Origin of the sequence: Dyella sp. AD56 (assembly GCF_002878475.1) — a bacterium.
Lineage (GTDB): Bacteria > Pseudomonadota > Gammaproteobacteria > Xanthomonadales > Rhodanobacteraceae > Dyella.
Genome location: NZ_NRDP01000020.1, coordinates 1 through 57671 on the forward strand (window position 1 = coordinate 1; position 57671 = coordinate 57671).

Sequence of the window (57671 nt, forward strand, 5' to 3'; positions counted from 1 at the left end):
CTCCAGATCCTTGATGCGTTGCGTCTCGCTGCTGGTCACGCCAGGACGTACGCCGGTATCGACCTCTTCACGCTTGATCCATTCCAGCAACGTCTGCGGCACGCAGCCAATCTTCGGGGCAATCGATTCGACCGCCGCCCACAGCGACGGATACTCTCCGCGATGCTCTTGCACCATGCGCACAGCGCGCTCACGGATCTCAGGTGAGAACTTGTTTGACTTCTTCATGGCTCCATCTTCTCAAGAGTTGGAGCCTCCACCAATCCCGGGGCGATTCAGTGGGTGGTGCCGGGAGCTATCGAAGGAATTCGGGCGGGCTCAGTTCCAAACGGAACAGCGTCGGGGTTTGTTGACCTAAGCAAAGTTGGCGAACTGAGCCCTGGGACCTACAGGGGGAATCCTCAGTACGTTAGATTTGGACAGCACGTTGCCAGTCCGAATTTCAGCACCGGAGGAACGATTAGTGACACGGTCTCGGAGCTGCTGGCAGGAAAGTCGCCGGATCTGATTGGTGATAGCCCAATTCGGGTCATCTATAGAGACGGTACCCCCTTCACTTTGGACAACCGGAGATTGATCGCCTTCAACGCAGCCGGAGTCGATAACATTCCCTTCCAGGTGGTGAACGCAAGCGATCCGGAGATTGCAACTTTGCTACGAAATCCATCCCGTCTGAATCCAATAGCCGGAGAGGGGCGATACATTGTGGTTGCCCCTAAAGCAGGGCAGGTGGCTGCGCGTCAACTGTTGTTGGAAAATGGCTTGATAAAGTGAGATTCGCATGAGTAACTCCAAAGCCGAACTTGTCATAAGTGACTTCTTGATATCCCCGGTCTGGCGTTATGACCCAGACAAGGAAATCTTTGAGCCCTTAGTCGATATTGATGCCCCGATTGGCTCGATCGATGAGCTGCACTTTTATGCTCGATTTACCACGCGGCTCGGCCAGAATTTTCAAGGATCAGTGACGGGCAAGGGGGATATTGCGATTGGCATTTTTTTGAATGATCGCTGGTACTCCTTGAACAAGGATTGGAAGCAAGCATCTCTGGAGCAGCTTGGCGCCATGATTCGCGACTCCAATATGCAGGCGGTGAGCTCACCAACAGAACTGCTTCCTTTAAGGTTCGAGACAATCATCAACAAGAAGCCGTTTGTTGATTGGAGCGGCGAGTTTGATTTCCAGCAGTAATATCCATCAGAACGCCCGCGATAAGCGGGCGTTTTGTTGTTCCAAGCAGTGCACCGAGCTATCCCGATGGCCTGGCATATCGGTTGGACTTGCCTGACCACCTTGCTGGTCCTGATGGATTCAAAACAGGGGTCAGAGTGCACTTTTTGATGCATGAGCCCCTTTGCGGGGCCGGCCAATTTTCGCCGGTCCCGCACGTGGGTTGAGCTGGGCCTCGATCGCTGCGCGAAACCGCTCGGAACCCAAGGCATGCTGGCGTTGAAGATGGAGCCGAATGCTATCGAGGTCATCAGGAGATAGCACTTCGTCCAGCAGGACGCGGTAAGCCGCACAGCGTTCGGTTTGCGTGTTGCCGAGTGCGAGATAGCTGGCGTGCGGGTGGATGAGCTTGTTGTCTTGTCCCGTGGCGTGGGCGGCATAGCTTGACCAGTGCCAGCCCGCAAGATGCGCCGCCATGCGCGGCTGTAGACGCCGGCACTACCCGCCAAAGCCCATCACTTCTTCAAGCTGCGAATCATCTCGACAAACTGCGCGTGGAATCGCTCATCGATATCCATCGCCTGATTGATCCGCTCGATCATCGGCTGAAACTGCGTGTTCTGTCTGAAGTCGCCACCGAACTCCCACAGGATGATTTCGCGTAGCGTCGTCTCCCGCACGCGGCCGGTGGAGTCGCTGTCATCCGGATCTACGTTGGCCAACAGGGTCCGCAGGCGCTGGCGAAGCTGTTCGATGGAGTGCGCTTGCGTTGTTGCGGCCTGGTCTTTGCCGGTGAGCATCGTTGGCGATGCCGTGGCGGAGGAACCCGTCGACTTGGCCTTGCCCTGGGCCAGAGCACGCATCGTTTCCAGTAACGAAGAGCCTGGGGTGATGCGGTCGGTCGGCATGCTGTGGTTCCTTGGTGCGATCAACGCAGTGAGTTTAACGGTGAAGGTGCGGGCGAGCGGGTCATCGGTCCACCGCGCCGGGTGTTTGTCGGACGTGTTAGGGGCCTTGGAGCCGAAGCAACAGGCGTCTGGCCGCCTCGACTGCCGCCAGAACTTGCGAACGGCAAATTCATGTAAGTGATTTTACGGCGTTTAATGACGCAATATATTGCGATCCATTTGGCTTATTGACAGCTTCTTGACAGCGCACCTAGTCTCGCCGCGTCGCAGCCCAGATCAACATCACGGATCTGCTGGACAGCGCGGGGGCGCTGTTTTGAGGGGCTGGAATGCTAGGGGGCGTACGGTTTTTCGCCGTGCGTAAATGGATTTACGTGTACGAAATCATTCCGGACGCCGGGCGGCATTTCGCCCAGTTCTTCGTATCTATCCGCGGGCAGCATCGAAAGTTTAGGGTCGTCGCATGAGTCGCGTCGCATCCCTGGAAGCTTTTGCGGACCGCGACCCAACCAATCCCGATCTTCTTTGCGATCTGCTCGACAGCCTGGTGCTGGAGGGGCTGGTTCAGCGCGCTCGCGAGCGGCTGGAGCGGGCTCCGCAGGCGCTGCGTGCCATGCCGGGCGTGGTGTTTCGCGATGCACGGTTGGCGCTGGTCGAGGGTGATCTGCCCAAAGTCATTGCGCTGCTGAACCCGCTGGTTTCAGCGCTGCAGCCGGCACCGGCCGGGTTGTGCCATGACCTGGCCTATGCGCAGTTCACGCTGGGAGAGCCCGATGAGGCGCTGCGCACGCTGAGCAAGGCATCGGCCGTCGAAGGTGATGACGTCATTTCCATTGCACTGTTGACCGCGCGCATCTGGCATCGCCAGCAGCGCATTCGCGAGGCGCTTGCCTTGTTGGATGGTTTGCATGACCCGTCGCGACAGGCCGAGATCGACGGTTTGCGTGCACTGTTGCTGCTGGACCATGGCCAGGTATCCGATGCAGCGCATGAGGCATTTCGCGCGTTGTCGCTGGATCCAGCGCAGTTCGAAGCCGGACTGGTGAGCGGTTCGTTGGCATTGTCGGCGCGGCGCGAAGACGCGATTCCGACTTTCCAGCGACTGGTCGCCATGCGTCCGAATGCGGGCCGTGCCTATCTTGGCCTGGGCGAAGGGCTGATGATGTCCGGCGATATCGTGGCGGCCACGGCCGTGCTCGATCGCGCTGTGACGTACATGCCCGATCACATCGGTACGTGGCATGCGCTGGCGTGGTGCCAATTGCTGCAGGGCAAGCTGGACGATGCGCAGCGGAGCTTTGATCAGGCGTTTGCGCTGGATCGCACGTTTGGCGAAACACACGGTGGTCGCGCACTGATCCACGCGCTTCGCGGTGAGCGCGAAGCGGCCAGTGAATCGATCAAGCGTGCGCTACGGCTCGATCCGCAGGGGCGCAATGCGCGTTACGCGCAGAGCGTGCTTCTGCTGGATGAGGGCCGGGAGGCGGAGGCGCAGTCGATCATTCAGGATCTGGTGGCATCGCCCCAGGCGGGGCGTCCGCTGGTTTCGCCGGATTTCGTCAATACGCTGCGCGACCTGCTGCGTCCGAAGCAGGGCGGCAGCCGTGGACACTGATGTCGCCATGCATTTGCTCGCACAAACGCTGTTGACGGCGGCGAAGGTGAGTGCGCCCATTCTTGTCGCCACGTTGCTGGTGGGCGTCGTCATCTCCATCGTGCAGGTGGTGACGCAGATTCAGGAAATGACGCTGACCTTCATCCCGAAACTCGTGGTGGTGGTGGTGATGTTCGTGATCACGGGCGCTTGGATGATGGCGGTGGTGGTGGAGTTCACGCGGCATTTGTTTGGCCTGGTCGCGGGAATGTAAGCGCAGTGAAGATGGATACGGATCTTGTTGTTTTTCTGCTGGCTATGGCGCGCTTTTCGCCCTTGCTGATGGTGCCCGCGCTGGGCCCGCTGGCCTGGGTGCCGGGGTATGTGCGCGTGATCATGCTGACGGCATTGAGCGTGATTGCGCTCGGCTCGGCGGACATGCATGCCATCCAGGCGCATGTCACGGAGTCGCCCTGGCTGTTCGGGCTCGCCATGGCGGGCGAAAGCCTGGTCGGGCTTACATTTGCGCTGGCGACGGTGCTGCCCATGGCTGCGTTGGGCTTTGCGGCGCGCATGGTGGACATGCAGTCGGGCGTGGCGGCTGCCAGCGTGCTGAACCCCTCCACCCGCACAACGGAATCACTGTTTGGCACGGTGATTCAGTGGAGCGGCATGGTGGTGTTCTTTGCGCTCGGCCTGCACGTGGTGCTGTTGCGCGGGCTGGTGTCGTCGATGCAGCTGGTGCCCATTGGCAGCGGCAGCGTGGTGGTTTCTCCGGGAACGTTCCTCGGCCTGCTGTCGACGCAGTTCCTGCTCGGCCTGATGGTGGTGCTGCCGGTGATCCTGGGCCTGTTTGCCATCGATCTGGGCACGGCGTACGCAAGTCGCTCCATGCCGCAGGCCAACATCTATTTCGTGGCGCTTCCGTTGAAGCTGCTGGCCGGCTTTACGCTGCTGGCCGCAACGTTGAGTTTTGCGCCGCCGCTGATCGAACGACTGTTCCGCAACGCCTTTGCTGCGTTGCCGATGATGGGAGGCCACTGAGGTGGCCGAGAACGATCAGAACAAAACCGAACAACCGACGCCGTTCCGTCTTGAGGAAGCGCGGAAGAAAGGGCAGGTACCACGCAGCCCGGAGATGACTGGCCTGGTGGTGACCTTGGTGTTCAGCGTAACGCTGTGCATCACCGCCTACACCTTGGCGCATGCCTGGGGTCGCTCGTTCGAGCGCATGATGTTGATGGCCGGCAATGCACCGGCGCCTTCAGTCGGCCTTATGCGCTGGATTGGCGCCACGTTTCACCCGGTATGGCAGGCGATGGTGCCGCTGGTGATCGCATTGGTGATCGCGGCCGTGGTGGCCAACCTCGTGCAGACCGGGCCGGTGTTCAGCACCGAGCCGCTCAAGCCTGACTTCTCCCGCCTGAATCCGGCGCAGGGCTTCAAGCGGATCTTCTCGATGCGTCTGCTGTGGGATCTTTTCAAGCTGACCTTCAAGGTTTCCTTGCTCGGCGGCCTGGCCTGGCTGTTGGCCGGCAAGCTGCAGCATCAGGTGTTGGCGACCGCCAATGCGTCGCCCAAGGCGGCGGGCGTGCTGCTGCAATCGGTGTATGTGCGGGTCACGGTCTGGACGTTGGCCGCGCTGGCGTTTGTGGCGTTGTTGGATCTGTTGTTCTCGCGCCGCGAGTACCTGCGCAAGCTGCGCATGAGCCACAACGACATCAAGGACGAAGTAAAACGGCGCGAAGGCGACCCGGACGTCCGCCAGAAGCGCAAGCGCTTGATGGTGGAGCTGCTCAAGCAGTCGCGATCCATTCGCCGTGTGCCGGAGGCGGACGTGGTGCTTACCAACCCCACGCATCTTGCGGTGGCGTTGCGTTATCGGCCGCGCACCATGCGTTCGCCGGTGGTGCTCGCCAAAGGCACTGATGCCGTGGCTGCCGCCATGCGCAGCAAGGCCGCCGTGTCGGGCGTGCCTTGCCTGCGCTCGCCGGCACTGGCCCGCGCGCTGTTCCGCGAATGTGGCGTGGATCGAACGGTTCCCGATCATCTCTATAGCCAGCTTGCCCCGGTGTACCGCTGGCTCATGCGTCGGCCCGGCAACAGGATTTTCTCGTGAACACGCTCTTTGGTCAGATCTGGAGCGGCAAGCGCGACATGGCGCTGGTGCTGGGCATGATCGGCATCCTGATCATCCTGTTCACGCCCATTCCGCCGGGGTTGCTCGACTTTCTGCTGGTGCTCAACTTTACGACGGCACTGTTGGTGCTGCTCATTACGTTCTTCACCGAAACGCCGCTGAGCTTCTCCACGTTTCCGTCACTGCTGCTGATCACCACGCTGTTCCGCCTTGCGCTGAACATTTCGGCGACGCGCCTGATTCTGGACAAGGGCAATGCGGGGCGGGTGATCAACGCGATTGGCTCGTACGTGGTGGGCGGCAACTACGTGATTGGCCTGGTGGTGTTCCTGATTCTGGTGGTAGTGCAGTACGTGGTGGTCACCAGTGGCGCGCAGCGTGTAGCGGAAGTGGCGGCGCGCTTCACCCTGGACAGCATGCCCGGCAAGCAGATGAGCATCGACGCCGACATGAACATGGGGCTGATCGATCAGCATGAGGCCAAGCGTCGCCGTGCCCTGGTTGAGCGCGAGGCTAGCTTTTACGGCGCAATGGACGGCGCGACCAAGTTCGTGAAGGGCGATGCCATCGCCGGCATCATGATCATCCTGATCGACATCATCGGTGGGCTTGCCGTGGGTATGGCCCAGCGCGGCTTGCCTTGGTCGGATGCAGCTCACCAATACACCTTGCTCACGGTTGGCGACGGCATCGTGACGCAGATTCCCTCGCTGGTGATTGCGGTGGCGACGGGCATCATCATCACGCGTGCGGCCTCGGACGCGCAGCTGGGTACCGAGGTGACGCGGCAGGTGCTGTCCAACTCGCGCACGCTGCTGATCGTGGCATTGGCGTTGCTGGGCGTGCTGATGCTGCCCGGTCTGCCGGCATGGCCGGTGTTGGTGGTGTTGGCAGGTGTTTGCGCGTTGATTTTCTTCTCCGTGCGCAGCAAGCAGTCGAAGGGACAAGATGAGCAAGAGCAGGCTATGCCCGAAACACCGGCTGCTCGCTCCGAGGAAGACATTTACAAGTTGATGGCGGTCGAGCCGATCGAGATCCATCTCGGTACGGCGATCGTGGCCACGTACAAGGCCAAGAATCTGGATCTGGGCGAACGCATCGCCACGTATCGCAAGCAGTACGCGCTGGAGGCAGGTTTCATCCTGCCGAAGGTGAAGTTGATCCAAGAGGCGCCGCTGCCCGAACGGGGCTACGAGCTGCATGTGCAAGGCTCACGGGCGGGGAAGGGCGAATTGCATTTCGATGCGTTACTAGCCATTGATCCGGGTGGCAAGCGTCCGCGCCTGGAAGGCAAGGAAACCAAAGACCCTGCCTATGGCCTGCCTGCGCTATGGATCTCCCCGGACCAGCGGCAGTTCGCTCGCGGCGCGGGTTACACCTTGGTCGATCCGGAAACGGTATTGATCACCCATCTGGGCGAAGTAGTGAAGCGGTATGCGCCCGAGCTGCTGACCCGCGCGGAAACCGAGCGGCTGGTCACGCGTGTGCGTGAGCAGCAGGCATCGCTGGTGGATGAACTGATTCCCGGTGTCATGTCTTACACGGACGTCCAAAAGGTGCTCCAACAGTTGCTGCGAGAGCAGGTCAGCATCCGCAATATCGAGGCCATCCTCGAAGTGCTGGTCGACGCGGGCAAGACGCTCAAGCAGACCGACGAGCTGGTAGAGCGCGTGCGCGAGCGGCTTGGGCCGGTGATCTGCCAGCGCGTAAGCAATGCGCAGGGCGAATTGCACGTACTGACGCTGGCGACAGAGCTGGAGCGCAATATCGTTACGGCGCTGCGCCAACGCGAGGGCGCTGGCCTGTTGCTCAGCGATCCTGGGCAGTTGGAGGCGCTGCTCGGCGGCCTGGCCAAGCAGTCCGAGGCGATGATGGTGCGCAGCCATCTGCCTGTGCTGCTTTGCCCCAGCGCGCTGCGCAGGCATCTTCGCGCGCTCGTCCAGCGCAGCCTTCCCCATATCACCGTGCTCGGCATCAACGAGGTGCCGGCCTCCCTGGCAGTGAAGTCATTTGGCGTCGTCACGGCGACGCAGTGAGGAGTTCATGAGTAACGTTATTTCCAGTATTGCCAGTTACCTCAGCCGGGACGTCGAGTCGCTTGATGTCATCAGCCAGAACGTCGCGAATATGCGGACGGCCGGCTATCGCACCGAGCGTCTCAAGGGTGACTTCCGTACTGCGACCGGCGCCGATGACCGCGCCCTCAGCTTGCTGGATGGCAACCTCGACAAGACCGGCGCGCCGCTGGATCTCGCCATTCAGGGTGCGGGCTTCTTCGTGGTGGACCAGAACGGCCAGGAGCGCCTGACGCGCAACGGGCAGTTTCATATCGACGCCGATCACCAGCTGGTGGATGCCATGGGCCGCCCCGTGTTGGGCGAAGCCGGGCCGATCACGCTCGACAGTGCCTCCGTACACATTGGTGTCGATGGCGCCATCAAGGATGGCGACAAGGAGATCGACACGCTGAGGATCGTCGGCATCGCCAACGCCGATGGCTTGCGCGAGATCGGCGATGGCCTCTATGCGTACGACGGTGCGACCGGCGACTGGAACGGCACCTTGCACCAGGGTGCACTGGAGCGATCCAACGTCGACCCCGGCACCGAAATGGTGCGCCTGATGGAAGTGACCCGGCACGCGCAATCCGTGCAACGCGCCATTCAGGCCTATGACGCCGCCATGCAGAGCGGTATTTCCCACCTTGGCGACAACGCCTGAGGAGCACGAGATGATCGACGCGCTTTATATCGCCACCTCCGGCCTGAAAAGCCAGCAGAGCCAGATCGATACGCTCTCCAACAATATTTCCAACATGCAGACGCCGGGCTTCAAGGCCAAGCGCGTTGCGTTCGGCGACATCGCGACCATGTCGCCTGCCCAGGTGGCCGCAGGGCTTTCGCCGGAGAGCGAAGGCGCCGGTTCGGAAATTATTGCCACGACAGCGCTGTTCTCGCAGGGTCAGGTGATGCAGACCAACAACACCTGGGATCTCGCCATCCAGGGCAGCGGCTTCTTCGAAGTAGTGGACGGCAACGGCAACCATCTGTACACCCGCGCCGGCCAGCTTCACGTGGATAGCGAGGGCTACCTCTCTACGGTCGATGGCAATCGATTGGCGCAGGAAATCCAGATTCCGCCGGACGCCGCGCAAATTCAGATCAACCAGAGTGGGCAGATCTACGCGAACGTCGGCGGCAGTGCCACGCAGACATTGTTGGGCACGATCGAGCTGAGCGTGTTCCCTTCTGCGGACGGGCTGCAATCGGTGGGTGGCAACAATTTTTCAGCCACGCAGGCCTCGGGTGACCCCAGCGTGGAGAAGGCGAACGAGAACGGCACTGGCAGCATTCTGCAGGGCTCACTGGAGAGCTCGAATGTGGACATGGTGTCGGAGATGTCTTCGCTGGTGATCGCGCAACGGGCCTATCAGCTCAATGCACGCGTGCTGCAGGCATCTGACCAGATTCTCGACACCATCAATAATCTCCGGCAGTAAGCATGCGCCTGCTTCTTTTCGCTCTCGCCATCTTGCTGTTGCCCCTGCGCCTTATGGCCGGGGATGCGCAGCAGACAGTGGTCGCGTCCCGACTGGTCGATGCGGCCCAGATCGTGCTGCGCGAGCGCCTGCCGGGCAACGGCGATGCGACGCTGTCCACCATGGGGGCACCCGAGGACGTTCGTGTGCCCACCGGTGTGGTGAGCATCAAAGCCCGCGACGTCAGCGGGCGCTGGCCGCGTTCGCGCGTTGGCGTGCCGGTGGATGTGTTGGTCGATGGCAGGGTTGTTCGGTCTGCCACCGTATGGTTTGCCGTGAGCGTGCGCGGCAAAGCGCTCACTTACAGCGAGGACGCCGCCATGGGTGCGTCGGCGCAGTCCCTGCGTACGCAGGCCACCGACATTGACATGGCGTCGCTCCAGGAAACGCCAGTCGAAAGCCCCGAGGCACTGGATGGCCTGCGTTTGCGCAGGCCGGTGCAGGCGGGTGCGCCCGTTCTGTCGAGCGATTTTGAAAAGATTCCAGACGTCGATCGACGCGAGAAAGTGCGTGTGCTCGCGAGCTACGGCGCCATTCATCTGACGACGCACGGCGTCGCCAATAGCACGGGGAATGCGGGGGACGTGGTTCCCGTGCTGGTCGATGGTGCCGATGTGCCGGTGCGTGCCCGGGTTACCGATAAGGGAGTGGTCGAAGTTGTCCAGTAAACACGTCATAGCTCTCATTCTGGCCTGCGTGCTGATGGCGCCGCGCTTGCATGCTCAGCATGCCGACGGCTCAATGATCGAGCCAGATACTTATCGGGGCCTGGCTGCCGACCGGCGTGCCCATCAGGTGGGGGACACCCTCACCGTGGTGGTCACCGAGACGGCGCAGGCATCCGCCAGCGCCAATACCGATGCGGATAGCGGCGTACAGCTTGCTGCCAACGTGCAGAGCAAGCGTTCGCAACATAACTACGGCGTCGGTTTGTCAGGTTCGGATGCGGGTGAAGGCAAGACGACCCGCGCCGGCATGCTGCAGGCGCAGCTGACGGTGCGTGTCATGGCCGTGGAAGGCGACGAGATGCTACGCATTCGCGGTGAGCAGACCGTGGTTGTAAACGGCGAGAAGCAGCACTTTGCGCTGACGGGGCTAGTGCGGCCGGAGGACATCTCGTCCACAAACGTGATCCTTTCCAACCGGATCAGCGAGGCGAACATCGAGTTCACCGGCCAAGGCGACGTATCCGAAGCCCAGCGCCGCAGCATCCTTTATCGCATTACGCGCTGGTTGCACCTCATATGAAATATCTTGGCTTTGTCATTGCGTTGCTGGGCATAACCGCATTTCCCGTGCACGCGGATGCTGTCAGCGTCCGCCTGAAGGAAATCGCCCGCATCGAGGGTGTACGCGACAACCCGTTGACGGGATACGGCCTGGTGATCGGCCTGGCAGGTACGGGCGATACGAGCAAGAACCACCTCACGGTGCAGTCGGTGGCCAGTACGCTGAGCCACTTTGGCGTGAACATCAGCCCCGATGATCTCAATAGTCGCAACGTGGCGGCTGTGCTCGTGACGTCGACATTGCCGGCGTTTGCCGAATCAGGGCAGAAGCTGGATGTGTCGGTGTCCTCGCTGGGTGATGCGCGCAGCCTGTCGGGCGGCGTATTGCTGCTGACGCCACTCAACGGCCCGGATGGAAAGCTTTATGCCCTCGCGCAAGGTGCGCTTTCCGTCGGCGGTTACGACGTGCGCTCGTTCGGCAGCGTGGAGCAGAAGAACCACCCCACGGTGGGTCGCGTGCCAGATGGTGCGTCGGTCGAAAGGGAGGCGCCACTGGGGCTTAATACGGACAGCCGCACGCTGGACGTCGTGCTTTACCAGCCGGATTTCACCACGGCCGAGCGAGTGGCTGAATCCTTGCGTCGCAACGCAGGCGTCAACGCCGTGGCGGAACACGCCGGCAAGGTAAAGGTGGTGTTTCCCTCGCCGCAGACCGACATGGTGCGGGCCATTTCAATGATCGAGAACGTGCAGGTGGTGCCCGATGCCATTGCTCGCGTGGTGGTCAACGAGCGCACCGGAACCGTGGTGTCGGGCGGTGACGTGCGACTTGGCAGCGTGACCATCTCGCAAGGCGATCTGCGCGTTTCGGTGCAGACCGACTATCTCGTGTCGCAGCCCGAGGGGCTTATCAACCCCTCTCGCAATATCGGCACGGCAGTCGTGCCGCAGTCGACCATCCACGTACAGGACCCGGAGGCCCGCATGGTCAACATGCCCAACGGCGCCACCGTGGCCGATCTGGTCGGGGCACTGCGTGCCATCCACCTGTCGACGCGGGACGTGATCACCATTCTTCAATCCATCAAGGCCGCCGGCGCATTGCACGGCGACCTGGTTATTCAGTGAGGCATGCCATGGATCTGACTACTGAGGCTTTGCGCCTGAGCATGGGGCTGGCGCGAACACGCGCGGAAGTGGCGAGCGCCAATATCGCCAATGTCGACACCCCGGGGTACCGCGCGCAGCGCGCGGATTTCGGGCAGGCCGTGGGACTTCTGCAGCAGGCCGCCTCCCATGCCGAGATGAGTGGCGAGACGCTACGTGTGGAAGGCGAGCGGGACATTGCTTCGAAAGTCACGAGATCGGACGCAGATGATGCGGGCGTGCAGCTTGATGGCGAGGTTGCCGATCTCGAGGCCGCTAGCACGGACTATCAGTCGATGACGGCTGTGCTTTCCCGTCGTTTCTCACTCATGCAGCTTGCGCTGGCAGGCAGGAACTAATCATGGTGGATCAGATTTTTGCGGCGACACGCTACGGCCTTGAGTACGAGCGTCTGAGGCTGGAGGCGGCGAGCCACAACATTGCTGTCGCCAATACGCCCAGCGACAGCTCGCGGTCTTCGCAGTTGATGCGCGTATCCACCACGTTTCTTCCGCATGTGGGCGTGCAGGGCGCGGATGCCGGGCATTGGCCGCGCGCCATGCTGGTTGGCACGCAAGCTGCCGAGCGCAAGGTGCACGATCCGTCGGATCCGGCCGCGGACAAGGACGGCATGGTGAGCTACCCGAAAGTGGATATGGTCCAGGAAATGAGCGAACTGATGGACGCCAGCCGAGCCTATGAGGCAAACGTCAGGGCGTTCAATACGCTGCGTGGCATGGCGCTGCATGCGCTGGATCTGGGCGGTGGCGCATGAGCATCGCGGCCATTGACCCCATTGCGATCGGAAAGATCGACGCGGCGCACGAGGCGACACCGGTCAGTCTTGCTCAAGGCGAAAAGTTCATCGACGCCCTGGGTGACGGACTCAACAGCATCAATGCGGATCTTTCCCAGGCCGACTCGCTGGCACGGCAGATGGCTGCGGGAGACAAGGTGCCCGTGCACGACGTGATGATCGCCTTTGAGCAGGCGCACCTGAAGTTGCAGATGGCAGTGGAGGTGCGCAACCGAGTGGTGGATGCGTACCAGAACCTGACCAACATGCAGTTGTAATCGTACGTCGTGGACGGCAGTTCTATGCCCGGAGCAGGTATGCAGCAGTTTTTTTCTAATCTATCCCGACGTTCTCGCGTCGCCTTCGCATTGGGGGCGCTCGCTATTGTGGGGATCACCGGCGGTGCCGCGTGGTGGCTGGGCCACCCTGATTACGGCGTGCTATTTCGCGACCTGAAGGATGCGGACGCCGCCGAAATCACCACGGCGCTGGGCCAGATGCAGGTTCCTTATCGCATTACGGATGGCGGGCATTCGATCCTGGTGCCCGGCGATGCTGTGTACGACACGCGCATGAAGCTCGTGTCTCAGGGCGTTCCCAAAGGTGGGAGCGTGGGGTTCGAGTTGTTCAAGGATTCGGACTATGGCGTGACGGAATTCGCCCAGCGCGTGAATTTCCAGCGCGCGTTGCAGGGGGAGCTGGAACGCACTATTGATGCGATGGACGAGGTGTCGTCGTCTCGCGTGCATCTGACCATTCGGCGGGACGACCTGTTCGCGCACGACGGTGATGCCTCCAAAGCCTCCGTGAGCATTGCCATCAAGCCGGGCAAGCACGTGGATGCCCGCCAGGTGGTGGGTGTGCAGCGCCTTGTCGCATCCGCGGTCGAAGGATTGACATCGGACGCGGTGGTGGTGCTCGACGGCAACGGCACGGTGCTGTCCGCGCACGCTGTGGATGGCTCCGGCTTTGCCGCAGACGACCGCATGGACGAGCAGTCGCATCTCGAGTTGCAGTTGCGCCAGAAGGTGTCGACATTGCTGCACCGTGCACTGGCCAACGACGATTTCACCGTGTCGGTGGATGTTCGCCTCAACTACGACCACGTGAAGCAAGTGCGCGAGCGCCTTATTGCACAGGGTAAGGACGGTAACGGGCTGTTGGTCAGGGAAAAAACCGGATCCAGCGGTAAGTCCGCCGACGACTCCGATCCCGATCGCCTGAAGCCCGGCTCGTCGAGCACTGACCGCGAAGTGGAGTATGCGCACGGACGCGAGCAAGAAGAGATCGTGCAGGCGCCGGGGCGTATTGAGCGAATTTCCGTGGGCATCGTGGTGCCAGACGCTATGCCTTCGGGCGAGCTGTCCAAACTCTCGGATGTGGTCTCCGCGGGGCTGGGCTTGGATCCGAATCGGGGCGACAAGGTGGATATCGCATCCATCGCGCCGCCGGTGACCCTGGCGAACGACAAGCCTCATGTGGCGAGCGCGAACGGATCCTCGGCCGAGACCTCGTCGGTGGACGATACCGATGGTGCGCAGCAAGCCCGGGGTGACGCCATGCGCGTGAGTCGCATGCCTACCTGGGCCTATCTCGCCCTTGGCGCGGGAGCGTTCCTGCTGGTCGCGCTGTGGATGGCCTTTAGCACGCGTCCGCGCCCCCGCCGACTTACCGCGCCGGAACGCGAAGAGGCGCTCCAGCGACTCCGTCAATGGATTTCCACGGCTGAGGTGAAGTCGTGAATGCAGCGGGCATGCGGAAGGCGGCGGTTTATCTGGCGTCGCTGCATCCAACGGATCGACGCTGGTTGTTGGCGCAGTTGCCCGTGGCGTCGGCGCAACAGTTGAGGGCGCTTGCCGAAGAAGCAGAGCCTCTGGTTCGCGCGATGCCCGAATCGCTGCACACGCTGTTGGCGGAGCAGGATCAGCACGATGCTATTGAAGTGCCCACGCCAGACCTTTTGATCGGAGCAATCAATACGCTCGATGAACCATGGGCGGCACGGATGATCGCCGGTGCTGCGCGGGATCACGCGGAAATCTATCTCGCCGCCTGTTTCCGGCAGCGCGCCATCGGCATACGCAGCGAACTGATGACGTTGCCGCAGAAGTTTCCCGCGGCACTGGCGCAGTGCCTTGCTGAGGAGCTGTCCTTGATGGCCAATCAGGCTGAGGCGGCATCCGCATGATCCGCCGTTTGCCCGATGCCATGGGGGCAGATAGCGCCATGCCCTATCTGCCCACGCAGGTTGCGTCTTCCGCAATGCCGGAAGTGGCGCCCGCAGACACCAAGGCTTATAGCGACGGCTACCGCGAGGGATTCGAGGCCGGCGATGAAGATGGTCGGCGCGAAGCCGAAGCAAGATTGGCTGCGATCGAGAATGAGCTGCGCGGTCGATTCGAAACGGCTGAGTCATTGCTACATGCAGAGCGCGAGCGCCTGTCCGTCCTTCTGGAGCGGCTGGCAGAGTCCGAAGCCCAGCGTGTGATGGCGATGGAGGCCGCAGCCTTCGAGATCGCCTTGCTTTGTATTTCAAAAGCGTTTGGCGAGCGTGATGGCGATCAGGCGCTTATCGGCCGCCTGGTCTCCGGAATGGTGCAGGAATTTCGTTCGGACGCTGTGCGTCTGCAGGTGGCAGATAGCGACAGACAGCTGTTGCCCGAGCAAATCGACGGCATGGCTATCGAGTCAGATCCCGCAATGTCGCCAGGCTCCTGTGCGCTGGTCACTCAGCGCGGGCGCATTGAGACGTCCATCGCCGAGCGCCTGACGACCATTCATCAGGCCATGGTCGACGCGCTCCAAGGGGCAGGGCCCTGATGGGTGCCGCGGTGGCGAAACTCGAACGTATCCTTGCCAGTGCTACCTGGGTGCGTCGCGTTGGACGCTTGGTGGCGTTCAATGGCCTGGTGATCGAAGCCGAGGGTCCGGATGCGGTGATCGGCGAGTTGTGCCATGTCTTCGGCGATGCCAATGAAGCGCCGGTGCTTGCCGAAGTGGTGGGCTTTCGCGAAGGCCGCGTACTGTTAATGCCGTTCGGTCACCTTCGTGGCAAGCCGGTGGGAGCTGTCGTGGAGGCGCTCGGTCGTCGACTGCGTGTCCCTGTGGGGCGCGACATGATCGGCAGAGTGTTGGACGCCTTCGGCAATCCGCTCGATGATAAGCCACCGTTCCGCGCCGAGACGGACCGGGACCTGTATGGAAGTGCCATCAATCCCTTGGCGCGTGCGCCACTGAGCGAGGGCCTCGAAACTGGCGTTCGTGCCATCGACACCTTGGTGCCCTTGGCCAAGGGGCAGCGCGTTGGCATCTTCGCGGGCAGTGGCGTGGGAAAGAGCACCTTGCTTGGCATGCTCGCCGGTCATGTCCGTGCAGACGTCATCGTTGTTGGGTTGATCGGGGAGCGTGGTCGCGAAGTCGCGGACTTTCTCCACGATGCGTTGAGCAAGGAGGGGCGGGCACGCTCCGTATTGATCGTGGCGACCGCTGACCAGCCAGCGCTGCAGCGTACTCATGCCGTCCATGCTGCCCATGCCGTGGCCGAGTATTTCCGGGATCTCGGCAAGGACGTCCTGCTGGTGATCGATTCCATCACGCGATTCGCCATGGCTCAGCGCGAAGTGGGGCTGGCCACGGGCGAGCCGCCGACATCTCGCGGCTACCCGCCGTCGGTGTTCAATCTGTTGCCACAGATCCTGGAGCGTGGAGGGAGCCTGAAGGGCTCCGGGACGATCACCGCCATCTACAGTGTGCTGGTGGAAGGCGACGACATGAACGAGCCCGTCGCTGATCACATGCGCGCGATTCTCGATGGCCATATCGCGCTCTCGCGTGATCTGGCATCGCGTGGGCAGCTTCCAGCGATCGATCTTCTCTCCAGCATCAGCCGCCTGCAGTCCAAGGTATGTCAGGCCGATGAGCTTGAGTTGATGCAACGCGTTCGTTCCATGATCGCGGTTCATGAAGCCTCGCGTGACCTGGTGGACATGGGGGCATATCAAGCGGGCGCGAACCCGTCGCTGGACGAGGCCCTGCGCCGCCATCCGGATATGGTCGAGTTCATTCGCCAGATGCCCGGTGAACGGACCACGAAGGAGCGCAGCATGCATATGCTTCGCGAGCTGATGACAAAGGGCGCGGAATGAACGCACGTAAGGTTCGTTCCTACGAGGTCATGCGTCGCCTGGCTCACGTGCGCGAATCACAGGCATCGCTTGAACTGGCGGCGGCTATACGCGTCGAGGATGCGGCGGCAAAGGATGCAGCCGAAGCCGAGGCGCTTCGTGTTGCCGCAGCGGATGCGCGCTATCGCTGCCTTCATGTGCCCGGTGGCATGCCTATGGGCGAATACGCTTTGCTGACGACCCTGTGTGATTCGCTGCATGAGCGCGAAGCTGCAGCCAATGGCGCGTTGCAGGAGGCGGCGGAGCGCCGTCTGGCGAAAGCCGAGCACGCTGCGATGGCGGGTCGGTTCGTCGATCGCGTTGAGGATGAGTTGACCGTAAGCCGGCAGGCCTTCGCGTCGGTGCGTGAGGGGCGGTCGCTCGCGGATTCGCTCGACCTTTGGGTCAACGCCAGGGAGGGCGACTGATGGATCTTCTGCCGGTGCTCGGTGCCGCGGGTAGTTCGAACTTCAATAGCGCGCAGGGATCGTCTGCGGATTTCGCCGATGTGTTGAAGAAAGAGCCTGAACAAAAGCCGTCATCCAGAACACAGGATGAGTCGGCGGTGGCCATCGCGCGGCGTGAAGAGGCAGAGGGCGAGGCTTCGCGGCAAGGTCTGGCATCGCCAGACGAATCGAGCGAGGTACGCGCGGCGCTCGCTGTTTCATCCAGTGTGTTGTCGGCATCGGATATCGCGACGGTGGAGCAGGTGTTGTCAATGCGGGTGTTTGGGTTGCACTTGACGGCATCGGGTTATCTGTCTGAGTACGCCTTGTCGACATCGCAAACCACGCCATCGGATGAGCGCGAAACGGTCGTCAATGACGCGGCGACGAGCCAGGCCGAAATTGCAATAAACGACCCCGAGGAAATGGCGGGACGCCCGCTTGCATCGGTATCCGATGTCGATGAGCGCGGCCTTTTTGTCGGCCTCGAATCACCCGTGGAGTCATTGCTTGGCACGCCAGACGATGACGCGATGGCCATGCAAGCCATGATGGGCGCAGCAGCATGGACCGAAACCCGCTGGCAGGAGCGCTCTGTTCGCCTGTTCCAAAGGGCGGGCGGGAAGCACGTGGCGTGGTTGCGCGATTACACGCTTTCAGAAGACGAAGCCCGGTACTTGTCCGTTGAGCTCGTTCGGCATTGGCTCAGCCAGGGTATTTCCCTGCAAAGCATCGTTTGGAACGGCCGAGAACTCTGGTCATCCAACAACCTCAATCAAGGAGAGTGACATGTCCGTCGAAGCCATCGGCAGTTCGTTGAGTACGGCCGATCCGTCCGCTTTGTCGAGCTCAGGCATCAACGAGCAGGATTTCATCAAGCTGTTCGTCAGCGAGCTGCAGTTCCAGGATCCCATGCAGCCGCTGGACAACAGCCAGTTCCTCACGCAGCTCGCCCAGTTCGTGAGCATCGAACAGCAGAGCGAGGAGGTCAGCGGTATCAACAACCTTCTGACGCTGGACTCATCCGACCAGTCATTAGGCTTGCTGTCGCATACCGTGCAGGTGGCGAATGCCGATGGCTCGACCACTACGGGCAAGGTGACTGGCATTCAATACACCAGCAATGGCGTGCAGATGACTATCTCCACAGGCACGAGCAACGTGGTGACCAATGTCGGCCTGTCCCAGATTCAGCTCGTCACTCCCTGAGGACTGACCCATGCCAAGCATCATGCAGGCTCTGTACAACAGTGTTTCCGGGCTTTTCAGCTTCTCCCAAACGCTGAATACGATCAGTAATAACGTGAGCAATATGAATACGCCCGGCTTTCGCGGGAGTGATTCGTTTCTGGAGAACGTGCTGGACGACGATGGCTCCAAGGTGGCGGGCTCCGGCCTGAATCTGAGCGAAGGTCAGATCGAGCAGACCAGCACAGCCACCGATGTCGCCATTGATGGCAAGGGCTTCTTCATTCTGCAAGACCCACAGGGCGTCACCTATTACACGCGCTCTGGCCAATTCCAGTTCAATGACAAGGGTCAGTTGGTTGATTCGGTCAATCAGTACGTGGTTCAGGGCTACGCTACGAACGGCAGCTATGGCCCCATCGATATCTCTTCATTGCAGAAGCTCCCGGCACAGGCGACAACCTCGATATCCATGGCGGGAAATATCGTGCCGAGCACCCCGGATACCGTGAACAACGTGACCGTTTACGACGCGCAGGGCAATTCGCATGTGCTCAGCGTCAGCCTAACCAACAGTACAACGACGACAGGCAGCTGGGCCGTCAATATCACCGACAGTAGCGGCAAGTCGTTAGGCAGTGGGGAAATCCGCTTCAGTACGGATGGAACACTGCAGGCCGGTTACACCACGGTAACCGCCACCGGCAACTGGGGGCCCAATCCTCAGGCACTGACTTTCAACTTCGGCACGGCAGGAGGCCTGTCAGGTACTACGACCTTCTCTGGTGGAACAGCAACGCTGGCTGCGCAGGTGAAGGACGGCCATGGCGTGGTGGGTCTTAGTTCCGAGAGTTTTGACTCCACCGGGACGTTGCAGCTCAGTTATGCGGATGGCGAAACCAAGCAAGGCCCGCAGCTCGCGCTAGCGACATTCCAGGACGAATCGAGCCTGACGATGATTCAGGGCAATTTGTACCTGCAGCCACAGACGCAGACGGCTCAGATTGGCAAGCCGAGCTCCACTGTTTTCGGAAAGATCGATGGCAGCAGCCTGGAGATGTCGAATGTGGACCTTACCCAGGAGCTGGCTGACATGATCGTCATTCAGCGCGGTTATCAGGCGAGCTCCCGTGTCATGACCGTGTCCAGCGACATGCTCCAGCAGCTCTACGATTCCACGCGAGGTGGATGATGACCGATGCCTTGCGTTTTGGTTGGCTGGGCGAATCGCGGCGCATACCACTGCACGCACTGCTGGCTCGGGAAGTCTCCGAATGGTCCAGGGACTGGTGGCTGGAGCATTCCTCCGCCGCGATCGATGTGTACCCGCTCGATGAATGGCTGCCTGTCGATAGCGTGGTTTCCACTTGGCGGATGGGCGAGGGCTGGTTCAAGCTTCACGCGCATCAAGGTGAGGCCGCATTGGGGGCCTATCTTGCGGCCACCGGCAGCACCGATGCCTCCGCTCTCGCTGAGCGAATAGGCGCGCGCGCATTGGCTGACCTGATCGCAAGGGTGGCTAAGCGTGCGACTGTGCGCGCCCATGCAGCCGCGGCGAATGCCGCTCCGGCAGCGGCCTGTCATCGACCGGAACTCGGAGCCTACATGGCCACACTTTCGCTGGGCAGTCACACTCTTGCCATGGCCATGGACCGCACGGTGGTGGACCTGCTGGTTCCTCCTAAAAAGCACGAGAAGACGACGCTTGTTGGGCGTGCGCAGGCGGTTGGCGGAGCGAGCGTTGCTTTGGAGGTTTGCATCGCGCTCGGCACCTCTTCGCTCTCGCAACTGGACAACCTGCAGGTCGGTGAGGTGCTTGTCGGAGATGCCCTGTTGACTGCGCCTGTTGAGCTGCGCGCGGCTGGATCAGGTGCGGTGGCTCTCGCAAAACTCGGTGTCGGTCAGTCGTCCCGCATTGTCACGCTTACTCATTCCATCTGAACTCGGAACACCCCTATGAACGAAGATACTGTTGCCGCCGAGGCCATCGCCACGAAAACTCAGGCGCCCGAAGTTCATCCGCTTATCAAGCGCAATCTCTCGCTGCTTGGCCACGTTAATGTCGCGCTGGATGTGGTGGTCGGGCAGGCGAACGTCTCGGTGGACCGACTGTTCTCCCTGACGAAGGGCGATGTGGTAACGCTCGATGCGGACATGGATGCGCCGGTTGCGATTCGCCTGGATGGAAAAATTGTCGCGATGGGCTACCTGGTTGCCGTGGGCGACCAGTTTGGCGTCAAGATCTCGGAGATCCTCTGACATGCTCGGATGCGGAAGCATCGCGCTGGCGATCTTCCAGGCGGCGCCAGCATCAGGCGGAATTCCGTTTCGCACGGAATCCGCCGTTTCGATGGATCGTCTGGTGCTCGCCATGGTGGTGCTTGTGCTGGTCTTGGTCTGTCTGGTGGCCGCACTTTACCTTGCTCGCAAGAAGGGCTGGTTGAACCGCATAGCGCCGCATGCCACAACGGGGCAAGGGCAGGGTGGTCGGCCGGAGTTGTCTCTGCGGACATCCCGGCGCATCTCGGCCTTTACATCCGTTCACGTGCTTGCACACGGTGATCGCGAATTCGTGGTCGTGGAGTCGGTTCGCGGTGCCACGGCGCAGCTTCATATGTTGCCGGTGTCATCCGCCGGCGAAGCGCAGGAGCGTTCGCCGTGAAGAGTCGCGCCTGGGCTCTATTGATTTGTGGCTTCGCTTGCCTGTTCGCCACCGGCATGCTTCACAGCGAGCCGCTGCCGGGATTCTTCAGTCGCCTGGCCAGCGATGACTACTCGCCCGTACTTCGCTCTTTCATCATGCTGTCGGCGCTGGCGTTTCTCCCGCTGATGGTCATTGCGCTGACAAGCTTTACGCGAATCATCGTGGTGCTGTCCCTGCTCAGAAACGCGCTTGGACTGCAGCAGACGCCACCCAATAGCGTGCTGCTCACGCTGGCGATCTTCCTGACGTTGTTCTCGATGAATCCCGTCTTCGAGGCGGTCAGGCAATCCGCGGTTGAGCCTTACAGCAGACACGAAATTTCCGCTGACGTGGCTATCGCCAAAGGGTTCGAGCCGTTCAAGCATTTCATGGTGCGTCAGACCCGCGAGGAGGATCTGCGTGCCGTGGTGCAGATGGCCAAAGTGCCGATGCCCAAGTCAATCGACGAGGTTGGGGCCCTCCAGCTTATTCCCGCTTTCATGCTGAGCGAATTGCGTACGGCCTTTCAGATCGGCTTCGTCATCTTCCTCCCGTTCTTGTTGATCGATCTGGTCGTTGCGGCGATCTTGATGGCGCTTGGCATGATCATGCTTCCACCCACCACGATAAGCCTGCCTCTTAAGATCCTGCTTTTCCTTCTGGTCAATGGCTGGGCACTTCTTGCCCAGGCGCTGCTTAGTAGCTACCACTGACCGGCATCGGGCATTGGACGCACACGAGCACCAGCTTTGGGAGCGCTGGAGGGGTGGCCAGGACCACATGGCCAGAAGCGAGCTGGTGGCCAGACACTCGGACTGGGCGCGCCAGATCGCCCGGTCCATCTATCGTCGCGTTTACGGTCTCTCCGGCATGTGGGAGGACTGCGCGCAGAACGCACTGGTGGGCTTGCTGGAGTCCATCGACCGGTTCGACCCCGCGCGGGGCATCGATTTCGAGCTCTACGCGCGTTATCGCGTGCGCGGTTGTGTTTTCAACGGGTTGAGGCTGTTGCGGCAAGGCCCGGAACGAATTGTCGGAAGAGAGGCGCGGAACGAGGTCGTCCGGGAGCGGGTGGAGTCGATTCAGGACGATGTGCCGGTTGACCCTCTGGAGGCTTTCGTTGCGACGGCTGTCGGGCTTGGATTGGGCGTTTTACTTGAAGCCCAGTCGCTACCCTTGGCATCCCTTCAACCGGATGCCTATGCGGTGACTGAGGAGCGGCAGCGAGACGCGTTGCTGGCTGATTGCGTTGCTGCGCTTCCAGAACGAGAGCGCCTGATACTCGTTTTGCACTACTACCATCACCTGCCATTTATCCAACTGGCTGAGCGCATGGAGGTCACCAAAGGCCGTGTGTCCCAGTTGCACAAACAGGCGATTGGGCGGCTAAGGCGCATGTTGCAAGACCACTGGACGGAATCAGTCTGATTTGCGACAGCTGAGCGGCTGGCGGAGTCCGGAACGGTGGTTGCCGACGAAGTTGATCAATCGAACCCACGGGTCGTGATCAGCGTGCCAGGGTTTTGATCAGCGTTGGCCCATATGCCGGAATCGGCCAGGGGCGGTCATATGTTTGTGCTGGAAGCACGCCCATGCCTCGAAGCACCGCAATTCGCCGCTTCCGCGTTGGGGTTTGGGCTCTGCTCGCCGCCATGGCGATCATCGCCGCACTTTGGTTGTTGGCGCCAATGGTTTGGGCGGCTGCCATGGCTGAACGTCATCGGGCGATATGTCCGTACTATGGACTCCCCTTGCAAGGCCCCCGTGCTCTAGCGCCCGTGTGCATTCGACATGGACGCTAGAGCTAAGCGATGCTTGGCGAAGGGGTGGAGTCCATATACGGATCCAGCTAGGGAGACATCTCCTGGGGCGAGCAGGTTTTTAACTACTGTGAATCTCGGGGCATTCAAGGCGGAGCCTGTCGGCAGGAATGTGCAGCGTTGTCACGAATAGATCTGAACGACAGTTCGTCAGGCACCTCCGGCCTGGGCGAGGGCGAAGCTTCGCGCTGTTGTTCTTCCTGGCGTGGAGCTTACTAAGCGCGCACGCGACCCTTGCCGTGCAATTGCCTGTTGCCATGCTAGGTCGGGACGTCGGCCTGGATAAGCAGGAAGTACGAACCCTCTATCAGGATCATGCCGGATTCGTTTGGGTTGGCACGAGCACGGGCCTGTATGTGTTCGATGGCTCAAGCTTTCTGCAAATGGGGAATGCACAGGGATTTCAGTCCGCCGAGGTCATCGGCATGGCTGAAGACAGCTCTGGCGATTTCTGGGTCGCGACGCTTGCGGGTATGCAGGTGCGCCAGCAGGGGCGGTTCACCGCATTCAATCCTGGGGGCATGCCCTTAGTGGCCGATCGCGGTCAGACGTTTGTCGTGCAGTCCGACGACAGGCTGTTGGTGGTCAGTGAGCACCAGTTGCTGGTTGTGACTCGGGAGAGCCGCGAAGGCTGGCGGGTGCGGCCCATGTTTTCTCGAAAGCAGCGCCAGGAAGATCCGACGCTGAATCGCGTTAGCACGGTAACGGTGCAGGGAGATGCCATCTGGTTTGGCTGTGGCGACGGATTGTGTCGCCTTAACCAGGGGTTGGTAAGCCATTTTGGAGCTGGCGAGGGTGTGCGCCCGAGTCATTGGCAGGGCCTCTTATCGGCACGTGATGGCAGTTTGTGGGCGCTAGGTCAGACCACGGTGCTTCGCCGGGCATCGGGGGCGAATGCCTTTATCCAGCAAGACATTCCCGCAGGGCAGTCATGGCTGGACGGAGCCAGCGGTTTGCTGGCGGAAGATGCGCGAGGGAGCTTGGTCATCGGCACCAAGACAGGTCTTTTGCGCCTGGATGGCAACGGCTGGAGAGTTTTCGGCAATGCCTTTGGGCTCATGCCGGTGCCCATCCAACCAGTATCCACGCTGCTCACCGACCGCGATGGCAGCCTGTGGATAGGAAACGACGGCTGGGGTGTCGTGCACTGGAGTGCAAGCCGCTTCGTCGAGAACTGGAGTTCCTGGCAAGGATGGGATGGGCCGGAGCCGGCGGCGCTGAGTCGTGTGGACGCGCTTATCCTCTGGACTCCCGACGATGGCGAGCTTCCATCGGGTCCGGGTGACCAGCGCAGTCGCCGATGGCCTTTGACCTCGCTGCCCCCGGGGCAGGCGCATATGGAGCGAACCGCGAAGGATGGCTCTGTGTGGACGTTTCACTTCGATGGCCGGATCACGCGACGCCGGCCCGGTGAAACCCGAACGTCGCCGGTGGTCAGCCTGAAAAGCTATATCCGAGGGGTCAAGACGAGTCGCTCGGGCGACTTCTGGATCTATACACAGGGCGGCATCGATGTTCTGAATCCAGAGACGGCAGCGGTGACGCACGACGAAGGCTTGCTGCCTGGCACGAGCTGTTTCGGCGTGGCGGAAGACCATGCCGGTTACATGTGGGCGGCTTGCAATACGGGGATCTATCGCCATGACGGCGTGTGGAATCACGTCGTCGTGCAACCCGTGAACAATGCCGACGGCTACGAGAGCATCACCATTACACCAGACGGCAGGTTGTGGGTCGGAACATCACACGCCGAGCTACTCGTGGGCGAAGCAACTGCCTCCGACGATCTAGTCATGCAGCCGGTGGGCAGAGATGCGTTGCGCGACGTGTCGAGGCTGGATTTTCTCGAAACTGACGCACGAGGATGGCTCTGGGTGGGGAGCCCCATGGGCCTGGATATCTTCGATGGCACCCGCTGGTCGCGCTTGGCCTCACGGGATGGTTTGCTTTTGGATGAGTCGGGTGTGATGGCTTTCCATGCCGAAACCGACGGTTCGGTCTGGATCAATTCCAAGGCCGGTCTATCGCATCTGATCGATCCCGCTCGGTTGCTCGCACCGCCGGCCTGGCACGCTAAGGTCATTGCGGCGGACTATGGCGAGGGCGATCTCTTCTCTACGCCGTCGGCGCGATTCGAGGAAGGCAAGACCCTCTCGTTGCGCGTAGCTGTACTCGGCAACAGCGCAGGGAATCCGGTTCGTTATCGTTACCGTCTGGAGGGCGTGGACAAGGATTGGCGGGAAACCAACGACAGCACCGTCAGTTACCTGCTGCCTAGTTCCGGTACGTTTCGTTTCGAGGTGCAGGCCATCGATTTGAATCGAGGGCGCATATCTGCCCCCGAGGCCTGGGCGTTTGTGTTGACGGCGCCCTGGTGGCAGTCCCCATGGGCAGCGCTGCTGGTACTTCCCATCGTGTTTGCAGGCATCGTTCTGATGTGGCGTTGGCGAAGCAGTGCCCTGATTGCCAGGACCCGGCAACTTGAGCAGATCGTGGAGCGCCGCACGGCTCAGCTCCGGGCCGCGCTTCATGCACGCAATGATCTGCTGGCGAGGATCAGCCACGACCTGCGGTCGCCGCTCTCCAACATCATCGAATGCGTCAACCGGTGGCGTGCCGGTGACGCCAAACGCGACTACCCCCGCATCATCGAACAAAGCGTATGGCAGCAAATCGCTTTGATCGATGATTTGCTGGAATTTGCGCAGGACGAGCATGCAGGTGCCGAGCTGGAGGAGACGGGAGGGTATTTGCATGCCTTCCTGACGGAGGTTGCGGCGCAGGCATGGTTGATGGCCGAACGAGGATCGAATCGGTTCGTCTATCGCTTTGATGAGCGCCTTCCCATCCTGATCAAGGCCGATTTTCGACGGTTGAGGCAGGTGCTCACGAACCTGCTGGGCAATGCGGCCAAGTTCACTCACGAAGGGCTTGTCGAATTCGATGTCAGCGTGGATGCGCACGAAGAGGAGCGCGTGCGCGTGCGCTTCACGGTCAGGGATAACGGCATCGGTCTTGCGTCTGAAGAGATCGACTCCCTGATGAAACCGTTTGTGCGCGGCGCAAATGTCGAGCATCGGGAGGGCAGCGGACTCGGTCTGTCGATCGTCGCGCAGTGGCTGGATCGCATGCGCTCCAGGCTCGATGTGCGTCAATTGGCGACCGGCGGCAGCGAGTTCATCTTTGTGGTGGCATTCGACCTGGCGGACGAGTCGGAAGCGACCTCCAATCTGCTGGATGACGACCCCATGGACGAGAGCCTCGATGGCCGCGGCCGGGTCATCGTCGTCGTGGATGACCAGCAGCAGAATCGCGACATGATCTGCGATCTGCTCGATAGCTATGGTTTTGCGAGCTTTCCGGCTGGCGATGGCAACGAAGCCCTGGCGATCATCGAGGAGCACCCGCCGGCCATGGTGATCACCGATCAGTACATGGATGGCATGAATGGATGGATGCTGCTGGACGCACTGCGAAGGACGCAGCCGGATTTGCCCGTGGTGCTCTGTTCCGCCGCGCCGCCTCGTCGTCCTGCCGGCTGCGAGCCAGACCTGGATTTCGACGCCGTACTCATCAAGCCCATCAGCGTTCGCCTGTTGTTGCAGGTGGTCGTGAGCCGGCTTGATGCGCTGCCTTCGTGATGCCCGCTCACATCGAAGATAGCGTGCGCCGTATCCTCTAAGGCGTCAGGCCATGATCGCGGCTGGCTCAACGCCCGCGATGGATGCCTTTTCAAGGTGCTTGCGGATAAACCGGATCATGTCGTGCGTGGCATGGCCTGCGGCTTCGCGCTGTCGCGTCAGTGCATATAAGGGCCGAATTGGCATGGCGTCGGTCGGGCAGGCGACCTGAAGTTGCCCTTGTCGAATATCGTCATGGCACAGATAGAGCGGCAGACAGGCAAAGCCCAGCCCGGCGCGTGCGGCGGCCATGAGCGAGCTCACCTGGTTGCTGGCAAAGCGTGGCGATGATCGGCGGCCGTGGGATACCGACAACTTTGCGGGCTCCCAACCAACCAACTCGATAAGCTGTTGATCGGGTATCGAGCCAGGGCTATCGGGTCGGCCTGCTTGCGCTAGCAGGCGAGGGCTGGCCACCACGACCTGCCGTAGAGCGCCCAGCGGGTGCGCCACGATATCGGCGCTGTCCGGAAGATCGGTGCCTGCGTGGAGCGCCACGTCGGTGTGGTGGTTGAGCAACGCGTGCCAACCGTTTCCACTCATCATCACGTTCAGGCGCGTATCGGGATGTTGGGTATTGAACGCGTCAAGCATGCCGCTCACCAGGCCAAGCAGCGCGTCGCTGGCATGGATGCGGACATGTCCGCCCAGTGTGCCTTTGGCTGCTGCCGCCACAGCCTGGGCAGCGTCACGAAGATGCAGGGCGTGACGGTAGACCTGTTCGCCCATGGGCGTCATGGAGAAGCGTCGGGCATCCCGATGCAGCAGGCGCGCACCCAGGCGTTTTTCAAGCTCGATGACGCGTCTGCTCAGGCGCGACTTGGTGGTTCCGGACTGGCGCGCGGCCGCCGAGAAACCGCCTGCTTCGACGACTACCGTGTACAGGTAAAGATCCAGCAGATTGTCTGCTTCGTTCATTGCTGCGTCCTTCGCGGCGCGATCATGGCGCCGGAAATGCACCCCTTGGGCTAGGGTAGTCGCGCTGGGTGGGACGATCTTTTGCCGGAAGGTACGGCACCTTTGCCGGAGCGCCCGGAAGCGTCTATAACGTGCAGCGGGTCGTCCGTTGCCGGCGACGGGGCGGTTGTTCAAGGGGAATCGTGCGTTGGCGCAGAACCAGCCGTTTGTACTGATCATCGACGATCACCCGGAAGGTATCCGCGCGGTGACGGAGTTGCTGCGCGCGGAGTCGATACGCGTCAATCTCGCCACGGATCCCCAGCAAGGCTATCAACGCGCGCAGGCGCTGCGGCCTGACCTCATCCTGCTGGACGTGCGCATGCCAGGCCAGGACGGCTTCGCGGTTTGCCGCATGCTGAAGGCGAACCCCCGCACGCAGGACATACCCGTCATTTTCCTCAGCTCGGCCAATGCCGACGGGGAGCGTTTGGAAGGATTGGTCAACGGCGGCGTGGATTACATTCTCAAGCCGTGCCTGCCCATGGAAGTGCTGGCGCGAATACGCATCCACCTGAAGCTGAGTTCCCGTGCCGCCAGTGCCGAAACGCCGACGGAGCCGGATGCCCTGTTATCACCGGACGAGGTGACGCTGCGGGCGGCCATGCGCTTCATCCATGCCAATCTCGCCGGGTTGCCTTCGCTGGCGGAGATCGCTGGCAAGGCGGGGACGCACGGCAAGCGGCTATCGGTGATTTTTCGCGAGCAGCTTGGGGTGACGGTGTTTCACTGGATCAGGGAAGAGCGGCTGCGTCGCGGCCGCGAGCTGCTTGCCGACTCGCGCATGAGCATGCAGGACATCGCCGAACAGGTCGGCTTTCGAAGTGCCTGCAACTTCACCACCGCGTTCCGTGAGCGCACAGGCGTGACGCCCACGATGTTCCGGTCGAGTGCACAGGCTGGCAGCGGCAGCGAAGAGGATTGATCGCACTCGCGCGATAGAAAAGGCGTTCCCTCCGGCAAAGCATCGCGCACTGTCGCGCGCATGTCGCCAGCGATAAGGGCGGGGCGTTTCGCATCGTCATGACACTCGCGCCATTTGCCGACTCGCTTTGGATAAAGGCCCAGTCGTCGCGTCAGGCGTGACGTAGAGTCCTGCCCTTGGATCTTTTGTGTGACCTGAGTCTCACTTACCATGCTTGCCGTCGACCGATACGTCTGATTGCCACCCTCGGCTCGATCTGCTGTCACGCGGAAGGATTTGCTGGCGATTGATGGCACCCCATAGCGGTGCGCATCGACGATTGGAAACGGATTCACAGGGGCCTTAGACCCACCACCGAGAAACAGGGGAACACGGCAAACGACGACGTCGGTTGCCTTCGACATCGCATAGCGTATGCGGCAACGCCTTTCCGCTTTCAGTGGAATCGGGGCGACGGGCGTTGCACGTTTTTTCGCAGCAGAAGTTCTCCTTGACGACTGTTTCCTGACCATCTGCGATGGCCGGGCAGTGGCTCTGTGTGTCCGTATTTTTCTTTGTTGAAGAACAGGACGCGCTTCGCCATGAACCATATCTATCGACTCTGTTGGAATCGCGCACTGCGCGCATGGGTTCCGGCCTCCGAGCTGGCGAAGGGCAAGGCCGTCGGCGTCACGCGCCGCGGCGCGGCGGCACGCACGCCCCTCATGCTTTCGCTGCTGTCGGTATCGCTGGGAATGACCGGTCTTGCCTGGGCAGGTGTCGCGCCCGCGGGCGGGCAGGTCGTGGCGGGCTCGGGGCAGATCCAGCAGTCCGGCAACGTCACCACCATTCAGCAGAACAGCCAGACACTGTCGCTCAACTGGCAGAGTTTTGATGTGGGCGCAGGACAGACGGTGAATTTCCAGCAGCCCGGCACCAGCTCCATTGCGGTCAACCGGATTCTTGGCAACACCGCCAGCGACATCGAAGGCCATCTCAATGCCAACGGGCAGGTGTGGCTGATCAATCCCAACGGCGTGCTGTTCGGCAAGGGCGCTCAGGTGAATGTCGGTGGCATCGTGGCCTCCACGCTAGATCTGGACGACAGCACGCTGGGCACGGACAACGTGCGTTTCGCTGGCAACGGTCGCGGCAAGGTGGTGAACCAGGGAAGTATCTCTGCAGCGCCGGGCGGTTACGTGGCGCTGCTGGGCAATCAGGTCTCGAACCAGGGCGTTATCCGTGCGCAGTTGGGCACCGTGGCCCTGGGCGGCGGCACCGCCATGACGCTGACCTTCAAGGACAGCCACCTGATGCATCTGGTGGTGAACGAGAACACGGTCCGCAGCCTGGTCGAAAACCGTCAGTTGATCGTCGCCGACGGCGGCAGTGTGCTGATGACGGCGGGCGCGCGTGCGTCACTGATCGACAGCGTGGTCAACAACACGGGCACGGTGCAGGCGCACAGCGTGGCCGAACACGATGGCACCATCACACTGCTCGGCGGCATGGAGGCCGGCACTGTGCAGGTGGGCGGCACTCTGGACGCCAGTGCTCCGCAAGGCGGCAATGGCGGCACCATCGAAACCTCCGCGGCGCATTTTGTTCTGGCGGGCGACGCGCATATCACGGCAGCCTCGGCTTACGGCAAAGGAGGCACGTGGTTGGTCGATCCGGTCGACCTGACCATCGACGGCGCGGCTGCCACCACCATCTCCAATACGTTGAACGGCGGAACCAGCGTTACCGAGCAGACCACGTCGACCGGTTCATCGGGCCTGGGCAATGCCGTTGCAGGCAACGGCGACATCAACGTCAATGCGGCGATCAACTGGAATTCCGCCGCCACGCTCACGCTGGATGCCTATCGCAACATCAACGTCAACGCAGCCATCACCGGTTCGAATGGCGGCGTGGCACTCAACACGGGTTACGGCAACGGCGGCAACACCGGCAAGCTCACCATCGCCGGCACGGGCAGCGTGTCCGCGGGCAGCGGCGCCACGATCAACACGGGCGCCTTCGTCAACAACGGCTCGTCCTCGGCGCTGGGCGCCAAGTGGATGCTGTACACCGTCAATCCGGCGGCGAACACGTTGGGCGGCATCACCCCGAACTACATCCAATACAACGCCACGCAAGGCTCGACACTGGCCGCGAGCGGCAACGGGCTGCTCTACAGCGTGGCGCCGACGCTGACGATCGGCGGGCTGACCGGCACGGTCAGCAAGGTGTACGACAACACCGCAGCGGCCAGCTTCACGGGCGCCAACTTCAACGCCACCGGCCTGCTGGGCGGAGATGCGATCAGCTCGGCGACGGGCGGCAGCTATGCGTCGGTCAATGTCGGCAACGGCATCAACGTCACCTCGCCGGGAGTGATCGGCAGTTTTGTGATTGCCAACGGCGGTGTACCGGTGTACGGCTACGCGCTCGGCGGCTCGCCAATCTCGGCCGCCGTGGGTGCGATTACGCCGGCTCAGTTGACCGCGAAGATCATCGGCACGCCGACCAAGATCTACGACGGCACCACGACGGCCACGCTGGGCTCGTCCAATTACGAGATCGATGGCTTCGTGAGTGGGCAGGGTGCGACGGTATCGCAGCCAAGCTCGGTCGCCTATGCCGGTTCCAACGCGGGATCGCAGCAGGTGAACGCGACCTTCTCGGTCACCAACTTCAACGCCAGCAACGGCACCAGCCTTTCCAACTACATTCTGCCTACGGCGGCCACCGGGCTGGGCTACATCAACCAGGCGCCGTTGCTGATCAGTGGACTGCTGGCGAGCAACAAGGTGTACAGCGGCACTGCGGATGCATCACTGGTCACCAGTGGCGCCTCGCTCTACGGCATCATTCAGCCAGACGTGGGGCAGGTATCGCTCAACTATGGTCTGCTGACTGGCGCTTTCGCGCAGTCCAACGTGGGCAATGGGATCGCCGTTAGTGTCGGCACCGGTGCCGCTCAGCTGACGGGCAACAAAGCCGGCAACTACTACCTGGTCGCGCCTAGCGGACTCACCGCCAATATCACGCCCAAGGCGTTGACCATCAGTCAGGTCACGGCGTCGAACAAGATCTACGACGGCACAACCAACGCGACGCTCAATACGGGCTCAGGATCGTTGTTCGGTGTGGTGGGCACCGATAACGTCACGCTCAGCAGCGCTGGCGCCACAGGGAACTTCAGCCAGACGGACGTGGGCAACAACCTCGCGGTCAGCACCAGCGGCTTCGGCCTTGGCGGCACGGCCGCCGCCAACTACACGCTGATACAGCCGACGCTGTACGCCAACATCACGCCAGCGCTGCTGACCATCAGCATGACCGGGACGCCTGAGAAGACCTACGACGGCACTCAGGCCGTGACGCTGGGGCAGGGGAATTTCAATATCACCGGCTTCGTCGGTTCGCAGCACGCGACGGTGTTCCAAAGCTCGGCGTCCTACGCCACGCCCAACGCCGGCTCGAACATCGATGTGACGGCAACGCTGCAGCCATCGGATTTCACGCCGGCCGCCGGCACGTCGATGTCCAACTACACCTTTGCCAGCACCGTCGTCGGCTCCGGTTTGGGCAAGATCGATCCGTTGCAGCTTATCGGCCAGATCGTCGGCAACCCGACCAAGACCTACGACGGCAACACCAATGCATCGTTGAGCGCGTCCAACCTGCTGCTGCAGGGGCTGCTGCCCGGGCAGAGCATCACGGCCAGCTTCAGCGGCACCGAGTCGGGCACCTATGCGAATGCAAATGCAGGTGCCTGGAAGGTGACTGCCGGCAACCTGCCGGCGGGCGACTTCACCGCTGGCAACGGCACGTTGCTATCCAATTACATTCTTCCCGTCGCCTGGACCGGCTCGGGCACCATTGTCCCCGCGCCGCTTTCTGGGCAGGTGATCACGGCGGGCATCACCGGCGCGTCCAAGGTTTACGACGGCACCGTCTACATCACGTTGGGTGCATCCAACTTCCTCTTGAGCGGCTTCGTCGGCGGCGACAACGCCACAGTGAACAGTGGCGCCAGCATCCAGGGTACGTTTGGCCAGTCGGATGTGGGCACCAACATTCCGCTGTCTGCCACGCTCCATATGAGCGACCTGTCCGGACAGGGCAGCACGAACCTCAACAACTACACGTTGGCTGCACCGTCCCTCGGGGTGGGCAATATCACGCCCGCCCCACTGATCGTCAGCATCATCGGCAACCCCACCAAGGTCTACAACGGCAGTATCGATGCGGCGCTGACCTCGTCCAATTTCAGTGTCACTGGCTGGGCGACGGCAACCGGCGAAGGTGGCTCGATCAATCCCACGGCGACAGCACAGTACGACTCGATCAATGCTGGTGCGCGCACTGTCACGGCGGTACTGGCGCCGGGCAACTATGTGACGAACGCCAATACCAAGCTCAGCAACTACACGCTGGTCTACTCGGCCAGTGGCGCCGGCACCATCACCCAGGCGCCGCTGTATATCACTGGCGTATACGCGACCGGCAAGATCTACGACACCACCACCAAGGACACGCTCAATACCGCTGCGGCGGGCTTGGCGGGACTGGTCAGTGCGGACGTGGGTAACGTGTCGCTGGATGTGAGCGGTGCATCGGCCAACTTTGCGCAGAAGAACGTCGGCACGAGCCTGGCGGTGACCGCCAGCGGCTTCGCCCTCACCGGCGGTCAGGCATCGAACTATCTGTTGCAACCGCTTACGGGTCTGTTCGCCGATATCAACAAAGCCACCCTGACATTGTCGGGTGTGGCCGCCAACAACAAGACCTACAACGGCAACAACGCCGCGACACTCACCGTCAGTGGATCGGCGGCACTCAACGGCGTGCTCGGCAGCGACACCGTTGGATTCGACACCAGCGGGCAGGGCGCCACGTTCGTTACCGCCAATGCTGGCACCAACCTGGCCGTGACCACGAGCGGCTTCACGCTGACCGGTACGGACGCAGGCAATTACCAGTTGAACCAACCGGCCGGATTGACGGCGACGATCAATCCCGCACCGCTGACGGCCATCATCACTGGCAGCCCGACCAAGGTGTACGACGGCACGAACTCGGCCACGTTGACCGCTGGCGACTATCAGCTTCAGGGCTTCGTGGGCACCGATGGTGCAAGCGTTCCGCAGTCGGCGACGGCGAGCTACGTGACCAAGAACGCGGGTACCGGGCTGGGCGTGGAGTCCACCTTGGTGACGTCGGATTTCGTCGCCAATGGCGGCACCAACCTGGCCAACTACATTCTTCCGACGACGGGTTTTGGAACGAATGGCGTCATCACGCCGCTGGTGCTCAACCTGACGGCTACGCGCATCTATGACGGCACATCCAACGCCAATGCATCGCTGTTCGGTCCGCTGCAGGGCGTCAATGGCGAAACGCTGGGGTTGAACGGCAGCGGCACCTTGTCCAGCAAGAACGTCGGCAGCAAGTGGAGCTTCAACAGCCTGGGCTCGCTGCAGCTTGCCGATGGTTCGAACGGCGGACTCGCCAGCAACTACACGCTGGTCGGCGGTACCGACTGGGTGACGATTACGCCGCGCCCGCTGACGGCCACCTTCGACGCGAGCAACAAGGTCTATGACGGCAATACCACCGACACGCTGAGCAATGCCGCGCTCGTGGCCGACAACGGCTCGACCAGCAGCGGCCTGGTCGCCGGGGACAGCGTCAACCTGACCAATCCGACGGCCGGCAATTTCAACAATAAGAACGCGGGCAACGGCAAGACGGTCACGGGTGCCATGGGTATTACCGGCACCGATGCGGGCAACTACATCTTCACCAATGGCACGGCCACCGCCAACATCACGCCCCTTGCCATCACCGTGTCGGCGACCGGCAAGAACAAGGTCTACGACGGCAACACTAATGATCCTGGCCTGACGCTGGCCGGTGCCGGCGTGCTCACCGGCGACACGATCAACTTCACCAGCAATTCGGTGGCGTTCAGCGATGCGAATGTCGCCAACGGCAAGACCATCACCGTCAACAGCATTACGGCCGGCGGTGCCGATGCGAACAACTACACGTTCAATACCAGTACCACCACGACGGCCAACATCACGCCTTACCTGATCAATCTGACCGGTTCGCGCCTGTACGACGGCACCGTGGGCGCCGGCTACGCTCTGTTCAGTAGCAACGGCGTGCTGTCGACGGGCGTCAACGGCGAAACACTGACGCTGTCGGGTATTGGTTCCGCGGCGGACAAGAACGTTGGCAACGGCAAGGGTGTTGCCTTCGGAACGCTGGCTTTGTCCAACGGCTCGAGCGGCGACCTCGCCAGTAACTATCAGTTGAACAGTGCCAAGCTCACCATTACGCCGCGTCCATTGACGGCCACGTTTGACGCAAGCAACAAGGTCTACGACGGCAACACGGGCGACGCGCTCAGCAACGCCGCTCTGGTGGACGCCAATAGTTCGCTGACCAGTGGCCTGGTCGCGGGTGACGACGTCAGCCTGACCAATCCGGCGGCGGGCAACTTCGCCGACAAAAACGTTGGCACCGGCAAGACCGTGACGGGTGCCATGGGCGTGTCCGGTGCGGACGCCGGCAACTACGTTTTCACCAACGGCACATCCACCGCGGATATCACCAAGCGCGACCTGACGGTGGGCGCCGTCGGCAGCAACAAGGTCTACGACGGCAATACCTCTGCATCCGTGACCCTGGGCAGCGATGGCGTGGCGGGCGACAACCTGACCTACGCCGATACCTCCGCGAGCTACGGCGGCAAGGACGTGGGCTCGTACACCATCAATGTCCAGGGCATTTCGGTGGGTGGTACCGATGCCAGCAACTACAACCTCATCAACACCACGGCAACAGCCAGCGGCAACATCACCCCGGTGGTGCTGAACCTGAGTGGTTCGCGCGTCTATGACACCACCAATCAGGCAAGCGTCGGCACCTTCAATGGCGCCGGCACCCTGGCAGGCGTCAACGGCGAAACGGTGACGCTCAACGGTCCTTACACGCTCACCAGTTCGAATGCAGGCACGTACAACCATGCCTGGCAGGCCGGCGACGGCCTCGGCCTTGGCAATGGCGGCAACGGTGGCATCGCCAGCAACTACGTCATCGGCAATGTTTCGTATACGGTGACGCCGTACGTGCTTGACCTCAACAGCACACGCGTCTACGACGGCACGGTGAATGCTGATGCCTCGTTGTTCGGCACCGGTGGTGTGCTTGCCGGCCTGAACGGCCAGACGGTGAGCCTGGGTGGCAACGGTCACGTAGGCGACAAGAACGTGGGCAGCAACAAGGCATTCGCTGATCTGGGCTCGCTGGCGTTGTCCGACGGCAGCAATGGCGGCCTCGGCAGCAACTACACGCTGGTCGGTGGCACCGACACGCTCACCATCACGCCCAAGACCATCAGCGTGACCGCCACGGCGAACAACAAGGTGTACGACACCACGGATGTGGCAGCGGTGGCGTCTCTCACGGGCAACGGAACGATCGCGGGCGACACACTGACCTACGGTTCGGGTGCAGCAACCTTCGCCGATGCCAATGCAGCGAACGGCAAGACGGTAACGGTCAATGGCCTGACGCTGGGCGGCACGGACGCGGGCAACTATCAGCTCAGCAGTACGACCACTACGACCACTGCCAACATCACGCCGTATGTGCTGAACCTCAATGGCACGCGCGTGTACGACGGCACGGTGAATGGCGATGCCTCGCTATTCGGTACCAGCGGCGTGCTTACCGGCTTGAACGGCCAGACGGTGAGCCTGGGTGGCACCGGTCATGTGGGCGACAAGAACGTGGGCAACAACAAGGCGTTCGCTGATCTAGGCTCGTTGACGCTGTCCGATGGCAGCAATGGCGGCCTCGGCAGCAACTACACGCTGGTCGGCGGCACCGACACGCTCACCATCACGCCCAAGACCATCAACGTAACCGCCACGGCGAACAACAAGGTGTACGACACCTCGGATGCGGCGACGATAGACACGCTGACGGGTAACGGCATCATCGCCGGTGACGCGCTGAGCTACGGTTCGGGCGCGGCAACCTTCGCCGATGCTAACGCGGCGAACGGCAAGACGGTGACGGTCAATGGGCTGACACTGGGCGGCACGGATGCGGGCAACTACACGCTTGCCAACACGACGACCACGACCACCGCCAACATCACGCCGTACGTGCTTAACCTCAACGGTACGCGCGTCTACGACGGCACGGTGGATGCCGATGCCTCGCTGTTTGGTGCCGCTGGCGTGCTTGCTGGCCTGAACGGCCAGACGGTGAGCCTGGGTGGCACAGGTCATGTAGGCGACAAGAACGTGGGCAACAACAAGGCGTTCGCCGACCTGGGTTCGCTGGCATTGTCCAACGGCAGCAATGGCGGCTTGGGCAGCAACTACACGCTGGTCGGCGGTACCGATACGCTCACCATCACGCCCAAGACCATCAGCGTAACCGCCACGGCGAATAACAAGGTGTATGACACCTCGGATGCGGCAACGGTGGCGTCTCTCACGAGCAACGGAACGATTGCGGGCGACACACTGACCTACGGTTCGGGTGCAGCAACTTTCGCCGATGCCAATGCAGCGAACGGCAAGACGGTAACGGTCAATGGCCTGACGCTGGGCGGTGCAGACGCGGGCAACTATCAGCTCAGCGGCACGACGGCCACGACCACCGCCAACATCACACCGTACGTGTTGAACCTCAATGGCACGCGTGTGTACGACGGCACAGTGAACGCCAACGCCAGCCTGTTCGGTGCCAATGGCGTGTTAGCCGGATTGAACGGCCAAACGGTGAATCTGGGTGGTACCGGCCACGTAGGCGACAAGAACGTAGGCAACAACAAGGCGTTCGCCAACCTCGGATCGCTGGCGCTGTCGAATGGCAGCAATGGCGGCCTCGGTAGTAACTACACGCTGGTCGGCGGCACCGACACGCTCACCATCACGCCCAAGGCACTGGGCGCGACGGCGACCGCGAATGATCGCGTGTACGACGGCACCGTGATCGCCGGCCTCACCGGTGCGAGCCTGGTGGGCTTGGTGGGCGGCGATCAGGTCGCGCTGAACAATGCGAGCCAGGGTACGTTCGCCGACAAGAACGTGGGCAACAGCAAGGCGGTGACCACGAACATGACCATCGGCGGCGCCGATGCAGGTAACTACGACTTCACCACGGCCACTGGCATCACCGCCAACGTGACACCCAAGTTGATCGACGTGACCGCGACCGCGGCGAACAAGGTGTACGACACCACGGCTGGCGCCACCGTGACCACACTCAGTGGCAATGGACTGATTGCCGGTGATGCGGTGAACTTCGGTTTTGGCTCGGCAAATTTCTCCGACGCCAACGCCGCTAATGGCAAAACAGTGACGGTCGATGGCCTTACCAAAGCCGGCGCTGACGCCGGCAACTACACGCTTGCCAACACGACGACCACGACCACGGCCGACATCACACCTTATGTGCTTAGCCTCAATGGCACGCGTGTGTACGACGGCTCGGTGAACGCCGGTGCGGACTTGTTCGGTGCGAATGGCGTGCTGACGGGCCTGAACGGCCAGACGGTGAACCTGGGCGGCACGGGCCATGTGGGCGATAGGAACGTGGGCAACAACAAGGCGTTCGCCGACCTAGGTTCGCTGGCGTTGTCCAACGGCAGCAATGGCGGCCTGGGCAGCAACTACACACTGGTCGGCGGTACCGACACGCTCACCATCACGCCCAAGACCGTTGTCGTGAATGCCACGGGCACGGACAAAATGTTCGACGGCAATACGTACGACACGGTAACGCTTGGCAGTCAGGACATCCTCACGGGTGATCAGGTACAGATCGGGAAGCTGGCGGCGAACTTCTTTGATCCCAGCGTCGCCAACGGCAAGACTGTTTCGGTGACCGGCCTGCAATTGAGCGGAGCGGATGCGGGCAACTACGTGCTGTCCAGCACCGCAACAACGACCCGGGCCAGCATCACTGGTGCGCGCCCATCGGCCTTCGGTATCGACGATGGCCTTCTGGCGCAGCTATCCAGCGCGGTCGGTCCGGCCGAACTCCCAACGCCTTATGGTCTGGCCGCTCAGGACACCGTGGGGCCCTATACGGGCAACAAGAAGAAGCTGCACCACCCGGTGGAGCGCAATGTATCGCGTGACGATTTCACTTCCGGACTGTCCCTGAGGGTGATTGATGGTGGCGTGCGCGTGCCAGTGCAGGCGCTGCCATGAAGGATGCAGGTGACCCTTCTTCGACACCGCGTCTTTCGTCAATCAACTGTTTTCGAATGGAACTCATGAATACCAAGTCCTATTCCGCACCGCGCCTGGGCGCGCTGGTCACCATGATGTCGTTGGCGCTATCCGGTGTAGCGAGCGCCCAGCAAGCATTTTCAGGCGCGCCGGTGCAGTTGCCCAACGCCGGGTTGCTGCTGCAGCAAGTGCCGCAGCAACCCGCGACGGTACCGCCATCGGATCTCGATCTGCGGATGCTGCGTTCGGAGCATCGGCCTGCGGGTGACTCGCATGCTTTCCTGGTCAAGGGCATCCAGATCGTGGGCAATAGCCTGCTGTCCACGGACAAGCTGCATGCACTCGTCGCCGATAGCGAAGGCAAGCAACTGACGCTGACGGATCTCGACGGTCTTGCCGACCGCATCAGCACCGCTTATTTGAAGGCGGGATACCCTCTGGTGCGCGTCTACGTGCCGGCCCAGACCTTGAGCGATGGCATAGTAAAGCTCGCGGTAGTCGAAGCTCGGTACGGCAAGGTCGTGCTGCAGAACGACAGCGCAGTGAAGCAGGACACTCTCCAGGCGACTCTGGCCCCGTTGCAGGCAGGGCAGCCGGTATCCAACTACGCGCTGGAACGTAGCCTGTTGTTGCTCTCAGATATTCCGGGTGCACAGGCCAGTTCGGCGATCAGGCCAGGCGATGAGGCGGGCACCTCAGACCTTGTCGTCGACGTGACCTCGGCGCCCCGTTACACGGGCACCCTGGGCATGGACGACTTCGGCAACGCCTATACCGGCCGCGCACGTCTTACCGGCAACTTCGACGTGAATGGTCTGCTGCATCGTGGCGATCTGCTGGATGTCAGCGCCGTGAGCTCGGGCGGCGGCATGAACTACGTGCAAGGCGGCTATCGCTATCTGCTCAACGGCCAGGGCACCACCTTGCGCGTGGGTGTGTCGTCACTGCATTACCACCTGGGCGATGATCTTGCGCCGCTCGACGCCTACGGATCTGCGCTGGTCGGCAGCGTGACGTTGACGCAGCCCATCATCCGCAACACCGCGGGCAATCTGTATGGGCAGTTGGAGTTCGACCACAAGCTGCTGAAGGACGATATCGGCGTGGTGATGATCGACAACGATCGTCAGGCCAATGTATGGGTGGCCACCCTTGCCGGCGATCAGCGCGACGACCATGGCGTGACCAACTTCAACATCAGCGGTTCGCGGGGCAAGATCACCTATACCAACGACCTGGCCGAACTCATCGACATGCTGACTTCACGCACCCAGGGCTCGTACACCAAGTACGGCCTATCGGTGTCCCGCCTGCAGCAGTTGGGCGCCAATGACGCCATCTATGCCGGTTACACCCAGCAGTGGGCCAACAAGAACCTGGATACGTCGGAACAGTTCTTTCTTGGTGGCTCCAATACGGTTCGTGGTTATGACACGGGCGTGCTCGCCGGCTCGCAGGGCAACCTGTTCACCGCAGAGTTCCGGCACGACTTCAGTGTGACGGGCGTGCCGGGGCGGTGGCAGGCGTCACTGTTTGCCGATACTGGCCGCGTCGAGGTCTACAAAAACCCCTTCACCCAGGGCATCAACAGCGGTCGACTCAGCAGTGCGGGTATCGGCCTGCATTGGGCGGGAGCGAATGGCTGGATGGCCATGGCCTCGGTCGCCAAGCCTATCGGCAACACGCCGGAGATTCTGCGCAACGTCGACACGAAGTCCAGGCTGTGGGTTCAGGTGCAGAAGGGATTTGACTGATCCTTTCATCCAAGGTGATGTATTGGGGCGAATAAGCGCGGGGTCTTTCCAGCGCTTCCGCACTCACTTCTCACTCAGAGTTATCGCGGATATAGCGCGCTATGTGAGTAAAGGGCAGGGAGGCACTGCGGAGCCTTCGTCGGGCGGCTAGTCGATGTAGCCATCCATGGCCGGTGCAGTCATGTTGTTTCGCAATGACTGAAATACGTGTTCGATGGATTTATCGCCCCGGGATGGCCGGCTACGCTCGGTCATTGCCTTACGTGCCCCGGCGACCGTCATGCATCGATACCCATGGATTTTCGCGCTTTGTTTCCTGGGGCTGACGCTCTCGCACGGCGCTGTGGCCAGCGCGACGGATTTTGAGAAAGCGGTGCAACGCGCAGACACGGCGCCCACTCGCTCCGAGACACCCCTGGCCACAGGCGACGGTGTGCCCGCGTGGCTGGTGGGAACGTGGGTCCTGGTGCGCTGTGACAGCGTCTATCCGGATGGCCGGCTCGCGGAACCGTACGGACCCAGCCCGGAAGGGTTGTGGATCATCGATGGTCAGGGGCATTACGTGATGCAGATCGTCCGGGATGAGCGCGGACGCCCCGCCGCCAATGACACGTCCACGAGCATGTCCGCCGACTATCGGGCGGCGTCCATGGATGTCAGCTCGAACTACGGCTGGATACGTGCCGATGGCGCACAACTGCACACGCACATCGCACGCGCGTCGTCCCCGTATTGGGACGACAGGGATACCGATGCCGCCTATCAGCTTCAGGGCGACCAGCTGACTTACGCCCTGGACAAGCCGTCCAGCGGTACGTCGGCGGATGCGCGCGGCGTCATGGTGTGGCGTCGCCTGAGAAACTGATTCGATGCAAACACTTCAACCCCACGCTTCCGGAGCGATACGATCCATGAACAAGTTCTTGTTGTTCGGTCCCCTGTTGTTTGTCACCACCACGCTGGCTCACGCCGACGCGCCCACGCTGCCGGCGTATGTGTCCGCGGCGGTTGCCGATCATGCAAGGCCCGATGTCGATACGGCGCGGGATGGTGATCGCAAACCGGCTGAATTGGTCGCCTTGGCGGGGATCAAGCCCGGTGACAAAGTGGCTGACCTGCTTCCTGGTAGCGGCTATTTCACGCGTATCTTCAGCAAGGTCGTTGGGCCGAAAGGGCATGTGTACGCGGTTATTCCAGCCAGTGTTGCCCAAGGCGCTGCAAAGAAGCTCGACAGTATCAAGGCGCTGGCTGCCGATCCGGCGTACAGCAATGTCACGCTTGCCATCCGACCCTATGATCAGATTGGCGGCGACGAACCGCTGGACGTGGTCTGGACATCGCAGAATTATCATGACGTCTACGGCGCCGTCAGCGTTTTCGCCGTGCCCGGCACAACCGGCGCACAGGAGGCAGCCATCATGGATGTTGCCGCTTTCAAGGCGTTGAAGCCCGGCGGCATCTATCTGGTGACGGACCATGTGGCCAAGGTGGGCTCGGGCGAACCTGAAGCCAAGAGTCTGCACCGCATCGACCCGGCAGTCGTCATCGCCCAGGCAAGTGCGGCAGGTTTCGTGCTGGAGGCGCGCAGCGACATCCTCGGCAATCCGAAGGACGGCCACGAACAGATCATATTCGCGCCGGAGATCAAGGGTCATACGGACCAATTCGTGTTGAAGTTCCGCAAGCCCCGTTGAGTTTGTTGCCACTCCAACACGTCGAAGGTTGCTGAGTGGAAGTCGCACGTATCACGATTGCGGCCCGTGCGTGCATGAGGTGGCGCGTTTTTCGTTGCGGCACGCGCCGCCCGTCGTCATGCCTTTGACCTTCAAGGCATGACGGCAAGGTGCGGCACGTATATTCTGGGCGAACGCTTAGGCAACTAGCACCCTCTGGCGCATGCGAAGCCAGCTGAGTGCCATCCTGGGCCATCCGCCACGCAACGGGTTCATCATGAAAAAGCTCGATCTCGACGCCGTCAAGGCGTTCGTACTGACCGCTGAATTGCAGAGCTTTACGCGGGCCGCGCAAGCACTGGACAGCACGCAATCGGCTGTCAGCATCAAGCTACGGCGCCTGGAAGAACAATTGGGACGGCGCCTGCTGGAGCGCACGCCACGACAGGTGCGTCTTTCTTCCGAGGGCGCTACCTTTCTTGAGGCGGCCCGTGACCTGGTTTGCGCGCATGATCGGGCGGTTGCCTCGTTCGACGTGGAAAAGCGCCGCATGGTCATTGGTATCAGCCACCAATTAGTGGGCAGCGAGTTGCCCGCGCTGCTGCGACACATGAATGATCATGACCCTCACTTGGTGATCGAGCTTCGCGTGGCCGGTTCTCGCGAGATCAGCCAGGCCTACGAGGCGGGCGCGCTGGACGCGGCGCTGGTGCTGCAGGCGCGCGAACAGCGACGCAATGGCGAAGCGCTGTTTACCGAATCGTTCGCCTGGATCGCCGCTGCAGACTGGCAGCCCCGTGCCGGCCAGCCGCTGCCGCTGTCGACGCAGGGTGAGTCCTGCAGTATTCGCGCGGGCGCCGTGCACGCGCTCGACCAGGCCGGCATTGCCTGGACCGAAGTGTTCGTGGGCAAGGGCGCCTCGGTGGTGGGCGCCGCCGCCGCGGCCGGGCTGGCCGTTGCAGTGCTGGCGCGACGGAGTGCACCCAGCGGCACGATCGACATTGGCCCGACACTGTCGCTGCCGAACTTGCCCACGCAGGAGGCCGTGCTCTATACGGCGCTTCATGACCGGCGTTCACGCAACGCGCTGCATACCCTTAGTGTGGCTTTCAAAGGCCTGACTCAGGCGTGATGCTGGTGATCGGGTTCAGCGTGGGCCGTTGTCGATGCGACATGAGCTTTTCGTCGCGCATCGCGCAAAACATCGATCAGTCGCGTAAACAGGAGCAGGGATGCGTGAGCGGCAACCAGTGGTGAGGGTTCAGCCCACCACGGTGAGATCTGGGGCTGTGCTTTGTTTGCTGGCGAGTCCTCTTGCTTCATGCGCGCGGCTCTCTTTTCAGAATGGATGGCGTGGCCTATAGCTGGCCGCCGTCGGCGCTCCCGCGCCTGGTTTCGCAAACCCCATCAGTACGCCGAGGAAGGTAAGTCGCCGCAGGATGGCGAAACAGACCGTGTACGATATTTCAGTCATCGCGGCCTGATATGTGGATGCATCACCGTTCGATCCGCACGCTGCGCGCCGCGCCGGTGTAGCGGTATTGATAAAGCGCATCGCAGAAATATTCCGCGTCGCCTGTCAACCGGAAAAGAGGCTCCCTAGGATGCGGACCATCTAACAACGGGGTATGTCACATGCGCGTCTTGTCCGGACTTCTGCTATCAACCCTGCTTGCAAGCTCCTCGGCGTTCGCCATGGAAAGCAGCATGACCTCGCCCCTTGCCGGTACATGGACCCTGAAGTCGGCATACGACCTGCACAAGGACGGCAGCAAGACGTTCGGCTTTGGATCGAAGCCCACGGGAATCCTGATCGTCGGCGCGCAGGGTGAATACTCCCTGCAGGTATTTCGCAGCAACGAACCGACCTTCGCCGTGGATGAACACGGTGCGCGCAAGGAGTTCAAGCCTGCCGAGCTGGCCAGCACACACTACGGCCACGTGAAGCTGGATACCCAGGCGCACACGGTCACGTTTCAGATTGACCAGTCCTATATCCAGCGATGGAACAGTACCGTGCAGGTGCGCCCGTACACGTTGACCGGTGACGAGCTGAGCTATCAGGTGCCGCCTCAGCCCGGTAGCGACAGCGTGGCCGTATCGGTATGGCAGCGTGCCGGCAACCCTCATGTGTCAGTATCGAAGGGCTCCATGGAGCAGGGCTTGGCAATGCGCCATTCCGGTACCGACGTGGGGACGCCTTGAGTGGGAATTGGAATGGGTATGAAGCGCTGGCGAGTGATGACGGGGCTGTTGGGTTGCGCCATTGGCATGTCGGCGCAAGGCAGTGATGTATCGCAACGCGTCAAGGCATTCGACGCGCTGCTGGCCGAGCAATGGCAGCATCAACTGGAAGCTAGTCCCGAGTCTGCGACGACGTTGGGTGACCTGCGTTACAACGATCGCTGGAGCGATGCCTCGCTGGCGCATGTGCAGAGCGAGCGCACCATTGGCCTGGATTTCCTGAAACGCTTCGAGGCGGTGGACACCCAGGGCTTTGCGGACGAGGAGAAGCTCAACCAGCAGCTCATGGTGCGGCAGCTGAAACAGGATCTGCGCGCCATCGACCTGAAGCTGTACGAGATGCCCTTGGACTACCACCACGGTATACAGCTGCAGCTGCCCGGCTTGATCAGCTCCATTCCGTTCGACAACACCAAGGAATACGAGGACTACCTGGCTCGTCTGAAGGCGATTCCGCGGGTGCTGCAACAGACCACGGAGGTTGCCCGCCAGGGCATGCATGACGGCATGATGCCGCCGCGGTTCCTGCTGGAAAAGGTGGCCGTCCAGATTGACGGCATCGCCAAGCCGGCAGGTGCCGATAGCGCGTTTGCTTCGCCCTTGAAACATTTCCCGGCCAGCGTGTCGCCGACCGATCAGGCGCGCCTGCGGGCGGCGATTACCGCTGCCATCGACAACGACGTGCGTCCTGCGTATCGCAAACTCGGTCAGTTCGTGTCCACGGAATACGCGCCTCACGGGCGAAGCGAGCCCGGCATATGGCAGCTGCCAAGAGGGGATGAGATCTACCGTTTCGCCGTGGAGCAGATGACCACCACCGAGCAAACGCCTGCGCATATCCATGCTCTGGGACTGGCGGAGGTGACGCGCATCGAGGCGCAGATGACGGTAATCGCCAAGGCGCAGGGCTATCCTGACCTGGCGAGCTTTCGCGCAGCGCTAAAAGACGATCCGAACGTGCATGCGCGATCGCGCGAGGACATTCTCGATCGCTATCGCGGCTTCATTGCACAAATGCAGCCACAATTACCCAAGCTGTTTGGACTGCTGCCCAAGACCCCGCTGGAAGTAGTGCCGGTGGAAGCCTATCGCGAGAAGGGTTTCCAGATTGCCTCGTACCAGCAGGGCACGCCGGACGGCTCGCGTCCGGGGCAGCTCTACGTCAATACCGGTGACTATGCCAGTCGCACGACGGTGGACATGGAATCGGTGGCGTATCACGAAGGCATTCCTGGCCATCACCTGCAACTTTCCATCGCGCAGACGCTGCCCGGCTTGCCGCCGTTCCGCCAACAGGCGGACTACACCGCCTATATCGAAGGCTGGGCGCTCTACGCCGAGCAGTTGGGCAAAGACATCGGTTTCTACAAGGACCCGCTATCAGACTACGGCCGCCTCACAGGAGAGCTGTGGCGCGCCGATCGCCTGGTGCTGGATACGGGGGTGCACTACAAGCATTGGACGCGGCAGCAGATGGTGGATTACTTTCGCGCCCACTCCAGCGTGGCCGAAGCGGATATTCAGACCGAAACTGATCGCTACATAACCTGGCCCGGTCAGGCATTGGCGTACAAGGTTGGCCAGCTGAAGATGTTGGAGCTGCGTGAGCGCGCTAAGAAGGCGCTGGGCAGCCGTTTCGATATCCGCGCCTTCCACGACCAGATCCTCGGGGGCGGAGCGTTGCCACTGGACGTGCTGGATGCGCGCATCAATGCCTGGATCGATACCGTCAACAGCGGCACGGCTTCCGTTTCCCGATCATGATGTCATCGTGGAAATTGAAAGTCGCTGGTTGGTGCTGGCTATACGGTACACACTCGCGTTGAGCGGCCTTGGCAGGCTATTGGCGTTGCGGTAGTGAAACTTCCTGCTCTTTTCTCGCGTACGCAACTGCGTTGTGGGCATGAAGACTTTCCTGGTGCACGATGCGTACGTGAAAGTCCGCAATGCTGCAGTCCGTGTCTAGCGCTCGCTGGATTCGTCGCGCCGCATCCTCGCAGAACATAAGGTTGCTGCCATTGGCCAGCGCGAAGGCTTGCTCGTCCTGACGTTTGACGATCGTCTGCACAGGCGTGCCAAGCGAAGCCTCGATACGATCGACGAGCGCAGCGACATCCCATGCTGTGCCCTGAGCTAGCCGGGTCCAGACGTAGGCGATGCTGCGCTGTGCATGGGGTGTGGCGGGTACGCCCTGTTCGCCGCCCAGCCACGCAGACGCTACGTTGCAGGGCACATGGGGTTGCGAAGAGAAACGCTGCTCGAAGTGCTGCTGGATCACTTGCCGTGCCAGTGCTGCAGACGCGGGGCAGGTTGAGGAGTAGGCGATCTCGGTGGCTACGGTGATGTCCAGGCCGCGTTCGTCCAGTGTCCCTTCGATGGTGACGGGATAAACGCGCCACCCGTGGAGATCGCTGCGCAGTGCCTTGCGGCGTAGTGCCTGATCAAAACGCAGGCGAATACGAGCGCGGTCGGCAAGTTCCTCGTGCGATTGCAGGAAGGCGCGCAACAGCTGCTCCAGCGTGTGGGCATCGAGCGTTGTATCGCCAAGGTGTTGGTCGATAAGACGGTACAGGCGTGACATGTGGATGCCGCGCTGATCGCTCCGGACAAGATTGACGAAGGCGTCCACACGGCCGATGACCTGCTGCGTGGAATCAGGGCCGGTAGCGATGCGCATGGGCATGAGGATGTCCTCCATGCCCACCCACGCCAGTGGCCCGCTGGATACGGGTTCGGCATGGACGTCGGGCATGAGGGAGAGCGGTTCGGGGATCTGCTTCACGTTGGCCCTTATGGCATGGGGTTATGCGTCAGTGATGCGGAGCGGCGCGGCTTTGGCCAAGCGCACTGACCGCCGCTGCCGCGTCGACCTGTTGTGCGCCACCCACCATCCTGCTGCTGTGCAAAAGCAGATCGTGGACGTCGTGGGCATCCAGGTTCGGGGAAAGCGAGAGCAATAACGCAACGATGCCGCTCACGTGCGCAGCAGCCATGGACGAGCCGGATGTGAAGTCGTATCCCCCGCCTGGCTGGGTCGTCAGTATGTCGTTGCCTGGCGCGCTGAGCACGCCGGTTGGCGCGCTAGAGGCGTTGCTGACGCGTACCACGAGCACGCCGGGTGCGCTGTCGGGGAACCCTGCATGGCTTCCATCGGGTGGCATGGCGGCAACGATGATGCGTTGTTGCCCCAGCAACTGCTTCAGCAGTCTGTCGAGCAAGGGGTCGGATGGACCGCCCAGGCTGAGGTTGATGATGCGTGCATCGGTGTCGAGGATCGCGGCCAGGGCCTTGGCGAGCGTAAACGAGTTGCAGTGCGCGCCGTCGGGGCTGTTGGCGGGATACCAGCAGGCCTTGTAGACACTGATGATGGAGTGAGGAGCGATGCCGACGATGCCGACGTGGTTGTCGCCGACGGCACCGATAATGCCGGCAACCTCAGTGCCATGCGGATCGCGATTGAAGGCTGGGGCATTGTCATCGACTTCGTTGCTGGTGTCGTGAATGCGCCCCTGCAGGTCCGGGTGCGAGGTATCAACGCCCGTGTCGACAATGGCGATATGCACGCGATCGCCCTGGCTGACGTTGTGCGCCAAGGCGGCGTCCGTTTCGACAAAGCCGCGTTGCAGGTTGGCGTAGGGGTCGTTGTATTCGTGCGCGTTGTTCTGCACCTGCGAATACACGCTGTAATCCTGCAGCGGTTGCGCCAGTGCGACGCGGTCGTCCTTGGCCAGCACGGCGAGCAGCTCGTCGCGCGTCATGCCGGGCGGCGGCTCGAGCACGATGCAGTACAGGTTCAACGCCTTGATGGGCCAGCCGACCACTTCGTGCCAGCCGTAGTGCTGCCGCATGGCCTGCAGCTCCGAGATGGCGCGCTGCCCGGCGCCGTAGTTTGCGGTAGGGACATAGCCGAGCATGGTGGAGCCCGCGTGTGTGGGTGGCGGGTCCTGGGGATTGGCGACGGCGAGCACGATGTCGCGCTCGCTGTTCATCGCGGTGATGGCATGGCTATTGGCAGTGGTTTGATCGACTGCTGCGCCCGTCGGCTGATCCGGGCGCAAAGGCGCACAGGCCCCCAGCAGGCTGGCGGCGAACAGGAGCAGCAGTGCAGCGTACTTCATGGGCTGGCGGCGACGGGCTCGGCGAGGCGGATACCGTGCGTGGTGCGTAATTGCTGAAGGGCTACCTCTACTGTGGACGTATGCGTAGGCATCACGGTGTAGGCGCCGACGTCATTGGGGCCATTGATCACCTCGAGCTGCAGTGAGTGCAGCAACGTATTCCAGTCGGCGAGCTTCATGTTCGTATCGGGAACCACGCGAATGGCGCCCGGCGCGACCGGTTGAGCAGGGCTGCTCAATGTGCGGTACGGCGAGTGTCCGCTGTCAGACGACCAGAGTTCCACGCCAAGGATGCCTATACCCACTGCCTGTACCAGCACGGCGGCCACCAGTGCGCGGGTGAGCCAGGTGCCAACGCGCGCCCGAGGCGTCGCTTCATTGGCTTCACTCGCGTCGATGCGGCCCATCAGACGCTTGAGGCCGGCCTCGGGATCAAGCTGGGTGTCGGTGGGCAGGGCCAGCGCAAGGCGCAGCCGACTCTGTTGAGCGAACTCCTCGCGGCAGGCTTCGCAGCGCGCAAGGTGGTCGGTGAGCCAGGCGCTTTGCTCCTGGGGAGCGCTGTCCTGCAAAACCCAGGGCATGGCGTCCCACGCCCGGGCACAGTCCTGGTCAGTATCTTTCGTCGACTTCATGGCACGCGGTTCTCTTTGGGCGTGATCGGGTCGCCAGCCAGTGCCGGCAAGATGTTGCGCAACTTCACCCTGGCGTGGAACAGCCGCGCCTTCACGGTGCCAACCGGGCACTGCATGATGGTTGCGACGTCGTCCAGCGTGTGGCCCACGCCATAAACCAGTTCCACCACCACGCGTTGATCAGCCGATAGGCGCTCCATGGCCTTGCCCAGCCAGTCACGCAGTTCGCGGTCCTCGCCAGGGTCGAAGGCCGGGGTGCGATCTTCGGGCAGGCCTTCATCGTCCACTGGCTCATCGCCGCGCTGGCGTAGCGCTTTCAGGCCGCAGCGATAGGTGATGCCGATGATCCAGGTCGATACCCGAGAGTCACCGTTGAAGGCGCCGGCCTTCTGCCACACGATCCAGAAGCAGTCGTTGATGACCTCTTCGATGACGTCGTTCCGGCGGGTAAGGCGAGTCAGGAACCGGCATAACCGACCGTGATAGGCGCGGTACAGCGTAGCCAGTGCCGCGCGGTCTCCCGCCGCCGTGCGCTGGAGCAGCAGGCGATCTGTCTCGTCGGCATCGATATCGGCATCTTTCATGGCTGAGGCGAAGGCAGGGTGTTACCCGGTAGGTGCCCGAAAAGACCGAAATGGTTGCATTGAGCTAAAACGACCACGAGATCGTGGCGACCCAGGGCGAGGCGGCCAGGTTGTCCTGGCGCAGGGTCGCGTCGACGAGGACACGGTCCACTTCCACGCGCCACGGCCCCTGGCCCCAGATCAGCCCGAGGTGTCCGTACCCATAGGAGTTTACGCGGTCGCCGTTGCGATAGCGGTGAGCGCCGTATTCATCGTTGTAGACGCGGTAGTAAGGCACCTGGGCCTGGGCATAGCCGGCACCCGCGGAAACGGAGAAATGGAAGGGCAGCGGCCAGTGGAAATCCACGTCGGCGGCGCCGCGCAACCGGTGGTTGTCGCCGCCTGTGGGGGCCAGTGCGGTGACCCCCAGGGTGAGGACGTCGCGATAGATCCAGTTGGCGCTGCCTTCGGCGCGGTTGAAAGCGCCATTGCCCCGGCCCGGGTAATCGTAATAGGCAAGGCCGGCGACGAACTGCCAGTCCGGCGCGATCTGCCAGGCGCGGGAAGCCTGGGCGAATGCTTCAGCGAGCGGCGTCGCGTTGCGCACTTCCGTGCTGGCGGCGACGCCGAATGACCAGCCCGAGGGGAGTGTCCAGGACGCCGCCCCCTGCAGAACCGCAGTGTCAGGGGTGACCGCCAGGCCACGGTCCACGAGCTGTGAGCTCAGTGCGACTGTGCCGCTGACATTTCCCGACTGCGCGTGCGCCGCCCATGGCATGCAGGCGCATGCGAGCAAGGTCGACAGCACGATGGCGAGCTGATGTCGCCGGTGTGTGTCGGCACGGGCAGGTGGCTGGTCGGTGCCTTGTTTCATCGGCGCCCCGATAGGGAGGCATCCACGCGAAGCGGCGTGGAAAACGCCGCGGGCGGACATGGCCGGTTACTGCTGGCAGGAGCCTCGCCGTGCAACATCGGTCCCAGGATTGATCCGCGTCGGTGCCGCCCTAGGTTAGTGGGCGGAAAGAGCCGTGTATACGTGGACGCCCCTCCGCGCATCAGTGGTTCGACTGCAGATAGGCGATCAGGTCATCGAGTTGCCCGGCATCGTCGAGCCCCGAGTACTTCATCTTGGTTCCGGGGTTGGCTTTCTTGGCCGGCTGCGACAGGTACCAGTGCAGCTTGTCCTCGGTCCATGCCCAGTCGGCGTTCTTCAGTGCATCCGAATAGCTGTAATCGGCGATGCTGCCGGCGTGGCGGCCCACGATACCGAACAGGCTGGGGCCCTTCTTGTTGTGTCCTTGCTTCGTGGTGTGGCACTCGGCGCATTCCTGCTTGAATACGCTCGCTCCGGCGCCGGCGTCGCCAGCCAGTGCGGGCAGGGCGCCTACGCCGTAGAACAGCATCATCGTCATCAAGGCGCTGCGCGCCATTCTCCCCAGCTTGGGTATCGTCACGTCCAGGCTCCAGCAGGTGTCAGAACGCAACGCTTGCGCTCAAGGTAAAGGCATCGAGGTCTTTGGCTTGGGTCATGGGCACGCCGGGTGGCGCACCGAAGATGTTGTCGCTCACGCCGTTGAAGCGCGTGAAGCGGAACCAGGTGGCGGCAATCTTCAGGTTCGCTTTCGATGTGAACGAGTCATCCTTGCCAAACGGTGTCCAGTACAGACTGATCAGGTTGGCGGTGCTGTCCGGTGTGCCAAACGGCGGATAGCGCGCGGGATCCTCCGTGCCCGTGCTTACCAGGTGGGCCACCTGCAGGGCATAGCTCTGCAAGAAGGTATAGGTCACGCTGAGTGTGCGGTCGTGCGCATCCCCGCGCGACTTGGCCGCTAGCCCGTTGATGGTGGGCGTGCTGCCATAGTTCCGTTGTTCCAGGATGTTCACAAAGCTCGCCTGCACGATGTGTTCGCGATTGCCAAGGAACTGGTACGTCAGGTCGTAGCCGAGGTCGGTGATGTCGTCGCTCTGCGCATTGCGCGGTAGTTGACGCTTCGTCGTGAGTGCCACGACGCCGGCGGAAAAGAACTGCCGCTTCATGTCTTTCATATACGCAAAGCGGAAGTAACCCGTGTCGCTGAGCCGGCCGGGATCACCGGAGGTGTTGTAACCCAGGTGGTCTTGCGTCGAGGTTGGCATCGCGTTGTAGGTGCCGATCTCGCCGTACCAGTTGTCGTCGTACAGCGCATACACGCCGCCGCCGATCACGCGGTTGTTGAGCGAGTTGGGGCTGGACAGGTTGAGCAGCGTGCCGGATATCGCCGGCGGCCCGAGCGTCGATGCGTTGGGCAGGGCGCCGATAGGGTCGTCGAACCCGGGGCTGTTGTTGACGCTTACACCGACGATGGTGTCTTTGCCGGCGATCTTCAAATCTTTGGCGACGAAGCGCAGGTCCAGGTTACTGAGCTTGGTGCTGAATTGATTCTTGCCGTTATTGTCCGTCTCCACCTTGACGAAGCCGCCGAGGTGATCGCTGATGCGGCCCGCCAGATAGATGTCCGCTTCCGTGAGCTGTGTGGTGTTGTCGCCGCGCTCCGGTACCGTGCGTGTGCCGATGAGCTGTGCAGCCACCGGGATCTTGGTGCCCTGTCCATCCGTGTCGGTGTATCCGTTGAGTTTGAAGCGCATGCCATAAGGCGTCAGTGCGGGGCCGTACGCACCCGCGTGGCAATCCGCGCAGGCGGATCCCGTCTGGCGTGCGTAGGCGGGCACCGCATGCGCGCTGTTGCCGGCCAGCATGGATAGCACGACAACGACGGCATAAGCGGCGCACAAGCGCCAATGGCGGATTAGGGCAGGCGGCATGAGATCTCCTGGTCTCGACGGGGCTTGCGCGGGGAAGTGGGCGTTGTTCATGAGCGCCGCCGCCCGGGCAGCATCAGGCGCAGTGTGCGATCGCGCAGCACGACGTGGTGCCAGAGCGCGGCGGCCACATGCAGCGTGATCAGTGCGAGCAATAGCCAGGCGACGCCCTGGTGCCAATCGGTAAGGCTGTCGGCAAGATCCTCGTCACTGGCGACGATGGCGGGCAGCGTGAGGCCGAAGAAGTGCACCGGTTTGCCCTGTGCATTGCTGAGCGCCCAGCCAAGCAAGGGCTGAATCAACAGCAGCGCATACAGAGCCAGATGGGTCGAGCCAGCGGCGAAGCGGATCAACGGTGACGTGTCCCCCTCGGCCGGCCATTTGCCCAGCCGAAAACGAAGCGCCGCGCGCACAACGAACAGCAGCAGCACCAGTAGCCCAAAGTGGCGATGGCCTTCCAGTAGCCACATGCGCAACGCGCGGCCGTCCACTTCGTCGCGTACCAGGATGAGGATGGCTGCTATGGCGAGGAACAGCGCCGTCAGCCAGTGCAAGGCCACCAACGCGCGTGGTCGTGCCGGCGGATCATCGGCATGGGCGTCACCGGGTACATGCGCCTGGTGGTCGTCTGTCGTCGACGGAGTCTTGTTCTGCCATTCCATGTACGAACCTCTGTGCCTCGCCTCGATGGTTCGCGCGGTCCATGCGTCCATCCGTCCCGGTGAAACGGAAAGGATGGCCGCAAGGGGCGAGCCTGCGTTGTGGCGTGAGTGCCCGGTCCGAACGGAAAGGTTGTGCCGGTGTGCCGCCATCGCGGAAGAGGTGTCACGCAACCTTGTGCGTGGAGGATGGCACTCAGTCCCTAGAGTCCCCGATGACGACTCCACACGCCGGGCCGGGAGCATGGAAATCGAACGCGTTCAATTGCAGAAGCATGGTGATCACGGCGGCATGCTCATTGCCCTCGAACAGGACATCAATGTGCCTTTCGTGATCCGCCGCGTGTACTACATTTTTTCGACACAGCACGACGTGCATCGTGGCAAGCACGCCCACCGGCAATTGCATCAGTTGGCCGTGGCCGTGCGTGGGTCGGTGACCATGCTGCTCGATGATGGTACGGGGCCGGTCGAGGTGGTGCTCAACGATCCTTCCCAGGGTTTACTGCTCGGCTGCATGGTGTGGCGGGAGCTCTACGACTTCAGCGACGACTGTGTACTGATGGTGCTGGCGGACCATCTCTATGATCCTGCCGACTACATCACCGATTACGACGTCTTTCTGAGCGAGGTGAAAGACCTTGCTTATCCGAATGGGCGGGTGGCATGCCAAAGCGTCTAGTCCTGATCGGTGCGGGCGAACTGGCGCAGATCGCCTGTGAGTATTTCGAGCACGACAGCGACTATGAGGTTGCGGCCTTCAGCGTGGAGAGTCCGTACCTGACTGAGCCGGAGTTGGCGGGGCGGCCGGTCGTTCCGTACGAAGTGCTGGAGTCGCTCTATCCCCCGACCGAGTTTGAGGCTTTCGTGGCGGTGCCGGCGAGCCAGCTCAACCGCCTGCGCGCTCGCCTCTATCTGGATGCAAAAAGCCGTGGCTATCGCTTCGCGACCTACGTGAGCTCACACGCCTTCGTATGGCGCAACGTCGAGGTGGGCGAGAACAGCTTCATCTTCGAGAACAACGTGATTCAGCCGTTTGTGCGCATCGGCAACAACTGCATCCTGTGGAGTGGTAACCATATCGGTCATCGCACGGTGATTCGCGACCATGTCTTCGTGGCATCGCACGCGGTTATCTCGGGCTACTGCGATATCGGCGAAAGCAGTTTCATTGGCGTCAACACCACGTTCAACGACCACGTGAAGGTGGCGGCGGACAACGTGATCGGCTCCGGCGCGCTGGTCCATCGGGATACGGAGCCGGGGAAGGTCTACGTCGGGTCGCCGGCCAAGGCGGTGCCTGGTCGGTCCAGCTTTGACGTGAAGCTCTGAGTGCCCATGGCCATCTGGCGCAAGCAGGGGCTGGTCTTCGACACCGCGCGGCAGGGCGTGGGCGGGTGGATGCGTCACTCGGCGCTCACACCGACGCCATGGCCTATCGACGCGTCTACGATCCGCGTTTATGCGGGTTTTCGTGACGACGATGGCGTGAGCCGCATCGGCTACGTCGATGTGCTTGCGAAAGACCCTTCGGTCATTCTTCGCGTCAGCAAGCAACCTGTGCTCGATGTGGGTCGCGCTGGTTGCTTCGACGACAACGGCATGATCCTGGGCGATGTGGTGGATGCGCCCGGTGGCCTCCACCTGTTCTATGTGGGCTTCCAGCAAGTAGCACGCGCCAAGTTCCTGGCCTTCACCGGGCTCGCCATCTCCAGCGATGGCGGCGAGCATTTCGAGCGAGTGCAGGAAACCCCCATCCTCGATCGCGCCCCCGGCCGAAGCACCATCGCGGCCGTACACACCGCGATGTTCGATGGGGTGCAATGGCGCCTCTGGTATGCAGTGGGCGACGATTGGGAGTGGATCGGCGGACGCGCCTTTCCGCGCTATCACATCCGCTGTGTCACAACGCGCGATCTCACGGATATTCCTCGCGACGATCACGTCTGCCTGCTGCCGCAGGACAGCGAGTACCGCATCGGACGCCCGCGCGTGTACCAGGTAGGTGATCGTTACGCGATGCTTTTTACACGCGGCAACATCACCGGCGAGTATTTGCCCGGGGTGGCCTTCAGCGATGACGGGCGCGACTGGGTGCGCCGCGACGAGGCGCTCGGCATCGGGCTTTCCGACAGCGGCTGGGATTCACGGACGCTTTGCTATCCGGCGCTGATTCCTCGCGGCGATGACGTCCTGATGTTCTACAACGGCAATGACATGGGCCAGGACGGCTTTGGCGTGGCGGTAGCGCGCCAATCCCTGTTTGGTGAGGCCTTCCATGCTTAAGGTGCGCCCCTACCAGCCGTCCGACGCCGATGCCTGGGATGCCGTCGTGGCGCGGTCGCGGAACGGCAACTTCCTGCACCGACGTGGCTATATGGATTATCACGCAGACCGCTTTGCGGATTGCTCGTTACTGGTGGAGCGGGGGCAGGAGATCGTCGCAGTCTTTCCGGCCAATCTCCGCGCCAACGTGGTCAGCAGCCATGGAGGACTCACCTATGCGGGCGTTATCGCTACACATGAGTTGCGTGCCGAGTCCACCCTGCACACCTTCGAGCTGATCGGCGAGTACTACCGACGCAACGGCGTGGAACGTGTGGTCTACAAACCGGTGCCGCATGTCTTTCATGCATACCCGACCGAAGAGGATCTCTACGCCCTGCAGCGCGTGGGCGCACGCTTGAGTCGACGTGATATCTCTTCAGTGATCTCGCTGCGTCATGCCGCAGGGTTCTCCGACATGCGTCGAAGAGCCATTCGGCGGGCCGAAAGCGCGAGCGTGGAAATAGGACAGGGCACGGACCTGCTGGCCTATCATGGCTTGCTCAATGAGGTGCTGCGTCGACACGAAGCCGTGCCAACGCACAGTGCCGCCGAACTCGCCCTGCTTCAATCCCGGTTTCCGGGGCAGATCGTGCTGCATGAGGCGCGCCAGGCCGGCAAGTTGCTGGCTGGGGTGTTGGTCTACGACTTCGGGCGCACCGTGCACGCCCAGTACATCGCCGCGTCGGAGGATGGCCGGCGCGTCGACGCACTCAGTCTGCTGCTTGGTTCGTTAGTAGGCAGCGTGTACGCCGATCGCAGCTACTTTAGTTTGGGCATCTCTACCGAGCGGAACGGCACCGTGCTCAACAGTGGTCTGGTCGCGCAGAAGGAGTCCTTCGGTGCGCGCGGCGTCGTGCACGACTTTTACGAGTGGGTGCTGTGATGGATGTGCCGTTCCTTTCACTGCGCGACGTTAACGCCCCTTACATCGACGAGCTCAAGGCTGCCGCGGCGAGGGTGATCGATTCCGGCTGGTACGTGATGGGTGACGAACTGGCGGCATTCGAGCGCGAGTTTGCCGCCTACTGCGGTACTGCGCATGGCGTTGGTGTGGGCAATGGGCTGGATGCGCTCTCGCTGATCCTGCGTGGCTACAAGGAGATGGGTCGGTTGCGCGATGGTGATGAGGTCATCGTTCCGGCGAACACCTTCATCGCCTCGTTCCTTGCCATCACCGCCAATCAGTTGGTGCCGGTTCCTGTCGAGCCGGACCCAGCGACCTACAACATTGATCCGGTGCGAGTCGAGGTTGCACTGGGTACGCGGACACGCGCGATCATGCCGGTGCATCTCTACGGCCAGCTGGCGGACATGGGCGCGTTGGCGGATATCGCCCGTCGGCGCGGACTGCTGCTGATCGAGGATGCCGCGCAGGCGCATGGCGCAAGCCGGGAAGGCCGCCGCGCCGGTGCCTTTGGCGATGCCGCCGGGTTCAGTTTCTTTCCGGCCAAGAATCTTGGCGCGTTAGGTGATGGCGGCGCCGTGGTCACCAGTGACGACGAGCTCGCCACGCGCGTGGCGGCTCTGCGGAATTACGGCTCGGAAGTGAAGTACCACCATGTGTACCAGGGCCTCAATTCGCGACTGGACGAAATGCAAGCGGCCCTGTTGCGGGTCAAGCTGGGGCACCTCGATGACGAGGTGACGCGTCGCCGGTGGGTGGCGCAACGGTATCGGGAAGCCATACGTCATCCGTACATCGTGCTGCCGCAGGTGCAGGCGGAAGACGCGCACGCCTGGCATCTGTTCGTGGTCCGCTCCGGCCGGCGCGACGCGCTGAAAGCGCATCTGGCCGCCCACGGCATACAGAGCCAGGTGCACTATCCGGTACCGGCGCATCGCCAGCCGGCTTACCCGGCGCTGCATGGCATGGAGCTTCCGCTGACCGAGCGATTGCATCGCGAAGTGTTGAGCTTGCCGATCAGTCCGGTGATGAGCAATGAGGCCGTGCTGCGCGTCATCGATGCGTGCAACGCCTTTGAGTGCGTGCCATGAACATGGCGCGCGCAAGCATCTACGCCACGGTGGCCACGGCGGCCAAGCTGCTCGCTGGCCTGGTGATCATCAAGCTGGTGGCCTGGATGGCGGGCCCTGAGGGCGTGGGCCGCCTTGGCCAATTCATGAGCCTGATGTCAGTGCTGGCGGTGTTGGCCGGCGGCGGCATCAGTGCGGGCGTGGTGAAGTACGTCGCCGAGTATCGGGACGATCCGCAGAAGTTGTCACGCTTGCTGGCTGCCGCACTGTGGTACGCGCTTTGCGCATCATGCCTGATCGGTGCCTGC

Annotated in this window: 53 protein-coding genes and 1 pseudogene (1 of these 54 running past the window's edge); 42 read left to right on the forward strand and 12 right to left on the reverse strand. The window is 62.0% G+C overall.

From position 1 onward, the window contains the following. Positions 1-228 (reverse strand): annotated as a pseudogene (locus tag DyAD56_RS13260) (IS3 family transposase); the annotation flags it as partial. A gap of 553 nt (positions 229-781) precedes the next feature. Between DyAD56_RS13260 and DyAD56_RS13265 the strand changes: the two are divergent. After that, positions 782-1192: a hypothetical protein gene (locus DyAD56_RS13265; RefSeq protein WP_102303249.1), complete on the forward strand. Its 411-nt coding sequence runs from the start codon at positions 782-784 to the stop codon at positions 1190-1192. Between the two features lie 132 nt (positions 1193-1324). Here DyAD56_RS13265 and DyAD56_RS13270 read toward each other — a convergent pair whose 3' ends face one another. Both DyAD56_RS13270 and DyAD56_RS13275 read right to left on the reverse strand, forming a co-directional pair. Continuing rightward, positions 1325-1648: a hypothetical protein gene (locus DyAD56_RS13270; RefSeq protein WP_102303250.1), complete on the reverse strand. Its 324-nt coding sequence runs from the start codon at positions 1646-1648 to the stop codon at positions 1325-1327. A gap of 38 nt (positions 1649-1686) precedes the next feature. Beyond that, the gene (locus DyAD56_RS13275; RefSeq protein ID WP_102303251.1) at positions 1687-2079 is read right to left on the reverse strand and encodes a hypothetical protein; all 393 of its coding nucleotides are present in this window, start codon (positions 2077-2079) and stop codon (positions 1687-1689) included. A 463-nt stretch (positions 2080-2542) separates the two neighbouring features. Between DyAD56_RS13275 and DyAD56_RS13280 the strand changes: the two genes are divergently transcribed. The 27 genes from DyAD56_RS13280 (at position 2543) to DyAD56_RS13410 (ending at position 26463) form a co-directional block, all read left to right on the forward strand. Then, positions 2543-3694: a tetratricopeptide repeat protein gene (locus tag DyAD56_RS13280; protein WP_102303252.1), complete on the forward strand. Its 1152-nt coding sequence runs from the start codon at positions 2543-2545 to the stop codon at positions 3692-3694. Then, complete coding sequence (locus DyAD56_RS13285) at positions 3684-3947, forward strand: flagellar biosynthetic protein FliQ (protein ID WP_102303253.1); 264 nt, start codon at positions 3684-3686, stop codon at positions 3945-3947. Before DyAD56_RS13280 ends, DyAD56_RS13285 begins: the two co-directional genes overlap by 11 nt. Positions 3948-3958: 11 nt before the next feature. Then, entirely contained in the window at positions 3959-4717 is a 759-nt protein-coding gene (locus DyAD56_RS13290; protein WP_146010506.1) for a flagellar biosynthetic protein FliR, read from the forward strand. 1 nt (position 4718) lies between these two features. Next, on the forward strand, positions 4719-5792 hold the full coding sequence (locus tag DyAD56_RS13295) for an EscU/YscU/HrcU family type III secretion system export apparatus switch protein (RefSeq protein ID WP_102303255.1): 1074 nt from the start codon (positions 4719-4721) through the stop codon (positions 5790-5792). Next, complete coding sequence (locus tag DyAD56_RS13300; RefSeq protein ID WP_233202413.1) at positions 5789-7849, forward strand: flagellar biosynthesis protein FlhA; 2061 nt, start codon at positions 5789-5791, stop codon at positions 7847-7849. Before DyAD56_RS13295 ends, DyAD56_RS13300 begins: the two co-directional genes overlap by 4 nt. Before the next feature lie 7 nt (positions 7850-7856). Next, entirely contained in the window at positions 7857-8534 is a 678-nt protein-coding gene (locus DyAD56_RS13305) for a flagellar hook basal-body protein (protein ID WP_102303256.1), read from the forward strand. 10 nt (positions 8535-8544) lie between these two features. Continuing rightward, positions 8545-9312 (forward strand): flagellar hook-basal body complex protein, encoded by a 768-nt coding sequence (locus tag DyAD56_RS13310; protein ID WP_102303257.1) that lies wholly within the window; start codon positions 8545-8547, stop codon positions 9310-9312. A gap of 2 nt (positions 9313-9314) precedes the next feature. Next, positions 9315-10019 (forward strand): flagellar basal body P-ring formation chaperone FlgA, encoded by a 705-nt coding sequence (gene flgA / locus DyAD56_RS13315; protein ID WP_102303258.1) that lies wholly within the window; start codon positions 9315-9317, stop codon positions 10017-10019. After that, positions 10009-10599 carry a flagellar basal body L-ring protein FlgH gene (locus tag DyAD56_RS13320; protein WP_158241337.1) on the forward strand — a complete coding sequence of 197 codons (591 nt, stop codon included), beginning with the start codon at positions 10009-10011 and terminating at the stop codon, positions 10597-10599. Before flgA ends, DyAD56_RS13320 begins: the two co-directional genes overlap by 11 nt. Next, positions 10596-11708 (forward strand): flagellar basal body P-ring protein FlgI, encoded by a 1113-nt coding sequence (locus DyAD56_RS13325; protein ID WP_102303260.1) that lies wholly within the window; start codon positions 10596-10598, stop codon positions 11706-11708. The genes DyAD56_RS13320 and DyAD56_RS13325 overlap by 4 nt, the downstream gene beginning before the upstream one ends. 8 nt (positions 11709-11716) lie before the next feature. Next, a complete protein-coding gene (locus tag DyAD56_RS13330) occupies positions 11717-12085 on the forward strand; it encodes a flagellar basal body protein (RefSeq protein WP_102303261.1) in 369 nt (122 codons plus the stop codon). Positions 12086-12087: 2 nt separating this feature from the next. Then, on the forward strand, positions 12088-12501 hold the full coding sequence (locus DyAD56_RS13335; RefSeq protein ID WP_233202414.1) for a flagellar basal body rod C-terminal domain-containing protein: 414 nt from the start codon (positions 12088-12090) through the stop codon (positions 12499-12501). Further along, complete coding sequence (gene fliE / locus DyAD56_RS13340; protein ID WP_102303263.1) at positions 12498-12800, forward strand: flagellar hook-basal body complex protein FliE; 303 nt, start codon at positions 12498-12500, stop codon at positions 12798-12800. The genes DyAD56_RS13335 and fliE overlap by 4 nt, the downstream gene beginning before the upstream one ends. Before the next feature lie 39 nt (positions 12801-12839). Beyond that, positions 12840-14264 (forward strand): flagellar basal-body MS-ring/collar protein FliF, encoded by a 1425-nt coding sequence (fliF, locus tag DyAD56_RS13345; protein ID WP_158241338.1) that lies wholly within the window; start codon positions 12840-12842, stop codon positions 14262-14264. Continuing rightward, a complete protein-coding gene (locus DyAD56_RS13350) occupies positions 14261-14710 on the forward strand; it encodes a hypothetical protein (RefSeq protein WP_102303265.1) in 450 nt (149 codons plus the stop codon). Before fliF ends, DyAD56_RS13350 begins: the two co-directional genes overlap by 4 nt. 38 nt (positions 14711-14748) lie before the next feature. Next, positions 14749-15342: a FliH/SctL family protein gene (locus DyAD56_RS13355; RefSeq protein ID WP_158241339.1), complete on the forward strand. Its 594-nt coding sequence runs from the start codon at positions 14749-14751 to the stop codon at positions 15340-15342. 11 nt (positions 15343-15353) lie between these two features. After that, positions 15354-16667, forward strand: coding sequence for a FliI/YscN family ATPase (locus tag DyAD56_RS13360; RefSeq protein WP_233202415.1), 1314 nt, complete (start codon positions 15354-15356; stop codon positions 16665-16667). Beyond that, on the forward strand, positions 16664-17113 hold the full coding sequence (locus tag DyAD56_RS13365; protein WP_102303268.1) for a hypothetical protein: 450 nt from the start codon (positions 16664-16666) through the stop codon (positions 17111-17113). The genes DyAD56_RS13360 and DyAD56_RS13365 overlap by 4 nt, the downstream gene beginning before the upstream one ends. Then, a complete protein-coding gene (locus tag DyAD56_RS13370) occupies positions 17113-17919 on the forward strand; it encodes a hypothetical protein (RefSeq protein ID WP_102303269.1) in 807 nt (268 codons plus the stop codon). Before DyAD56_RS13365 ends, DyAD56_RS13370 begins: the two co-directional genes overlap by 1 nt. 1 nt (position 17920) lies before the next feature. After that, positions 17921-18340, forward strand: a complete 420-nt coding sequence (locus DyAD56_RS13375) for a flagellar hook capping FlgD N-terminal domain-containing protein (RefSeq protein ID WP_102303270.1) — start codon at positions 17921-17923, stop codon at positions 18338-18340. A gap of 10 nt (positions 18341-18350) precedes the next feature. After that, positions 18351-19511, forward strand: coding sequence for a flagellar hook-basal body complex protein (locus tag DyAD56_RS13380; protein WP_233202416.1), 1161 nt, complete (start codon positions 18351-18353; stop codon positions 19509-19511). Continuing rightward, a complete protein-coding gene (locus tag DyAD56_RS13385) occupies positions 19508-20260 on the forward strand; it encodes a FliM/FliN family flagellar motor switch protein (protein WP_146010507.1) in 753 nt (250 codons plus the stop codon). Before DyAD56_RS13380 ends, DyAD56_RS13385 begins: the two co-directional genes overlap by 4 nt. A 15-nt stretch (positions 20261-20275) precedes the next feature. Continuing rightward, positions 20276-20578 carry a FliM/FliN family flagellar motor switch protein gene (locus DyAD56_RS13390; RefSeq protein WP_102303272.1) on the forward strand — a complete coding sequence of 101 codons (303 nt, stop codon included), beginning with the start codon at positions 20276-20278 and terminating at the stop codon, positions 20576-20578. 1 nt (position 20579) lies between these two features. Next, positions 20580-20981: a hypothetical protein gene (locus DyAD56_RS13395; protein ID WP_102303273.1), complete on the forward strand. Its 402-nt coding sequence runs from the start codon at positions 20580-20582 to the stop codon at positions 20979-20981. After that, positions 20978-21715 (forward strand): flagellar type III secretion system pore protein FliP, encoded by a 738-nt coding sequence (gene fliP, locus DyAD56_RS13400; protein WP_233202417.1) that lies wholly within the window; start codon positions 20978-20980, stop codon positions 21713-21715. The genes DyAD56_RS13395 and fliP overlap by 4 nt, the downstream gene beginning before the upstream one ends. 67 nt (positions 21716-21782) lie before the next feature. Further along, positions 21783-22430 (forward strand): sigma-70 family RNA polymerase sigma factor, encoded by a 648-nt coding sequence (locus DyAD56_RS13405; protein ID WP_158241340.1) that lies wholly within the window; start codon positions 21783-21785, stop codon positions 22428-22430. 631 nt (positions 22431-23061) lie between these two features. Beyond that, on the forward strand, positions 23062-26463 hold the full coding sequence (locus DyAD56_RS13410; protein ID WP_158241341.1) for an ATP-binding protein: 3402 nt from the start codon (positions 23062-23064) through the stop codon (positions 26461-26463). A gap of 45 nt (positions 26464-26508) precedes the next feature. Here DyAD56_RS13410 and DyAD56_RS23610 read toward each other — a convergent pair whose 3' ends face one another. Next, complete coding sequence (locus DyAD56_RS23610; RefSeq protein WP_158241342.1) at positions 26509-27420, reverse strand: LysR family transcriptional regulator; 912 nt, start codon at positions 27418-27420, stop codon at positions 26509-26511. Positions 27421-27607: 187 nt separating this feature from the next. On the opposite strand from DyAD56_RS23610, the gene DyAD56_RS13420 reads away from it, so the two are divergent. The 8 genes from DyAD56_RS13420 (at position 27608) to DyAD56_RS13455 (ending at position 46054) form a co-directional block, all read left to right on the forward strand. Then, positions 27608-28384 (forward strand): response regulator, encoded by a 777-nt coding sequence (locus tag DyAD56_RS13420; RefSeq protein WP_102303344.1) that lies wholly within the window; start codon positions 27608-27610, stop codon positions 28382-28384. Positions 28385-28965: 581 nt separating this feature from the next. Further along, positions 28966-38598 carry a YDG domain-containing protein gene (locus DyAD56_RS13425; RefSeq protein ID WP_102303345.1) on the forward strand — a complete coding sequence of 3211 codons (9633 nt, stop codon included), beginning with the start codon at positions 28966-28968 and terminating at the stop codon, positions 38596-38598. 65 nt (positions 38599-38663) lie between these two features. After that, positions 38664-40373 (forward strand): ShlB/FhaC/HecB family hemolysin secretion/activation protein, encoded by a 1710-nt coding sequence (locus DyAD56_RS13430; protein WP_233202418.1) that lies wholly within the window; start codon positions 38664-38666, stop codon positions 40371-40373. Positions 40374-40653: 280 nt separating this feature from the next. Continuing rightward, positions 40654-41238, forward strand: coding sequence for a lipocalin-like domain-containing protein (locus DyAD56_RS13435; RefSeq protein ID WP_158241343.1), 585 nt, complete (start codon positions 40654-40656; stop codon positions 41236-41238). Between the two features lie 46 nt (positions 41239-41284). After that, a complete protein-coding gene (locus tag DyAD56_RS13440) occupies positions 41285-42067 on the forward strand; it encodes a class I SAM-dependent methyltransferase (RefSeq protein WP_199178965.1) in 783 nt (260 codons plus the stop codon). A 256-nt stretch (positions 42068-42323) separates the two neighbouring features. After that, positions 42324-43178: a LysR family transcriptional regulator gene (locus DyAD56_RS13445; RefSeq protein WP_102303348.1), complete on the forward strand. Its 855-nt coding sequence runs from the start codon at positions 42324-42326 to the stop codon at positions 43176-43178. A gap of 575 nt (positions 43179-43753) precedes the next feature. Then, complete coding sequence (locus DyAD56_RS13450) at positions 43754-44251, forward strand: lipocalin-like domain-containing protein (protein WP_158241344.1); 498 nt, start codon at positions 43754-43756, stop codon at positions 44249-44251. A gap of 18 nt (positions 44252-44269) precedes the next feature. Further along, positions 44270-46054, forward strand: a complete 1785-nt coding sequence (locus DyAD56_RS13455; protein WP_199178966.1) for a DUF885 domain-containing protein — start codon at positions 44270-44272, stop codon at positions 46052-46054. A gap of 76 nt (positions 46055-46130) precedes the next feature. Here DyAD56_RS13455 and folE2 read toward each other — a convergent pair whose 3' ends face one another. The 8 genes from folE2 to DyAD56_RS13495 form a co-directional block, all read right to left on the reverse strand. Then, positions 46131-47072, reverse strand: a complete 942-nt coding sequence (folE2, locus tag DyAD56_RS13460) for a GTP cyclohydrolase FolE2 (RefSeq protein ID WP_233202419.1) — start codon at positions 47070-47072, stop codon at positions 46131-46133. 28 nt (positions 47073-47100) lie between these two features. Then, a complete protein-coding gene (locus tag DyAD56_RS13465; protein WP_102303280.1) occupies positions 47101-48408 on the reverse strand; it encodes a S8 family serine peptidase in 1308 nt (435 codons plus the stop codon). Then, on the reverse strand, positions 48405-49040 hold the full coding sequence (locus DyAD56_RS13470; RefSeq protein WP_102303281.1) for a hypothetical protein: 636 nt from the start codon (positions 49038-49040) through the stop codon (positions 48405-48407). Before DyAD56_RS13470 ends, DyAD56_RS13465 begins: the two co-directional genes overlap by 4 nt. After that, complete coding sequence (locus DyAD56_RS13475) at positions 49037-49624, reverse strand: sigma-70 family RNA polymerase sigma factor (protein ID WP_102303282.1); 588 nt, start codon at positions 49622-49624, stop codon at positions 49037-49039. The genes DyAD56_RS13470 and DyAD56_RS13475 overlap by 4 nt, the downstream gene beginning before the upstream one ends. Before the next feature lie 64 nt (positions 49625-49688). After that, the gene (locus DyAD56_RS13480) at positions 49689-50477 is read right to left on the reverse strand and encodes a TorF family putative porin (RefSeq protein WP_102303283.1); all 789 of its coding nucleotides are present in this window, start codon (positions 50475-50477) and stop codon (positions 49689-49691) included. A 181-nt stretch (positions 50478-50658) separates the two neighbouring features. Further along, positions 50659-51006, reverse strand: coding sequence for a c-type cytochrome (locus DyAD56_RS13485; RefSeq protein WP_102303349.1), 348 nt, complete (start codon positions 51004-51006; stop codon positions 50659-50661). A gap of 70 nt (positions 51007-51076) precedes the next feature. Continuing rightward, positions 51077-52339, reverse strand: a complete 1263-nt coding sequence (locus tag DyAD56_RS13490) for a cytochrome C (protein WP_233202425.1) — start codon at positions 52337-52339, stop codon at positions 51077-51079. A 113-nt stretch (positions 52340-52452) separates the two neighbouring features. Next, on the reverse strand, positions 52453-53064 hold the full coding sequence (locus tag DyAD56_RS13495) for a cytochrome b (RefSeq protein ID WP_102303285.1): 612 nt from the start codon (positions 53062-53064) through the stop codon (positions 52453-52455). A gap of 241 nt (positions 53065-53305) precedes the next feature. Between DyAD56_RS13495 and DyAD56_RS13500 the strand changes: the two genes are divergently transcribed. The 6 genes in view from DyAD56_RS13500 to DyAD56_RS13525 are tightly spaced (at most 6 nt apart) and all read left to right on the forward strand, a layout consistent with a single transcriptional unit that may run on beyond the window. Next, positions 53306-53743: an FdtA/QdtA family cupin domain-containing protein gene (locus tag DyAD56_RS13500; protein WP_102303286.1), complete on the forward strand. Its 438-nt coding sequence runs from the start codon at positions 53306-53308 to the stop codon at positions 53741-53743. Further along, complete coding sequence (locus DyAD56_RS13505) at positions 53728-54393, forward strand: acetyltransferase (RefSeq protein WP_102303287.1); 666 nt, start codon at positions 53728-53730, stop codon at positions 54391-54393. Before DyAD56_RS13500 ends, DyAD56_RS13505 begins: the two co-directional genes overlap by 16 nt. A gap of 6 nt (positions 54394-54399) precedes the next feature. Continuing rightward, on the forward strand, positions 54400-55347 hold the full coding sequence (locus tag DyAD56_RS13510) for a hypothetical protein (protein ID WP_102303350.1): 948 nt from the start codon (positions 54400-54402) through the stop codon (positions 55345-55347). Continuing rightward, positions 55340-56272: a GNAT family N-acetyltransferase gene (locus DyAD56_RS13515; protein ID WP_102303288.1), complete on the forward strand. Its 933-nt coding sequence runs from the start codon at positions 55340-55342 to the stop codon at positions 56270-56272. Before DyAD56_RS13510 ends, DyAD56_RS13515 begins: the two co-directional genes overlap by 8 nt. Beyond that, complete coding sequence (locus DyAD56_RS13520) at positions 56272-57384, forward strand: DegT/DnrJ/EryC1/StrS family aminotransferase (protein ID WP_102303289.1); 1113 nt, start codon at positions 56272-56274, stop codon at positions 57382-57384. Before DyAD56_RS13515 ends, DyAD56_RS13520 begins: the two co-directional genes overlap by 1 nt. Then, positions 57381-57671, forward strand: the beginning of a protein-coding gene (locus DyAD56_RS13525; RefSeq protein WP_102303290.1) for an O-antigen translocase. Its footprint extends 960 nt past the window's final position; 291 of the gene's 1251 nt are visible here — the first part of the coding sequence; it begins with the start codon at positions 57381-57383; its stop codon lies off the right edge, out of view. Before DyAD56_RS13520 ends, DyAD56_RS13525 begins: the two co-directional genes overlap by 4 nt.

What these genes read in the sequence shown, in the direction of transcription:
- DyAD56_RS13500 (WP_102303286.1), top strand. Translation starts at nt 53,306, where the DNA reads ATGGAAATCGAACGCGTTCAATTGCAGAAGCATGGTGATCACGGCGGC.
- DyAD56_RS13375 (WP_102303270.1), top strand. Translation starts at nt 17,921, where the DNA reads ATGTCCGTCGAAGCCATCGGCAGTTCGTTGAGTACGGCCGATCCGTCC.
- fliE (WP_102303263.1), top strand. Translation starts at nt 12,498, where the DNA reads ATGAGCATCGCGGCCATTGACCCCATTGCGATCGGAAAGATCGACGCG.
- DyAD56_RS13470 (WP_102303281.1), bottom strand. Translation starts at nt 49,040, where the DNA reads ATGAAGTCGACGAAAGATACTGACCAGGACTGTGCCCGGGCGTGGGAC.
- DyAD56_RS13290 (WP_146010506.1), top strand. Translation starts at nt 3,959, where the DNA reads ATGGATACGGATCTTGTTGTTTTTCTGCTGGCTATGGCGCGCTTTTCG.
- DyAD56_RS13370 (WP_102303269.1), top strand. Translation starts at nt 17,113, where the DNA reads ATGGATCTTCTGCCGGTGCTCGGTGCCGCGGGTAGTTCGAACTTCAAT.
- DyAD56_RS13310 (WP_102303257.1), top strand. Translation starts at nt 8,545, where the DNA reads ATGATCGACGCGCTTTATATCGCCACCTCCGGCCTGAAAAGCCAGCAG.
- DyAD56_RS13380 (WP_233202416.1), top strand. Translation starts at nt 18,351, where the DNA reads ATGCCAAGCATCATGCAGGCTCTGTACAACAGTGTTTCCGGGCTTTTC.
- DyAD56_RS13435 (WP_158241343.1), top strand. Translation starts at nt 40,654, where the DNA reads ATGCATCGATACCCATGGATTTTCGCGCTTTGTTTCCTGGGGCTGACG.
- DyAD56_RS13510 (WP_102303350.1), top strand. Translation starts at nt 54,400, where the DNA reads ATGGCCATCTGGCGCAAGCAGGGGCTGGTCTTCGACACCGCGCGGCAG.
- fliF (WP_158241338.1), top strand. Translation starts at nt 12,840, where the DNA reads ATGCAGCAGTTTTTTTCTAATCTATCCCGACGTTCTCGCGTCGCCTTC.
- DyAD56_RS13385 (WP_146010507.1), top strand. Translation starts at nt 19,508, where the DNA reads ATGATGACCGATGCCTTGCGTTTTGGTTGGCTGGGCGAATCGCGGCGC.
- DyAD56_RS13335 (WP_233202414.1), top strand. Translation starts at nt 12,088, where the DNA reads ATGGTGGATCAGATTTTTGCGGCGACACGCTACGGCCTTGAGTACGAG.
- DyAD56_RS13430 (WP_233202418.1), top strand. Translation starts at nt 38,664, where the DNA reads ATGAATACCAAGTCCTATTCCGCACCGCGCCTGGGCGCGCTGGTCACC.
- DyAD56_RS13520 (WP_102303289.1), top strand. Translation starts at nt 56,272, where the DNA reads ATGGATGTGCCGTTCCTTTCACTGCGCGACGTTAACGCCCCTTACATC.
- DyAD56_RS13475 (WP_102303282.1), bottom strand. Translation starts at nt 49,624, where the DNA reads ATGAAAGATGCCGATATCGATGCCGACGAGACAGATCGCCTGCTGCTC.
- DyAD56_RS23610 (WP_158241342.1), bottom strand. Translation starts at nt 27,420, where the DNA reads ATGAACGAAGCAGACAATCTGCTGGATCTTTACCTGTACACGGTAGTC.
- DyAD56_RS13280 (WP_102303252.1), top strand. Translation starts at nt 2,543, where the DNA reads ATGAGTCGCGTCGCATCCCTGGAAGCTTTTGCGGACCGCGACCCAACC.
- DyAD56_RS13425 (WP_102303345.1), top strand. Translation starts at nt 28,966, where the DNA reads ATGAACCATATCTATCGACTCTGTTGGAATCGCGCACTGCGCGCATGG.
- DyAD56_RS13505 (WP_102303287.1), top strand. Translation starts at nt 53,728, where the DNA reads ATGCCAAAGCGTCTAGTCCTGATCGGTGCGGGCGAACTGGCGCAGATC.
- DyAD56_RS13330 (WP_102303261.1), top strand. Translation starts at nt 11,717, where the DNA reads ATGGATCTGACTACTGAGGCTTTGCGCCTGAGCATGGGGCTGGCGCGA.
- flgA (WP_102303258.1), top strand. Translation starts at nt 9,315, where the DNA reads ATGCGCCTGCTTCTTTTCGCTCTCGCCATCTTGCTGTTGCCCCTGCGC.
- DyAD56_RS13325 (WP_102303260.1), top strand. Translation starts at nt 10,596, where the DNA reads ATGAAATATCTTGGCTTTGTCATTGCGTTGCTGGGCATAACCGCATTT.
- DyAD56_RS13275 (WP_102303251.1), bottom strand. Translation starts at nt 2,079, where the DNA reads ATGCCGACCGACCGCATCACCCCAGGCTCTTCGTTACTGGAAACGATG.
- DyAD56_RS13515 (WP_102303288.1), top strand. Translation starts at nt 55,340, where the DNA reads ATGCTTAAGGTGCGCCCCTACCAGCCGTCCGACGCCGATGCCTGGGAT.
- DyAD56_RS13450 (WP_158241344.1), top strand. Translation starts at nt 43,754, where the DNA reads ATGACCTCGCCCCTTGCCGGTACATGGACCCTGAAGTCGGCATACGAC.
- DyAD56_RS13365 (WP_102303268.1), top strand. Translation starts at nt 16,664, where the DNA reads ATGAACGCACGTAAGGTTCGTTCCTACGAGGTCATGCGTCGCCTGGCT.
- DyAD56_RS13390 (WP_102303272.1), top strand. Translation starts at nt 20,276, where the DNA reads ATGAACGAAGATACTGTTGCCGCCGAGGCCATCGCCACGAAAACTCAG.
- DyAD56_RS13480 (WP_102303283.1), bottom strand. Translation starts at nt 50,477, where the DNA reads ATGAAACAAGGCACCGACCAGCCACCTGCCCGTGCCGACACACACCGG.
- DyAD56_RS13465 (WP_102303280.1), bottom strand. Translation starts at nt 48,408, where the DNA reads ATGAAGTACGCTGCACTGCTGCTCCTGTTCGCCGCCAGCCTGCTGGGG.
- DyAD56_RS13270 (WP_102303250.1), bottom strand. Translation starts at nt 1,648, where the DNA reads ATGGCGGCGCATCTTGCGGGCTGGCACTGGTCAAGCTATGCCGCCCAC.
- DyAD56_RS13265 (WP_102303249.1), top strand. Translation starts at nt 782, where the DNA reads ATGAGTAACTCCAAAGCCGAACTTGTCATAAGTGACTTCTTGATATCC.
- DyAD56_RS13455 (WP_199178966.1), top strand. Translation starts at nt 44,270, where the DNA reads ATGAAGCGCTGGCGAGTGATGACGGGGCTGTTGGGTTGCGCCATTGGC.
- DyAD56_RS13405 (WP_158241340.1), top strand. Translation starts at nt 21,783, where the DNA reads ATGGCCAGAAGCGAGCTGGTGGCCAGACACTCGGACTGGGCGCGCCAG.
- DyAD56_RS13485 (WP_102303349.1), bottom strand. Translation starts at nt 51,006, where the DNA reads ATGCTGTTCTACGGCGTAGGCGCCCTGCCCGCACTGGCTGGCGACGCC.
- DyAD56_RS13495 (WP_102303285.1), bottom strand. Translation starts at nt 53,064, where the DNA reads ATGGAATGGCAGAACAAGACTCCGTCGACGACAGACGACCACCAGGCG.
- DyAD56_RS13355 (WP_158241339.1), top strand. Translation starts at nt 14,749, where the DNA reads ATGCCCTATCTGCCCACGCAGGTTGCGTCTTCCGCAATGCCGGAAGTG.
- DyAD56_RS13490 (WP_233202425.1), bottom strand. Translation starts at nt 52,339, where the DNA reads ATGCTGGCCGGCAACAGCGCGCATGCGGTGCCCGCCTACGCACGCCAG.
- DyAD56_RS13440 (WP_199178965.1), top strand. Translation starts at nt 41,285, where the DNA reads ATGAACAAGTTCTTGTTGTTCGGTCCCCTGTTGTTTGTCACCACCACG.
- DyAD56_RS13305 (WP_102303256.1), top strand. Translation starts at nt 7,857, where the DNA reads ATGAGTAACGTTATTTCCAGTATTGCCAGTTACCTCAGCCGGGACGTC.
- DyAD56_RS13445 (WP_102303348.1), top strand. Translation starts at nt 42,324, where the DNA reads ATGAAAAAGCTCGATCTCGACGCCGTCAAGGCGTTCGTACTGACCGCT.
- DyAD56_RS13395 (WP_102303273.1), top strand. Translation starts at nt 20,580, where the DNA reads ATGCTCGGATGCGGAAGCATCGCGCTGGCGATCTTCCAGGCGGCGCCA.